General features: G+C 36.3%; 57 protein-coding genes and 1 pseudogene. 38 read left to right on the forward strand and 20 right to left on the reverse strand.

All coding sequences use genetic code 11. The features are described 5' to 3' along the window. Positions 1-461: 461 nt before the first annotated feature. From ABU914_RS09505 to ABU914_RS09555, 11 genes and pseudogenes are all read left to right on the forward strand, one after another. Positions 462-617 carry a hypothetical protein gene (locus ABU914_RS09505; RefSeq protein ID WP_379669495.1) on the forward strand — a complete coding sequence of 52 codons (156 nt, stop codon included), beginning with the start codon at positions 462-464 and terminating at the stop codon, positions 615-617. Between the two features lie 346 nt (positions 618-963). After that, a pseudogene (locus ABU914_RS09510) lies at positions 964-1,494 on the forward strand (transposase); the annotation flags it as partial. Positions 1,495-1,745: 251 nt separating this feature from the next. Beyond that, a complete protein-coding gene (locus tag ABU914_RS09515; protein ID WP_379669497.1) occupies positions 1,746-2,858 on the forward strand; it encodes a DNA sulfur modification protein DndB in 1,113 nt (370 codons plus the stop codon). Next, entirely contained in the window at positions 2,851-3,870 is a 1,020-nt protein-coding gene (locus tag ABU914_RS09520; protein ID WP_379669498.1) for a DNA sulfur modification protein DndB, read from the forward strand. Before ABU914_RS09515 ends, ABU914_RS09520 begins: the two co-directional genes overlap by 8 nt. Before the next feature lie 160 nt (positions 3,871-4,030). After that, entirely contained in the window at positions 4,031-4,618 is a 588-nt protein-coding gene (locus ABU914_RS09525) for a competence protein ComK (RefSeq protein ID WP_379669499.1), read from the forward strand. A 124-nt stretch (positions 4,619-4,742) separates the two neighbouring features. After that, positions 4,743-6,230: an MDR family MFS transporter gene (locus ABU914_RS09530; protein WP_379669500.1), complete on the forward strand. Its 1,488-nt coding sequence runs from the start codon at positions 4,743-4,745 to the stop codon at positions 6,228-6,230. Between the two features lie 44 nt (positions 6,231-6,274). Then, positions 6,275-6,694 (forward strand): hypothetical protein, encoded by a 420-nt coding sequence (locus ABU914_RS09535; protein ID WP_379669501.1) that lies wholly within the window; start codon positions 6,275-6,277, stop codon positions 6,692-6,694. A gap of 289 nt (positions 6,695-6,983) precedes the next feature. Further along, positions 6,984-8,396, forward strand: coding sequence for a hypothetical protein (locus tag ABU914_RS09540; protein ID WP_379669502.1), 1,413 nt, complete (start codon positions 6,984-6,986; stop codon positions 8,394-8,396). 66 nt (positions 8,397-8,462) lie between these two features. Then, positions 8,463-9,398, forward strand: a complete 936-nt coding sequence (locus tag ABU914_RS09545; RefSeq protein ID WP_379669503.1) for a metal ABC transporter substrate-binding protein — start codon at positions 8,463-8,465, stop codon at positions 9,396-9,398. 58 nt (positions 9,399-9,456) lie between these two features. Next, positions 9,457-10,164 carry a metal ABC transporter ATP-binding protein gene (locus tag ABU914_RS09550; protein WP_379669504.1) on the forward strand — a complete coding sequence of 236 codons (708 nt, stop codon included), beginning with the start codon at positions 9,457-9,459 and terminating at the stop codon, positions 10,162-10,164. Beyond that, on the forward strand, positions 10,110-10,946 hold the full coding sequence (locus tag ABU914_RS09555; protein ID WP_379669505.1) for a metal ABC transporter permease: 837 nt from the start codon (positions 10,110-10,112) through the stop codon (positions 10,944-10,946). Before ABU914_RS09550 ends, ABU914_RS09555 begins: the two co-directional genes overlap by 55 nt. A 9-nt stretch (positions 10,947-10,955) precedes the next feature. Here the strand turns inward: ABU914_RS09555 and ABU914_RS09560 are convergent, their stop codons facing one another. From ABU914_RS09560 to ABU914_RS09570, 3 genes are all read right to left on the reverse strand, one after another. Next, positions 10,956-12,326, reverse strand: coding sequence for an MFS transporter (locus ABU914_RS09560; RefSeq protein WP_379669506.1), 1,371 nt, complete (start codon positions 12,324-12,326; stop codon positions 10,956-10,958). 298 nt (positions 12,327-12,624) lie between these two features. Beyond that, complete coding sequence (locus ABU914_RS09565; protein WP_379669507.1) at positions 12,625-12,891, reverse strand: NifU N-terminal domain-containing protein; 267 nt, start codon at positions 12,889-12,891, stop codon at positions 12,625-12,627. Positions 12,892-12,963: 72 nt separating this feature from the next. Next, positions 12,964-13,416 carry a GNAT family N-acetyltransferase gene (locus ABU914_RS09570; RefSeq protein ID WP_379669508.1) on the reverse strand — a complete coding sequence of 151 codons (453 nt, stop codon included), beginning with the start codon at positions 13,414-13,416 and terminating at the stop codon, positions 12,964-12,966. A 222-nt stretch (positions 13,417-13,638) separates the two neighbouring features. Between ABU914_RS09570 and ABU914_RS09575 the strand changes: the two genes are divergently transcribed. From ABU914_RS09575 to ABU914_RS09590, 4 genes are all read left to right on the forward strand, one after another. Beyond that, the gene (locus tag ABU914_RS09575; RefSeq protein ID WP_379669509.1) at positions 13,639-14,217 is read left to right on the forward strand and encodes an SGNH/GDSL hydrolase family protein; all 579 of its coding nucleotides are present in this window, start codon (positions 13,639-13,641) and stop codon (positions 14,215-14,217) included. 108 nt (positions 14,218-14,325) lie between these two features. Further along, positions 14,326-15,093 carry a prolyl oligopeptidase family serine peptidase gene (locus ABU914_RS09580; RefSeq protein WP_379669510.1) on the forward strand — a complete coding sequence of 256 codons (768 nt, stop codon included), beginning with the start codon at positions 14,326-14,328 and terminating at the stop codon, positions 15,091-15,093. 185 nt (positions 15,094-15,278) lie between these two features. Then, on the forward strand, positions 15,279-16,553 hold the full coding sequence (locus ABU914_RS09585) for a Glu/Leu/Phe/Val family dehydrogenase (RefSeq protein ID WP_379669511.1): 1,275 nt from the start codon (positions 15,279-15,281) through the stop codon (positions 16,551-16,553). A 136-nt stretch (positions 16,554-16,689) separates the two neighbouring features. Continuing rightward, positions 16,690-16,998 carry a metal-sulfur cluster assembly factor gene (locus tag ABU914_RS09590; protein WP_379669512.1) on the forward strand — a complete coding sequence of 103 codons (309 nt, stop codon included), beginning with the start codon at positions 16,690-16,692 and terminating at the stop codon, positions 16,996-16,998. 155 nt (positions 16,999-17,153) lie between these two features. Here ABU914_RS09590 and ABU914_RS09595 read toward each other — a convergent pair whose 3' ends face one another. From ABU914_RS09595 to ABU914_RS09630, 8 genes are all read right to left on the reverse strand, one after another. Further along, positions 17,154-17,510, reverse strand: coding sequence for a cytochrome C oxidase subunit II (locus ABU914_RS09595; RefSeq protein WP_379669513.1), 357 nt, complete (start codon positions 17,508-17,510; stop codon positions 17,154-17,156). Positions 17,511-17,627: 117 nt separating this feature from the next. After that, positions 17,628-17,987, reverse strand: coding sequence for a monovalent cation/H(+) antiporter subunit G (gene mnhG, locus ABU914_RS09600; RefSeq protein ID WP_379669550.1), 360 nt, complete (start codon positions 17,985-17,987; stop codon positions 17,628-17,630). After that, complete coding sequence (locus tag ABU914_RS09605; RefSeq protein ID WP_379669514.1) at positions 17,968-18,255, reverse strand: Na(+)/H(+) antiporter subunit F1; 288 nt, start codon at positions 18,253-18,255, stop codon at positions 17,968-17,970. Before ABU914_RS09605 ends, mnhG begins: the two co-directional genes overlap by 20 nt. After that, the gene (locus ABU914_RS09610) at positions 18,252-18,731 is read right to left on the reverse strand and encodes a Na+/H+ antiporter subunit E (protein WP_379669515.1); all 480 of its coding nucleotides are present in this window, start codon (positions 18,729-18,731) and stop codon (positions 18,252-18,254) included. Before ABU914_RS09610 ends, ABU914_RS09605 begins: the two co-directional genes overlap by 4 nt. Positions 18,732-18,736: 5 nt before the next feature. Next, positions 18,737-20,218, reverse strand: a complete 1,482-nt coding sequence (locus ABU914_RS09615; RefSeq protein WP_379669516.1) for a Na+/H+ antiporter subunit D — start codon at positions 20,216-20,218, stop codon at positions 18,737-18,739. Beyond that, a complete protein-coding gene (locus tag ABU914_RS09620) occupies positions 20,211-20,558 on the reverse strand; it encodes a Na(+)/H(+) antiporter subunit C (RefSeq protein WP_379669517.1) in 348 nt (115 codons plus the stop codon). Before ABU914_RS09620 ends, ABU914_RS09615 begins: the two co-directional genes overlap by 8 nt. Then, positions 20,558-20,980 (reverse strand): Na(+)/H(+) antiporter subunit B, encoded by a 423-nt coding sequence (locus ABU914_RS09625; RefSeq protein ID WP_379669518.1) that lies wholly within the window; start codon positions 20,978-20,980, stop codon positions 20,558-20,560. Before ABU914_RS09625 ends, ABU914_RS09620 begins: the two co-directional genes overlap by 1 nt. After that, positions 20,967-23,333 (reverse strand): Na+/H+ antiporter subunit A, encoded by a 2,367-nt coding sequence (locus tag ABU914_RS09630; RefSeq protein WP_379669551.1) that lies wholly within the window; start codon positions 23,331-23,333, stop codon positions 20,967-20,969. Before ABU914_RS09630 ends, ABU914_RS09625 begins: the two co-directional genes overlap by 14 nt. Before the next feature lie 408 nt (positions 23,334-23,741). On the opposite strand from ABU914_RS09630, the gene ABU914_RS09635 reads away from it, so the two are divergent. From ABU914_RS09635 to argF, 7 genes are all read left to right on the forward strand, one after another. Beyond that, positions 23,742-24,032, forward strand: a complete 291-nt coding sequence (locus tag ABU914_RS09635) for a HesB/YadR/YfhF family protein (protein ID WP_379669519.1) — start codon at positions 23,742-23,744, stop codon at positions 24,030-24,032. Positions 24,033-24,504: 472 nt separating this feature from the next. Further along, positions 24,505-25,542 (forward strand): N-acetyl-gamma-glutamyl-phosphate reductase, encoded by a 1,038-nt coding sequence (argC, locus tag ABU914_RS09640; RefSeq protein WP_379669520.1) that lies wholly within the window; start codon positions 24,505-24,507, stop codon positions 25,540-25,542. A 24-nt stretch (positions 25,543-25,566) separates the two neighbouring features. Beyond that, complete coding sequence (gene argJ / locus ABU914_RS09645; RefSeq protein WP_379669521.1) at positions 25,567-26,808, forward strand: bifunctional glutamate N-acetyltransferase/amino-acid acetyltransferase ArgJ; 1,242 nt, start codon at positions 25,567-25,569, stop codon at positions 26,806-26,808. An 80-nt stretch (positions 26,809-26,888) separates the two neighbouring features. Next, positions 26,889-27,671 (forward strand): acetylglutamate kinase, encoded by a 783-nt coding sequence (argB, locus tag ABU914_RS09650; RefSeq protein WP_379669522.1) that lies wholly within the window; start codon positions 26,889-26,891, stop codon positions 27,669-27,671. Beyond that, complete coding sequence (locus ABU914_RS09655; RefSeq protein ID WP_379669523.1) at positions 27,668-28,813, forward strand: acetylornithine transaminase; 1,146 nt, start codon at positions 27,668-27,670, stop codon at positions 28,811-28,813. Before argB ends, ABU914_RS09655 begins: the two co-directional genes overlap by 4 nt. Before the next feature lie 32 nt (positions 28,814-28,845). After that, a complete protein-coding gene (locus ABU914_RS09660) occupies positions 28,846-31,956 on the forward strand; it encodes a carbamoyl-phosphate synthase (glutamine-hydrolyzing) large subunit (RefSeq protein ID WP_379669524.1) in 3,111 nt (1,036 codons plus the stop codon). After that, positions 31,953-32,900 carry an ornithine carbamoyltransferase gene (argF, locus tag ABU914_RS09665; protein ID WP_379669525.1) on the forward strand — a complete coding sequence of 316 codons (948 nt, stop codon included), beginning with the start codon at positions 31,953-31,955 and terminating at the stop codon, positions 32,898-32,900. The genes ABU914_RS09660 and argF overlap by 4 nt, the downstream gene beginning before the upstream one ends. 73 nt (positions 32,901-32,973) lie before the next feature. On the opposite strand, the gene ABU914_RS09670 is transcribed toward argF, so the two are convergent. Continuing rightward, on the reverse strand, positions 32,974-33,156 hold the full coding sequence (locus ABU914_RS09670; RefSeq protein ID WP_379669526.1) for a DUF2929 family protein: 183 nt from the start codon (positions 33,154-33,156) through the stop codon (positions 32,974-32,976). Positions 33,157-33,303: 147 nt separating this feature from the next. On the opposite strand from ABU914_RS09670, the gene ABU914_RS09675 reads away from it, so the two are divergent. After that, a complete protein-coding gene (locus ABU914_RS09675; RefSeq protein WP_379669527.1) occupies positions 33,304-34,116 on the forward strand; it encodes an NAD-dependent epimerase/dehydratase family protein in 813 nt (270 codons plus the stop codon). A 32-nt stretch (positions 34,117-34,148) separates the two neighbouring features. Here ABU914_RS09675 and ABU914_RS09680 read toward each other — a convergent pair whose 3' ends face one another. Continuing rightward, positions 34,149-34,400: a YppG family protein gene (locus ABU914_RS09680; RefSeq protein WP_379669528.1), complete on the reverse strand. Its 252-nt coding sequence runs from the start codon at positions 34,398-34,400 to the stop codon at positions 34,149-34,151. A 311-nt stretch (positions 34,401-34,711) separates the two neighbouring features. Here ABU914_RS09680 and ABU914_RS09685 point away from each other — a divergent pair, with 311 nt between their 5' ends. From ABU914_RS09685 to fabF, 4 genes are all read left to right on the forward strand, one after another. Further along, positions 34,712-37,603: a 2-oxoglutarate dehydrogenase E1 component gene (locus ABU914_RS09685; protein WP_379669529.1), complete on the forward strand. Its 2,892-nt coding sequence runs from the start codon at positions 34,712-34,714 to the stop codon at positions 37,601-37,603. Between the two features lie 2 nt (positions 37,604-37,605). Beyond that, positions 37,606-38,889, forward strand: a complete 1,284-nt coding sequence (gene odhB / locus ABU914_RS09690) for a 2-oxoglutarate dehydrogenase complex dihydrolipoyllysine-residue succinyltransferase (protein WP_379669530.1) — start codon at positions 37,606-37,608, stop codon at positions 38,887-38,889. 165 nt (positions 38,890-39,054) lie between these two features. Next, positions 39,055-39,990: a beta-ketoacyl-ACP synthase III gene (locus ABU914_RS09695; protein ID WP_379669531.1), complete on the forward strand. Its 936-nt coding sequence runs from the start codon at positions 39,055-39,057 to the stop codon at positions 39,988-39,990. A gap of 28 nt (positions 39,991-40,018) precedes the next feature. Continuing rightward, positions 40,019-41,260 carry a beta-ketoacyl-ACP synthase II gene (gene fabF, locus ABU914_RS09700; protein WP_379669532.1) on the forward strand — a complete coding sequence of 414 codons (1,242 nt, stop codon included), beginning with the start codon at positions 40,019-40,021 and terminating at the stop codon, positions 41,258-41,260. Between the two features lie 40 nt (positions 41,261-41,300). On the opposite strand, the gene ABU914_RS09705 is transcribed toward fabF, so the two are convergent. The 3 genes from ABU914_RS09705 to trpS form a co-directional block, all read right to left on the reverse strand. After that, positions 41,301-42,044 carry a DUF3603 family protein gene (locus ABU914_RS09705; protein WP_379669533.1) on the reverse strand — a complete coding sequence of 248 codons (744 nt, stop codon included), beginning with the start codon at positions 42,042-42,044 and terminating at the stop codon, positions 41,301-41,303. A 96-nt stretch (positions 42,045-42,140) separates the two neighbouring features. Beyond that, positions 42,141-42,347 (reverse strand): YuzI family membrane protein, encoded by a 207-nt coding sequence (locus ABU914_RS15500; protein WP_483880149.1) that lies wholly within the window; start codon positions 42,345-42,347, stop codon positions 42,141-42,143. A gap of 152 nt (positions 42,348-42,499) precedes the next feature. After that, a complete protein-coding gene (gene trpS / locus ABU914_RS09710) occupies positions 42,500-43,483 on the reverse strand; it encodes a tryptophan--tRNA ligase (protein ID WP_379669534.1) in 984 nt (327 codons plus the stop codon). 691 nt (positions 43,484-44,174) lie between these two features. Here trpS and spxA point away from each other — a divergent pair. The 3 genes from spxA to cls all read left to right on the forward strand — a co-directional run bounded on the left by spxA (position 44,175) and on the right by cls (position 47,083). After that, positions 44,175-44,570, forward strand: a complete 396-nt coding sequence (spxA, locus tag ABU914_RS09715) for a transcriptional regulator SpxA (RefSeq protein WP_379669535.1) — start codon at positions 44,175-44,177, stop codon at positions 44,568-44,570. A gap of 218 nt (positions 44,571-44,788) precedes the next feature. Beyond that, entirely contained in the window at positions 44,789-45,466 is a 678-nt protein-coding gene (gene mecA / locus ABU914_RS09720) for an adaptor protein MecA (RefSeq protein ID WP_379669536.1), read from the forward strand. Positions 45,467-45,571: 105 nt separating this feature from the next. Next, the gene (cls, locus tag ABU914_RS09725; protein ID WP_379669537.1) at positions 45,572-47,083 is read left to right on the forward strand and encodes a cardiolipin synthase; all 1,512 of its coding nucleotides are present in this window, start codon (positions 45,572-45,574) and stop codon (positions 47,081-47,083) included. A gap of 24 nt (positions 47,084-47,107) precedes the next feature. Here the strand turns inward: cls and ABU914_RS09730 are convergent, their stop codons facing one another. The 3 genes from ABU914_RS09730 to ABU914_RS09740 all read right to left on the reverse strand — a co-directional run bounded on the left by ABU914_RS09730 (position 47,108) and on the right by ABU914_RS09740 (position 48,175). After that, positions 47,108-47,362 carry a hypothetical protein gene (locus ABU914_RS09730; protein ID WP_379669538.1) on the reverse strand — a complete coding sequence of 85 codons (255 nt, stop codon included), beginning with the start codon at positions 47,360-47,362 and terminating at the stop codon, positions 47,108-47,110. Positions 47,363-47,430: 68 nt separating this feature from the next. After that, complete coding sequence (locus ABU914_RS09735; RefSeq protein WP_379669539.1) at positions 47,431-47,661, reverse strand: hypothetical protein; 231 nt, start codon at positions 47,659-47,661, stop codon at positions 47,431-47,433. 184 nt (positions 47,662-47,845) lie between these two features. After that, on the reverse strand, positions 47,846-48,175 hold the full coding sequence (locus ABU914_RS09740) for a hypothetical protein (RefSeq protein ID WP_379669540.1): 330 nt from the start codon (positions 48,173-48,175) through the stop codon (positions 47,846-47,848). A 233-nt stretch (positions 48,176-48,408) separates the two neighbouring features. Between ABU914_RS09740 and ABU914_RS09745 the strand changes: the two genes are divergently transcribed. The 7 genes from ABU914_RS09745 (at position 48,409) to ABU914_RS09775 (ending at position 54,162) form a co-directional block, all read left to right on the forward strand. After that, a complete protein-coding gene (locus ABU914_RS09745) occupies positions 48,409-48,633 on the forward strand; it encodes a hypothetical protein (protein WP_379669541.1) in 225 nt (74 codons plus the stop codon). A 177-nt stretch (positions 48,634-48,810) separates the two neighbouring features. Continuing rightward, a complete protein-coding gene (locus tag ABU914_RS09750; RefSeq protein ID WP_379669542.1) occupies positions 48,811-49,635 on the forward strand; it encodes a glycosyltransferase family protein in 825 nt (274 codons plus the stop codon). A gap of 25 nt (positions 49,636-49,660) precedes the next feature. After that, on the forward strand, positions 49,661-50,752 hold the full coding sequence (gene wecB / locus ABU914_RS09755; protein WP_379669543.1) for a non-hydrolyzing UDP-N-acetylglucosamine 2-epimerase: 1,092 nt from the start codon (positions 49,661-49,663) through the stop codon (positions 50,750-50,752). Beyond that, positions 50,745-51,737, forward strand: coding sequence for a polysaccharide biosynthesis protein (locus ABU914_RS09760; RefSeq protein WP_379669544.1), 993 nt, complete (start codon positions 50,745-50,747; stop codon positions 51,735-51,737). The genes wecB and ABU914_RS09760 overlap by 8 nt, the downstream gene beginning before the upstream one ends. Next, the gene (locus tag ABU914_RS09765; RefSeq protein ID WP_379669545.1) at positions 51,734-52,570 is read left to right on the forward strand and encodes a dTDP-4-dehydrorhamnose reductase family protein; all 837 of its coding nucleotides are present in this window, start codon (positions 51,734-51,736) and stop codon (positions 52,568-52,570) included. The genes ABU914_RS09760 and ABU914_RS09765 overlap by 4 nt, the downstream gene beginning before the upstream one ends. Then, the gene (locus ABU914_RS09770; protein ID WP_379669546.1) at positions 52,560-53,450 is read left to right on the forward strand and encodes an NAD-dependent epimerase/dehydratase family protein; all 891 of its coding nucleotides are present in this window, start codon (positions 52,560-52,562) and stop codon (positions 53,448-53,450) included. The genes ABU914_RS09765 and ABU914_RS09770 overlap by 11 nt, the downstream gene beginning before the upstream one ends. Beyond that, entirely contained in the window at positions 53,437-54,162 is a 726-nt protein-coding gene (locus tag ABU914_RS09775; protein WP_379669547.1) for a glycosyltransferase, read from the forward strand. Before ABU914_RS09770 ends, ABU914_RS09775 begins: the two co-directional genes overlap by 14 nt. A gap of 301 nt (positions 54,163-54,463) precedes the next feature. On the opposite strand, the gene ABU914_RS09780 is transcribed toward ABU914_RS09775, so the two are convergent. After that, positions 54,464-56,278, reverse strand: a complete 1,815-nt coding sequence (locus tag ABU914_RS09780; protein ID WP_379669548.1) for a glycosyltransferase — start codon at positions 56,276-56,278, stop codon at positions 54,464-54,466. A 119-nt stretch (positions 56,279-56,397) separates the two neighbouring features. Here ABU914_RS09780 and ABU914_RS09785 point away from each other — a divergent pair, with 119 nt between their 5' ends. After that, the gene (locus ABU914_RS09785; RefSeq protein ID WP_379669549.1) at positions 56,398-56,976 is read left to right on the forward strand and encodes a sulfotransferase family 2 domain-containing protein; all 579 of its coding nucleotides are present in this window, start codon (positions 56,398-56,400) and stop codon (positions 56,974-56,976) included. Positions 56,977-57,030: the final 54 nt, after the last annotated feature.

The raw sequence follows: 57,030 nt of genomic DNA on the forward strand, positions 1-57,030 counted from the left end.
ATATCGTTTCCTTTTTTGTTTCATAAACCTACCTTAACATATCCTTTCTTGCTGTCTAAAATCTTGGGTCCATTATATAAAGTATATTGGTTTACCACTACTTTTGATATTCTTGTCGTAACATTGAAACATTCATTCAAGAAAAGTCTACCAGCGATGTGGCTAGCGGTGATGCAAAAACCTGATTTCTGTAGATCAATGATTTTCGAGGAAACCGCATGAAAGTTATAGTGGATGAGTTATTTGAATTCATGATCTTGAAATTAATAGAAGATGGACATATTACTATGAAAAATTACTTTTTAGATGGTACAAAAATTGAAGCCAACGTCAATAAGTAAGTATTCTTTCGTATGGAAAAAATCAACGCTTTATTTTGAAGAGAAAATGAAAGAAAAGATAAAGAAACACTTCAACATATTCATGAGATCAAATAAGCGGAAGAGATTGAACTTAATGGCATGCTAACTGGAGAAGATGCCACACTTGAACAATTGGAGGAAGTGGCTCGTCAACTTGAAGAAAAAGTGGATTCGTTTATGGAAGAAATCGAAAAGACAAAAGAAGTATCGGTTCGGAAAGAATTACGGGCTAAGCGCAGTATGTTTAAAAAATAAATCAAGCTAATTCGTGAAAATTTCTTTCCACGCCTTCAAAAATACAAACAGCATCATGAGACGTTCGGAGACCGCAATAGTTTATCGAAAACGGATCATGATGCGACATTTACGAATGAAAGAAGACCACAAATGGCAATAGAAAATCAATTTATCTTTATTATACATTTCATCAACGATTAACAGATACACGCTGTTTTATCCCTCATCTTGAGAAGTCCGCGTCCGCTTTACCGAAGCCAAAAACAGTCATCGCTGACGCTGGAGACGGAAGCGAAGAAAATTACTTATTTGCGCTTGGTGACAAAAAAGAACCTTTATTTGATTTTGTCATTCCTTATGGAACGTACTTAAAAGAACACTTCAGGATTTGAACAAAATTATAAAATATACGAATGTGAAGACTTGTTCGGATTGCCCATTAAAAGCAAAGTGTACGATCGAAAGGCAATGTTTGAAAAAAATGAAAGCAAAAGTCAGGAAAGCCCTTGAATGTAAAGAAAACGTAAAAATCTACGCTCTACTAAAAATCGAGGTGGAGAGTGTTTTTGGTCACATCAAGGCCAATCGGTCGTTCCGCCGTTTTTCATTACGTGGTTTAGATAAAGTCCACGTAGAATTTGGAATTGTTGCAATGACCCACAACCTCCTGAAAGTGGCGGGGATCCGCCAGTTATTTTTAGGAGATGCACCAAAAAACACGAAATCAGGTGGAGGAAAACGAAAAACTATTTCCCTGCACCTGATTTATTTTAGGGACTTTTTAGACAGCCCCTTTTTCTTATCAAAAAAAGTAGAACCTTATTTTCGGAAGAACTATATGAAGAGCAAGTTAGCGATGTTAAGCGATGAATTTTATGTAAGTAAACAAGAATAAAACAAAAAACAATTTTTAGTTGTCGAAATCTAAAGAATGACATACTAGAAGGATTTGAAGTTAAAGATGATCAACTATAAGTATAGATTGCATAAATATTGAATTATAACAAAATTAAAAGAATTTGTAAATAAACAATTTTAAATTATGGAATCAGAACAGGGTACAAAAAATTATATTTAGAATTTTTAGAAAACTACTTCCATTATTGTAAATTATTGGATATAATATGAGTTGTAGGAGGTGGAATAATGTCAGTTTCTGATGTGAAAACTCAAATGAAGGGGCAGTATTGTAAACAGTTTGGGAAGGAGGTTTTAGTTACTCAGCTACCATTTCGTGTATTGAACTCAATATTTGAAATAGATGAAGATGTGCAACGAAAACTGGATATACGGCGGAGGAGTGAAATTCGTGAGTTTATTTTGAAGGCAGTTGAGGAAGAAACCTTTTATTTTTCACCGTTCGTGTTTTCAGCACGAGGAAACATTCAAGAAGGTGAAAAGAATACATGGGAAGTAAAAACGGGAGCGAAATTATACATATTAGACGGTCAACATCGAATGAAAGCAATGGCTTCAGCAATTGGACAACTTGAACGAAAAAAAGAACTACTTGAAGAACTAACTAATGATGCTATTGAAATAGAAAAAATACAGAGAAAAATTGATAGGTTAAAAAGTTTCCCGATAGCGATGCAAGTTTATCTTAATTTAAGCAAAGAAGAAGACCAGCAACTTTTTGCCGATATTAATAGTGAGCGTAAAGAAGCGCATTATGGTCTTATTATGCAGTATGATCAACGAGATCCCTATAATGAATTAACTCGAGCTGTGGCAAACGAATTAAATACTGAGTTAGAAATTGAAATGCAAAAATCAAGATTGACAGTTCAAAACTCATCGATTACATCGCTAACAATTATACGAAGATGCTTGCTTGCCTTGTTTGAAGGAATATTAACAGTAAAATCAGGAGAGCCTCGTTTTAAAAATTGTGAACCGGAAGAAGTTCCAATAATTGCAAAGGCTTTTTTAAAGTCATGGCTTGAAATTTTCCCGCGAAAAATGCATGATCGAACTCAATTTGTATGTGGGTTGACTGGTCCTCAAGTAGCGTTAGCTTATACAGTTTATCAATTAACAAAGAATCAGAATATGCCATACGACTTTGCAATTAATCAACTCAAAAAAATCAGTGATACATGTAGCTGGAGGCATGACGATCCTCTCTTTCGAGACTTCTACGAACCTGCTTCAAGACGAATGAAAAGACATTCTAGTACGACTGCAATTAAAAAATTATCTTCTATTTTTATAAAGTTGATTAATGAAGAGAACAAGGATGTGTTAGCAAATGACTAATATGACAACACAAAATCGACAACGAATGTATGTTTATTCGATTCGTGAATTAATTGATATGATGAATAACAACTTTGTTCAAATACGTGAAGTTAGTCAACCTCAAGTAAGAGAGATAAGAAATTATTTATTAGAAAATGCAATGTCTAGACATATTTATTTCCCGCCTTTAGTGGCTAGTGTTGATAAATTGAATAGTGAAAAACCAATGAAGTTGAAAATCATTGATGGGAATAAGCGGATTCAGGCATTGTTTCAGCTTCCTAAACTAATCGATCAGCAGTTAAAAAATAGCGATGACGAAATGGAAAAAGCTGTTACAATCGACTATTTATTAAACGAAACTTCATTCGCAATCCAGGTAATTGAAGGATTGTCTCAAGCCGAATGTGATCAACTATACATTGATTTTAATACTCGTGGAAAAAAAGTATCGCTATCAAAGCGAATTGCATATGATTCTAGAAATGAAATTAACCAAATTACTAATCTAGTACTAGTGCAAAACATTGAACTGAAAAATGCTGGTATTGAACTTGAAAAACAAGCGATGATAAAGCCTGCAAATAAAAAAATGTTATCTCTGTCACAACTAAGACAATTAGTCGCTGTTTTTATAACCGGAGACTACAATACTGAAATCAAAGCAATAGAGTTGAAAGGGGAGTTAAGCAAACAAGAATATGTGAACTTAATGAACCTATGGTTTGATAAGTTGTTTCAATTACATCCGAGTCAATCTATTGGTAATTATGAACAAACGATGTTAGCTAGTTTTCCGATGTTGCTAGCTATTGCTTGTTACGTTAATAAAAATGTTATTTATAAAGGTTTAAACGAAAGGAAAAAAGTTATAATGGAAAGAATGGAACGACTTATTAATGTAAATTGGGAGCCAAAAAGTGAGGCATGGTCTCAGTTTAAAGGGCGAAGGGATAAAAATAATTTTTTTTATTTTGCAAAAGATCGGAAAACAATTAACGAATTAGTTGAGTGGTTGGAAAGGGGGTGAGTTTCATGTGAAAGTTGTATAAGTACATAACCCTTAGGTATTAATGTCATTGCAGAGACGCACCTAAGGGTTATGTGTGAGTTGGGTATACCAACTAATGTTAGTATACCCTTTTTTTTAAACCAAGAAAATGTTTAATTACTATGAAAGAGGGAATAACATGAAAATTAGTAAAGATTACATTACAACATCTGAGACTATGGCACTTTTGCCATACTTAAATCAATACGGTGAAGAATGGTCATTTGCATTAGAAGTTAATCGCACTTTACTTATACAAAAAAAATCAAAGGCAATATTGAATGATAGTTGCAAGTTTTTTGGTTCCAGCTACGAAGGAAGAATTGACGGTACAAGAGCGATAATGAACAGAGGGAAAATGTATCCAATAGCTATAAGTGTACCGCTTGATATGTATATGTTTCCACTCTCTTCTCCAGAAAGATATACATGTGTTTGGCTGTCTTATGTACATATTTTTGAAATTGAAGCTCATGGGCCACATCAAGCTAAAATAACATTTGTTAATGGGCAAAAAATAATTGTCAATAAAAACAAAAGTTTAGTTGATTTAAAAAAGTATAAAACTGGAGAGTTGAGATATCAGTTGCAAATACGCTCACAACTTGAGATAGCTGAGCCTGTAACAACTTATCAAGTACAACATGAAACGGACTTATGGGATTTGATCATCGATGAAAAGAGAAGAACATATGTTAAAATGAGAAGAATCATTCAAACGAATTAGGGAATGTCTTTAATCAATGATGTGGATTATAATGAAGTATAATGGGTCGTGATCCATAAATAATGTTAAGTTTCATGTTCGTGTTTCTGAGAGATTACAATAGCATTGATTGAGGAGTTCAAGTATGGAAAGAAATACAGAGAAAAGCAATTATGAATTTTTAGCCGAGGATCCGAATGTCCGTGTGATGCCGATAATGTTATCACTCATTATCGGTGCTTTTTTTGCGATTTTAAACGAAACGCTTTTAAATATTGCGCTTATCCGTTTAATGGAACATTTTAATGTATCCGTAACGACAGTACAATGGATGGTTACTGGGTTTATGCTCATTATGGGGATTGTCATTCCGATATCTGCTCCTTTGCTGCAATGGTTTACGACGAGGCAGTTATTTTTGGCTACGATGCTCATCTTTACAATAGGAACGACCATTTGTGCATTGGCGCCAACTTTTTCAGTGTTGTTGTTTGGTCGCTTACTACAAGCGGTCGGTTCAGGACTTTTAGTTCCGATTATTTTTAATACTTTTCTATTGCTTTATCCACCACACCGTCGTGGAGCGATTATGGGGATTATTGGGTTAGTTTTTATGTTTGCACCGGCAATCGGTCCGACATTATCTGGTGTCATTGTTGAACATTTAGGCTGGCGATATTTATTTATTATTGTGATTCCGTTTACGTTGTTTTCAATTGTATTTGCATTTAAATATCTTATTAATGTTTCAGAAATAACTAAACCGAAGGTTGATGTTTTCTCAATCTTACTGTCAACTGTTGGTTTTGGCGGAATTGTATTTGGGTTTAGTTCCGCTGGATCTGAAGATAATAATTTTTTAAGCCCGATCGTGTATTTACCGATTTTAATCGGAGCTATATCCCTCTTTATTTTTACAATGCGGCAATTGCGGTTAGAAGAGCCGTTAATGGATTTAAAAGTTTTTCGCTATCCAATGTTTACGCATGCGGTTATTTTATTTCTAATCGTTATGATGGGGATGTTTTCGTCTGAAATTATTTTACCGATATATATGCAAGGGGCATTAGCACTCGCGGCTGCGACAGCAGGGCTCGTGTTACTGCCGGGAAGTTTGCTTAACGGCTTAATGTCTCCGATTATGGGAAGACTGTTTGATAAGTATGGTCCTCGTAAACTTTTAATTCCAGGTTCCTTTGTGTTGTGTGTTACGATGTTTATACTTACACGACTTGACTTAAATACACCTGTTTGGTTGATTGTTGTTTGTTATGTATTGTTAATGTTGTCTGTTTCGGCGATTATGATGCCAGCTGAAACGAACGGTTTGAATGAGTTGCCGAAGCGACTGTATCCCCATGGAACAGCGGTTATGACGACACTTCAACCTGTTGCGGGAGCAATTGGGGTTTCTGTATTTATTAGTTTAATGAATATGAGACAAAGCCGCTTTTTACAAAATGCGTCCAATCCGAACGATGATTTAACGATAAAACAATCGCTCGTCGCTGGTGTCGAGTTTGTGTATTTTGTTGCGTTCGTAACAGCGGTCATTGGTTTCATCCTTTCTTTGTTCGTCTATCGTGCGGTACCAGAAGATGTGAAAAGTAGAGAGGATGTGCCTTCGGAATAAGAGGTCTTATTGATAGGCAAACTAATACAGAGGTGACTACGAACGTGAAAAAACATTTTACTGTATTCGTTTTTATTATTCTTTTAGTGAACATGATCGAATTCCCTCTTCAAGCAAAAGAATGCCCAAATTCAGAACAATTAGTGGAGGCTAGTCTCAATGAACGTGATGATTTATTACGTGCATTAGGTACCATTGTTCCTAATCAATACGCAGGAGAGCAATTTTCAGATTGGGAAATTGTTTCGGCTACACCATTTCCAATGACAGTTGGTAAACAAGATGAACAGGCATACTTTGAAATTGCAAACAATTTCTGTGGAGGGAACGTTGCCGAAAAGTCTTGGCTCGTACGCTTACATTTTCCAAAATTGAAAGAAGTAAGTGCGAGCTTGACAGAAGGTCAGCTTTTTGTTGCTAAAAGTAAAGAAGTCGGTTGGTTTGTTTGGTATCAATATCATTAAAAAAAAGAAGGCGAACACAAAAAGTGTAAGCCTTTCTTTATTTACATTGGCAGATTTTCATCATTTGTAAGTTGTGCATAATCATATGTGAGAAATTCGTTTTTTCATGTGATTTCATCCCCTGTCATTAGCTACTGTTATAGGTGAAAATTCTATAATGTCGATTTTGAATGGAACGTAAAGGTGTTTTTTAATTTTTACACATAATAACCGTTCAAATGTTCGTTTCCTACATAAGTATGCTATTATTGTGACAGTGAAGAGTGACTCATCTGGAGTGTTACATATCATGAAAAAGAATATGTTTGGCGTTGCGTTTACGCTTTCGGCTATTTCTTATGTACTTACTCATTTCTTACATTTGTTATTGAACGCGTCTTTTTTATTACATTTCCTGTCGATTAGTGGTTTGTCTGCTTTATTATTTGCGCTTATGTATCTCGAGAAAAGAGAAATGTTTTTGCCATTATTTTTAATTTTATTCGCCATGACAATTAGTTTTTTTGATGATGAAATTTCATTAGCATTTGTTTTCTGGGATGGGGCAGCAACGATGCGAGCTCTCATTTCAGTGTTGCTCGTCATTCCGATAGTTGGGTGGGTGCTGAAACAAGAGAATTATGTGCGTGATACGATTATTTTACTGAAAAATCAGTTGAAAAATAGTAAAATTCTCTATTTTGTCATCGTTTGGCTCACACAGCTTATTTCTTTTTTTCTTAATTTTGGTGCACTAGCAGTTGTCTATCAGATCATACAGTCTTTTTTTTCAAAGCAAAATAGTGAGGCATGGCAACGATTTAAATCAACTGCAGTTTTACGTGGCTTTTCGTTTTCAACGATTTGGGTTATTAGTATTCCGAGCTTTGCGTACAGCGTTGAAACGATGGACGCCTCACTTACTCAAGCGTTAGTGCAAGGCTTTACAGTCGCAATCACAGGAAGTATAATTGCCATATTATTTTTGCATCGCTTTGAGAAAAAGCACCAGTTTTCATTTTCAAAAGACATTAGAAGTGCGATTTCAGAAGCGGTTCGTGACACGTCAGAAAATGAAAACGTGCATCGTAACCCCATCGAATTTCTTTTTTTATTTGTTTCTTTACTCGCGCTTACACTTTTTGTAAATTCACTTGTTGATGTAGGGTTGTTAACGGTTATTCCTGTTGTTGTTGTCGTCTGGGCAGTTGCTTATTTTATTTTGAAAAGAAAGCCAAAGAAGTTTTTACAGGAAGGAAAAACATATGTACAAAAAGGGATTGCACCGAGAGCTCGTGAAATTTCACTTCTTTTTGCGGCTGGTCTTTTTATTACGTCATTAACGTCGTCAGGTTTATCTGAGATGCTGATGAACGGACTATATAAATGGACTGAAACGATTCCAGGGATGAACTTTCTTTGGGTATTACCGCTCATTGTATTGTTGTTCGGATTTTTCGGACTTGGTCCGCTTACTGTAATGGTTTTAATTGCAGGGATTGTAAAAAGTATTCATTTGCCGTACCCTCCTGAATTGATTGTGTTAGCGATGACACTAGGTAGCTCACTTAGTATACTTATTTCACCGCTCGTCATCCCTGTACTTTTTTTAAGCAGTGTGAACGGTAGTAGTCCAGTTCAAAATAGTGTAAAGCAAAATTGGAAGTTTGCGATTGTTTTATATTTTGTCGTGGAGCTCTATATACAGCTGCGCATTTTATAGCTTGACATTGTCGGATTGATTCTTTAAAGTTTAAATCGTAATGATTACGATTTGGGGGAGAAACAAATGAGGGGTTTACGCTATTGTGCAGCTACTATAATTTTAATTTTAATAATATTGTTAGCAAGCTGTAATCTAGATAATCATGATAGTGTTGCAGAGAAAGAAAATATAACAGTTATAACATCGTTTTATACGATGTATGAATTTACGAAGCAGATTGCACAAGATCAAGTAGATGTACAAATGCTAATTCCTCCTCATGTAACACCACATGATTGGGACCCTGCACCTAAGGATATTAGAGCAGTTCAAGATGCTGATTTATTCGTATATAGCAGTGAACATTTTGAAACTTGGGTACCGAATATTGATAAAAGCTTAAATAATAGTAAAACACGTTTTGTTCATGCTAGTGAAGGGATTTCTTTATTGCATGGAGACGAGACAGACGGACATCATGAACATAATCACGATCATGCAATTGACCCGCACGTTTGGCTGAGCCCTGTATTAGCTCAAAAGCAAGTTGAAAATATTGCTAAAGCCTTAATTGAAATCGATCCTAACAATGAACCATTTTATGCAGAACATCGTGATCGGTATCTCGAGCAATTGCAGAAATTGGATGAAGAGTACCGTGAAACGTTAAGGCGTGTGACGAAAAAAGAATTTATCACTCAGCACTCAGCGTTTGGTTATTTAGCAAATGAGTATGGGTTAACAGAAATCCCAATTGCGGGATTATCCCCTTCTCTTGAACCGAGTGCGTCTCAACTCGCTGAATTGAAAAAAATTGCTCATGATCATGAGATCACAACCATTTTCTTTGAAGATCTATCTAATCCGAAAACAGCTCAAACGTTAGCAAATGAAATTGGCGCTGAAGTGGATGTTCTAAGTTCACTAGAAGGTTTAACGAAAGAGCAACAAGATAAAGAGCATACGTATATCGATATAATGAGGCTCAATTTAAAAGCACTTGAAAAGTCACTAAAGTAAAGAGTGTGTGCATAGATTTGCGCACGCTTTTTGCCGTTGAAAGGTGGTTTACGTTGAAATGAGATTAGTTACGTTAGAAAATATCGTATTCGGTTATGCTGAAGAACCTACATTAAACGATATTTCATTAACAATAAATAGTGGTGAATTCGTCGGAATTGTCGGTCCGAACGGTGCGTCTAAATCAACATTGCTAAAGCTCATACTCGGCCTACTAAAGCCGTGGGAAGGCAGAGTAAAACTTAGTAAGAAAAATTGTGAAGGGAAAAAGTTGACGATCGGATACGTTCCTCAACAAATTGCATCATTTAACGCCGGATTTCCGAGTACAGTATTAGAACTTGTCCGTTCGGGGAGATATACAAAAGGAAAATGGTTAAAACGATTAACAGAAAAAGATGAACAAATAGTTAAAAATGCTCTTCATATGGTTGGGATGTGGGATTATCGCCATAAAAAAATCGGGGAACTATCTGGCGGACAAAAGCAAAAAATTGTCATTGCACGAGTTCTTGCTGCGAACCCTGATTTGCTCGTTCTTGATGAACCGACGACGGGAATGGACTACGATAGTAGAAAAGGATTTTACGAGTTTATGTCACATCAAGTTAAAGAGCATAATCGGACTGTCGTAATGGTGACTCACGAACAAGCAGAAGTGCAAGATTACTTCGATAAAATAATTATGTTGGAAGAAGGGGAACAAGGCGGATGGAAATGTTTGACCTTGAATTCATGCGACGGGCATTTTGGGCCGGTGGATTAATCGCAATACTTGCACCTATACTAGGTGTATTTCTCGTCTTACGAAGACAAGCGTTAATGGCCGATACGCTTTCACATATTTCGCTTGCTGGGGTGGCAATCGGTTTTTTTACTCATTCGAATGTTGCGCTATCAAGTGCGCTTGTCGTCGTCATCGGAGCGATCGGGATTGAATATATGCGTCGTGCATATCGCACGTATTCTGAAGTATCGATTGCGATTTTAATGGCGGCTGGTCTAGCTTTTGCTTTATTTTTAATGAGTCTTTCCGAAGGTGGGATGACGGTTAATATTGAACAATATTTGTTTGGCTCAATAATTACAATTAGCAATACGCAAGTGTATTTATTATTAAGTGTAACGATAATTTTTTATCTCTATTTGTTTTTTTATAGACGACAGCTTTATTTGCTAACGTTTGATGAAGACACTGCTTTTACGAGCGGTGTTCATACGAATTTACTATCATTATCATTTAGTATTTTAACAGGGCTTGCAATTGCTGTTATCATTCCAGCCATTGGAGTATTGCTCGTATCCGCGTTGCTCGTTTTACCTGCCGCTTTTGCAATTAAAATCGCAAAGGGGTTTCGCATGGTTTTTATTAGTGCGATTATCGTTGCGTTGTTCGGTACGTATACAGGATTATACTCATCTTATGCTTTCGGAACACCACCTGGAGCGACAATAACGTTAATTTTAGTCATTATTTTAATGATTGGTTTTCTCATTCGTAAAACATTAATGAGTGTAAAACGTAAACTAAAGCAAGTTCATCGTTAAAACTCCTCTTCAATTCATGCGAGGAGTTTGCTCTTTGTTCTTGCGAAATAAATAATAGGAAACAGTGACACTAGAAAGTAGCATGAAGATAAGAAAGAAAAGGAATGTATTTGTATATTTTTCATAAGCCAAATGCTCTTGCCTCGTAATAAACAAGCCAGCAAATGAAACGCCAAACCCTACACCGAAAAGTGTCGACAACTGATGAAGACCTAGCCCTGAGCCGATTTGCTCTGCCGGTAAAATTCGTGATAATTCATTGGAAATACTCGTTGTTAACGTAAAGAATCCGACACTCATTACAATATAGATGAGCAAAATTGCTACTGATCCATAATCAAGTAATAAGAAAAATAAAAGCGTAGATACAGTGAGAAATGTATTGCCGACAATCATTGTCAGATTATTACCGAATCGATCGATGATCCGGCCTACGAAGAGAGCAGAAGCAGCTGATATTAATGCACCAGGAAAGATGATAAATCCAATTTCAAGTGATTGCTTGTCATATAGTTCAGCTAATAATAAAGGAAGGGAAAATAATGCAGCAAAGTGAGTAGAAAATGCTGCAAACCCAACAAAAATGATGCTAGCGTATAAACGATTGCTAAGAAGTTCAGGTTGTATAAACGGAGTTTTCGTACGTCTTAAATGAATGACACAGAGGCTAATTGTAGCAAACATCATGACAAGAAACACTAGGTGCAACGTTGTCATAAATAAAAGTACTGAAGTTGCAGATAGAGCGATCAATAAACAGCCAATATAATCAAATTTTCCTTTATTAAACTGCTCAGCAGGCAAATATTTGTAAAAGAAAGGCAAGAGAAGTAAAACGAAGCCGGTTAATATAAATAAAAAATTCCAGTTAAACGTATGTGCAATGAGTCCTCCAACAATCGGACCAACTCCAAAAGCAAGTGATGCGGCTAAAGAAATCGAAGCCATTGCCCTTCCTCTGCGAGAAATAGGAATGTATCGTGCTGCCATTACAATTCCGAGAGCCTGCGATGCACCTGAACCTAAAGCTTGAACTAAACGCGCGGAAATTAAAATAGAAAATGTTTGTGCAAAAAAACCAACAAGCGATGCGATTCCAAACATAAACATACTGATAATTAATAAAGTTTTAATCGGAACAAAATCAGATAAACGACTCATCGTTACAGTAGAGACTGCTAAAAATAAAGAGTATCCAGTAACGATCCATGAACCATGTGCAGCCGATATATTCAAATCAGCTATGACTGTAGGAAGAACGACATTGAACATAGACGTGTTCATTAAAACAATCCAGACCATAATACTCCAAAGAGGAATAACAATACGTTCTTTAAACATATGTAGCTTAATTTGTTCATTGTAAGTTTCGGGTTGCATAATCGTTGTTCGCCCTTTCTTCAAGAGGATGTTCAAAAAGGTATAGATAATCCACTTGTACATCTTTTCGTAACAGTTAAAAAACTTGCTCATGTAGTAGAACATTATTGTAAGGGTTGCACATTTTTATTCTGTCTTTGAACAGACTTGTCACTGTGACCTTCGAAACCGCTTTTTCAGTGTAAGGCAGCATAGAGGTTCAAGACCGACCTTTTTGAATACGTACTTAAAGTTCTCAATATTCTAATAAAAAGACGTAAAAAAGAATCCGAGTTACAAATACTCGGAACAGTAAGCATTATTCTGCGTTGTTAAAAACTTTTTCAATTTTTGGTAAAATGTCATTCCAATCAGCATCGAACGTCTTATTGACTGTAACAAAATCTTGGTAGCCAAAAACGTTGTCGACACCTTCGATTTTAAGTAAAGCATTAGCAAGTGGATGATCAGGATTATCGTCTTTTTTGAAAGAATGACTTTTTGTACCTTCAAAAATCACTTTTGTCGCTGTTATTTTTAATGCATTAGGATTTGGTGTTTGATCGATTCGAAATGAAATTGCCATTTTATAAAACCCCCATTCAATAACTCTTGACCTAATCGTATCACATTTGAACAGAAAAGAAAGTGTAATGGATTAGAAGTTAAAACAATAACGATCCGACACGATTTCATAAAAACCGAGTGAATTATACAAGTGCTTCGTTACGGAATTATTAATCCCCGTTTCTAATTCGATTCCACGTATATTTTCTTTTTCTGACCAGCGAATTAAATGAAGGAGCATTTTTTTTGCAATTCCGCGGTTTCGGTAATCACTATGGACGAAAAGATCATTGAGCCAAACGTAATAACCACCCATTTTTAAACTAATGCCGACATTAAAAAAAGCAACTCCTAAAATTTCATCGTTTTCTTCCGCAACGATAATATGCGCGGGAGATTTTTCGTGGAGTGCAAGTTTTATTCCGTTCAATAAAAGATTGTAAGCTTCTTCTGTATCATGTCGCGTCATTTGCTGCATGAGCAATGATACGATTTTTTCAATAAGCTCAACTTCAGCATGATTTGGCACTTTATATACTTTCATAAAATCCCCCTTACCAAGAAATCCTCATGTCTCTATTATAACGAAGAATTACAGTAAAAAGTATAAAAAGTATTTTCTCTATTGTCGAAATTTCAAACGAACTGGATTTAATTTTTCGTCATATTTTTTAGTTAAATTGTACTCTTACTGAAACATTTTAGTAATCTTTTACGTCTAATATAGTGAGTACGTACAAAAAACGATGATTTTAAGGTGATAAACATGCCCACACTCGTCTGTTTTGGTGATCGAATCCCAGCAATTAAAAATGAAAATCAGTCCTTCGTTTCGGCTGCAATTCGTGAACAAATGACATCATGGGTCGTTATTGATTCTACGGTGTATGGTCGCTCTTCTCGAGAAGGGATGACTCGGTTTCAAGATGACGTTTTAATGTACAATCCGGATTTAGTAACAATCATGTTTGGCATGCATGACGCAAGTACAACGAATTTCGTACCCATCCAAGAATATAAAGCAAATTTGCGGTACATGGTAAACAAGTTGTCACCGAAGAAAACAATATTAGTCAGTCCTGTACCGCTAATATATGAAAAACAAATGGGCATGAACGCACTTATAAGAACATATGTTAAAGAAATGGAAAATGTTGCGCATGACACAGGAACACGGTATGTGAACCTTTGGCAACATGCATTTTCCGAAAGCGTTGAACAGAATGAACTTCATCACATTCTTGAAAAAAAACTGATCCATCAATTACTTGAAAAAGAAGAAATAAAAGAAACGAAAAAAAATTTACTTCAAAAGTTTAATTTAGGAATTTCTAGGGTATTGTAACTATAACGTGAAAGAATCCGTCCTATTCGAGGATGGATTTTTACATTTCATTGATTTCTCCTTAAACGCAAAAAAGTGTATCATTAAAATAAAAAAAGGAGTAGTCAATTGATTCAGATTAATCATGGATTCTCTAGAAATATCCCTTATTTACACGTTGTCCATCGTGATATCGAGAATGAAACATTGCCAGTCATTATATTTGTTCATGGTTTTACGAGTGCGAAAGAACATAACTTGCATTACGCTTTCTATTTAGCGATGCGTGGATTCCGTGTCATCTTGCCAGAGGCTTTTTTACATGGTGAAAGGTACGCGAATGTAACGGATGCTGAATTGGAGCTTTCATTTTGGGAAATAGTAACGCTAACGATTCATGAACTTGAATATTTTGTTGATGATTTTTCTACTGAAAAATTAATTGATGTTAATCGGATTGGTGTTGTTGGTACATCAATGGGCGGTATTATAACGCTCGGAGCATTGACCCAATACGATTGGATTAAAGTTGCAGCTTCATTAATGGGGACACCTGCATATGTTTCTATGGCAAAATCACAAATCAACGCACTTAGAAAAACCGGTCAGAAACTTCCTTTTACTGAAGTGGAAGAGGATGAGATGTATTCGAACCTAGAAAAGTATGATTTAAGTCTCAAACCAGAATTGCTTAAGGAACGGCCATTATTATTTTGGCATAGCGAAACAGATGATGTTGTTCCATTCGAACCGACATATAAGTTTTTTCTAAAAGCAAAGTCATATTATACAAATAAACCAAAAAATATAAAGTTTATTCACGACGAAACGAACGGTCATAAAGTTTCGCGAAAAGGAGTCCTTGAAACAGTTAGATGGTTTGAAGCGTTTCTATAAAAATAACTGAGTAAAAAAATTGCTAAACATAAACGATTTATTGTATAATGAAAGAATAATTCAATGAAACTTTATTACTCTTTTATTTTTTTATGATAATAATGGAGTGGATATTAGAATCATTGAGTGAAATCACTTTTTTATTGAGGTGGTAATGTAAATACAAAATTAAGGTGGGGATATTATTGCAAACAGTGAATGTTACGAATTCAAATCAAGAGTCATTAAATCCGTATGAAATCGTACAAAAGCAAATTGATACAGCTGCGAAACTGCTGCACCTTCCACAAAACATCGTTGAAATTTTAAAAAGACCAAAACGAGTGTTAACCGTGAATTATCCTGTTAAGCTCGATGATGGTACGATTGAAGTTTTTGAAGGTTATCGTTCACAACATAACGATGCATTAGGTCCGACAAAAGGTGGGATTCGCTTTCATCCTGACGTTACATTAGATGAGGTTAAAGCGTTATCGATGTGGATGACATTTAAGTGTGGTGTTGTTGGTCTTCCTTACGGTGGTGGAAAAGGTGGAGTCATTGCTGATCCACGTAATTATAGTCATGCCGAAAAAGAACGAATGAGCCGTGGATTTATGGAAGCAATTGCAGATTTTGTCGGTCCAGATAAAGACATTCCTGCACCAGATGTTTACACGAATGCTGAAGTGATGGGATGGATGATGGATACGTATAGCAGATTGAACGGTAAGTATAGTCCAGCTGTCATTACGGGTAAACCGTTAAGTATTGGCGGTTCAAAAGGGCGTAGTGAAGCAACAGCAAGAGGGTGTGTCATAACAATTCAGAAGGCATTGCAAGAACTAGGTTTACCACTAGAAAGTGCGACTGTAGCGATTCAAGGATTTGGAAACGCGGGGCGTGTCGCCGCTAGATTGTTATCTGACCTTGGTTGCAAAATTGTTGCAATTAGCGATTCTCAAGGTGGAATTTACGACTCAAATGGTTTACATGTCGGTGAAGTTATCGAATGTAAAAACGAAGGCTGTATCGTAGACTATCCAAACGCAGAAACGTATATTACGAGTGAAGAATTATTAGAATTAGACGTGGATGTTCTTATTCCAGCTGCTTTAGAAAATGTGATTACGTCCCAAAATGCTGAGCGAATTCAAGCTAAAGTAATTGCAGAAGCTGCAAACGGTCCATGTACACCTGATGCAGACGAAATTTTAAATACTAAAGGCACTCTTGTCATTCCTGATATTTTAGCGAATTCGGGTGGCGTTACAGTTTCTTACTTTGAATGGGTCCAAAACTTATCACATTATTACTGGACGGAAAAAGAAGTAAACGATCGTCTGTATGAAAAAATGGTAACAGCCTATGATGAAGTCCGTACTATGTCAGAACAATATTCTGTCGAGAGACGGACAGGAGCATTTATGGTGTCTTTATTAAAAATTGCAGAGGCGATGGAAGCAAGAGGTTGGGTATAACCTTTGTTTCCTTATTACCCATTTTTAAGTTTCATTTTCCTTTTGCTATGCTTGGCGAGCAATTGATGCGGTTCGTTTTCAATCATCGGGCAGATTCGATATACTTAAGTTAAAGAATAGTGAAAGGAGAATTGAAATGGATGCTGAAATGAAAGATAAGCTGATGAAAGCTTTAGAAAATGTGATTGACCCAGAACTTGGGATTGATATTGTTAATCTTGGATTAGTCTATGATGTAGAGTTAAATGAGAACGGTGAAGCGCTTGTTACGATGACACTCACTTCGATGGGGTGTCCGCTTGCAGGTGTTATTTCTCAAGAAGTAAAAGCAGCACTCTCCGAAATTCCGGAAGTGCAAGATGCGGAAGTGAACATCGTCTGGTCACCTCCTTGGGATAAAGATAAAATGTCTCGAATGGCAAAAATTGCTTTAGGAATTCAATAAAAACGAAGGACCACTTGTTTGTTTTCAAGTGGTCTTTTTAATTCCGCTTAGTTAAAAACTAAGCAATCCTTTTATAAGAACAGTGTTAAAAAAGTAATCTGAAACCTGGACTACTTTACAAGTTTTTCCTTCGATTTTTTTAAAGACAGCCCCTTTTATTCTTCAACAATAAGTGTAGCAATCATATCATGATGTCCCGTTCCACAAATGATGTTACAGACAATTGTGTATTCACCTGGTTCAAGTGTAGTTGTATACGAGCCATCCCCTTCAATTGATATATCAGTTCCTTTCACTTCAATACCATGAAAACCTTCTTTGTTTTTTAAGTTTATCGTAACTTCACCAGCAGGAACAACATATGCATTTTCATTAAACGACCAGTTTTCAGCGATAACATCAATTATCTGACCGTGTGTTGTCGATTGTTTCTCAATTGGAACCACATTTTTCTTCTCCCCAGCACACGAGGTGAGGAGAAGAACGAAAAGAAGCATGACTGCTTTTTTCATAATTTACCTCCTCTTTACTAACATAGCAGTATGCTTGAGCATATATCCTGTATTTTATAGTAAAAGAGGCGAGAGAATGGTTTAAGAAATTACGAAACGATGACTTTTTATTGACGATTATTGTTGCTTTTCTTTTTTCGAAACTTCTGCCAAATCATCACCTACTGATTTTTCCCAAAGATTGACTCCTGACATATAAGCAGCTCTACCAATTAAATGCCCACTAATGGGTGCAGTAATAAATAAGAAAGCAATTCCTAACAGTATACTTGAATTGAAATGGCCTTCAACAAGCCAAAAATAAAGAAAAATTCCTAACAAAATAGACAGCACACCGAGTGTTGAGCTTTTAGAAGCCGCGTGTAATCGTGAGTACACATCTGGAAAGCGATTGAGACCGATTGCTGCGACAACGCTAAAAAGGACACCAGCGGAAATGAGGAAAACGACGAGTGCGTTAATGATTGTTGTTGTCATCACGTTCAAAAATTTCTCCTCTCTCGATAAATTTCGATAAAGCAACGGTTCCGATAAAAGCGAGTATACTTAAAAGCAATATAATTTCTAGGAAAAATTCAGTTTCCATAACGACCGAAAGCAAGGATATGATTGAAATTAACGCAATTCCCATGGCGTCTAAGGCGACGACACGGTCGGGAACAGTCGGTCCTTTAATGACACGGTAAACAAGCGCTAACATCGCTAAGCTAACAGCAATAAGTGCACACCAGAAAAACATCATCATGGCCGACTCACCTCAATAATCGCTTTTTCAAACGATGTTTTTATTGATTTGATAGTTTCATCAACATCATCAACATGGAGCGCATGGATATAGAGTGTTTTTTGATCATCAGAAATATTTAGCACGAGTGTGCCTGGTGTCAGTGTAATGAGACTTGAAAGCAATGTAATTTCCCAATCATCTTTTAACTCAGTTTTCAGTGCGAAAATCGCCGGCTTAATATCCATCCGTGGTCGAATAACAGCTAAGAGTACTTGAATATTTGACATGATTAACTCTCGAACAAAAATAAAAAACAAAACGATGAGAGCCCATACCCGTTCAATGTAGAGCCGACTGGTAAAAAAACGACGCATAATTAATAGAACGCCTAGTCCTAATAGATAACCGATTATAAAAGTAGAAGGGGTATAAGATACTTTTAAAAACATCCATATACAAGCGAGAATAAAGTTTAATAAGATTTGTAACGCCATTTTATCTACTCCTTTAAGACCGCATCAATATAAATTGACGGATTTTGGAGAATATTTGTCGCCTCGGTCATGTAAGGGTACAGCCATTCAGTGCCAATTCCGTAAAAGATTGAAATTCCGACGAGTAGAGCAGCAGGCATGAACAATTGTTTGTATTGAACGTTTGCAATTTGCTTTGTTTCAATCGGTTCTCCCCAAAACGCATAAATAAAAATGCGAATGGCTGACAAGAGAACGAGTAAACTCGTTGCAAGCACAATGATACTTCCCCAAAAGTGTTCACCTTCAAAGCCTGATTGTACGATGAGTAGTTTTCCAACAAATCCGCTTAACGGCGGGATACCAGCCAAACCAAATACAGCAATTAAGTAAAACCACCCGAAAACTGGTTTCGTTTTCATTAAGCCACCCATTTTGCGCAAATCTGTTGTACCAAAAAGTACGATAAGCAAACCGATAAGGAAAAACAAGGCTGCTTTAATTAACATATCGTGAAGAAGGTAGTAAAGAGCCCCTTGTAATCCAGACTCATTTAACTGTGAAGCACCGAATAAAATAACGCCAACTGCAATGACAATATTGTAGATCATAATCTTTTTTACATCGAAATAAGCAAGGGCGCCAATACATCCAATAACAATTGTAGCAATGGAGAGATAGGCTAAAATTTCATGTGTAAACCCGATGTCCATTGTAAAGAAAAGCGTATAGCTTCGAATGATGGCATACACTCCAACTTTTGTTAGCAACGCGCCAAACAAAGCTAAAATTGGCATTGGAGGTGCTGAATATGAGCCAGGCAACCAAAAATACAATGGGAAAATCGCACCTTTTAATCCGAAAACAATGAGGAATAAAATCGCGATTGTTGTCATCATGCCCGCATATTCTACTTGTGGTATTTTCACAGCTAAATCTGCCATATTAAGCGTACCTGTAACGGAATATAAATACGCGACTCCAACGACAAAAAACGACGAGGATACGATATTTACTAATATATATTTAAACGATTCTCGCAATTGGACTTTTTCTCCGCCGATGACGATAAGTAAATAAGACGCCATTAAAAGCACTTCAAAAAAGACGAATAAGTTAAATAAATCACCAGTCGTAAAGGAACCGTTAATTCCTGTAATAAGAAAAAGCACACCCGAATAATAAAAATGTTTCTCTCGACCGATACCGATCGATGGAAAACTGTATAAAACAACGAATAGTGCAATGACAGATGTTGTTATAACGAGTAAAGCCGAAAACATATCAGCGACCATCGATATCCCAAACGGAGCTTCCCAATCTCCGAGTGTTATGCTCAGTACACCTTTAAGTTTCACCCGTAATCCAACGTAAATCGATGCAACGACTGTTAATAGCAACGCGATAGTTGTAATGATTCGCTGCACATATACACGATTAGGAAAAAACATTAGAATGCCAGCGAACAGAAATGGAATGATGATTGGGTATAGGATAAAGTTATTCATCGTCATCTGTTCCTTTCATCATTTCCACTGAATCTGTTCCAAGCTCTTGATACGCTCGATACGTGACTACAAGTATAAAAGCAGTTACACCAAAACTAATAACAATAGCTGTTAAAATTAGAGCTTGCGGAAGTGGGTCTGCATAATGAGAACTTAAAATGCCTTCAGCCAGTACAGGAGGTGCTTTACCATTTAATCCTCCCATTGTAAGAAGAAGCAAATGAGCTCCGTGGCTAATTAAGCCAGTTCCGATAATAATGCGAAGCAAACTTTTCGATAAAATTAAGTAGATTGCTGCTGCAAATAATATTCCGATGACAATTGCCATGATAATTTCCATTATTCATCCTCTCCTATCGTTTGAATAATTGTCATCGTAACGCCAATGACAACAAAATAAACACCGAGATCAAACAATGTAGCTGTGTGTAATGAAGTATTACGAAATAATGGCAAATAAAAATCATCAAAAAAATGTGTGAAAAAAGGTTTGTCATAAAGAATGGCAATTGCAGCAGTTGCAATTGATAATATGATTCCAACGGCAGATAGCTTTATATAGTTAATCGGCAAAATTTTTTTTACTGTTTTTATGTCATACGCTAACAGTAACAACACAATTGCACTTGATGCGAGTAAGCCCCCTACAAATCCTCCGCCGGGTGTATAGTGACCAGCAAAGAAAATGTAAATAGAAAAGAGAAAGATGATAAACGAAACAACCTTCGTCGTTGTTTTTAACATGACATCATTTGTTTTCAATGTTTTTCTCCTTTCTCGATAAGCGTAGTTTAATCAGCCCATAGATACCGAGTCCAGCTATTGCTAAAACTGTAATTTCAAATAACGTATCAAACCCACGATAGTCAACGAGAATGACGTTGACGATATTGCCACCGCCCGCTTCAGTTGCAACAGTTTCCTTGTAATATTCCGATATGGATGGAAAAGCCTTTTGTGATTGTGCCGCTAATGCAACGAGCGTAACCATCACACCGACACTAATTGAAACGATTGCGTTTCCTAATCGGAATTTCATCGGTTTTTCTTTTTGACTCAATTTTGGCAAATGGTAAAACGCTAATAAAAATAGTGCGACTGACACTGTTTCAATAACGAGTTGTGTAAGCGCTAGGTCGGGAGCGCGAAAAATAACATAAAGTAAGGCGACACTGTAGCCAACGGCTCCTAATGAAATAATCGCAGTTAAGCGTGATTTTGCAAATAAGATCGTTATCGTTGCTGCGACAACAACGATCGCTGTAATAACTGCATAGAGTTGAATCGGTGCTGCCGTTGAAACGTCAATAACAAATGCTCGTTTTAAAAATAGTGTACTTATAATGAGCGAAGCCATAAATATAAGCATATACATTAAGTACGAACGAATGAAGCCAGTCATCACCGCTCGAGATAAGCGGTTTGTGCCGGTTTCAGTTAAGGCAAGCATTCCGTCATACAAGCGGTTCAATGTAAGTGATTCGGGCCATTTCGAATATACGTTATCCCATTTTTTTAATGAGATGAACAATAAGCCGCCGACAAGGAAAATAATGACTGTCAAATAAAACTCTGTATTCATTCCATGCCAAGCTGAGATCGTAATATCAATGGCTTGTGGCGATGGATAAAGTAAAGGCTGAATTGCAGAAACAGCTGGTTTAATTAATCTTTCGCTTACAACGTTTGGTATAAAAAAGATAATAACGACGAGAGCGCCTAAAATCCCAGGAGAAATAAGCATTCCGAGCTGAGCCTCTTTCGCTTGTTTCGGTAGCACGTCTTGCTTATATTTTCCGGCAAATGTATGAAAGACAAAGTATAGACTGTATACGAACGTAAAGATACTTGCTACCGTAGCGACGATAACAGCAAGTGTTCCCCAGCTAAATTCGGTTAGAGTAAGTATTGACGTTAAAAACATTTCTTTACTTAAAAAGCCGTTAAAGAGGGGAATACCAGCCATCGAAAAGGCACCAATTAATGCGATTGTAAAGCTAATCGGCATCATGCTCATTAAGCCACCAAGTTTTTGGATATCGCGTGTGCCTGTTTCATGATCAACAATCCCTGCGATCATAAATAAGCTTCCTTTAAATGTTGCATGATTAATTAAATGAAAAATTGCTGCAAATGTCGCCATCGCAAAAAGCGAATGTTCAGCGCCATGGGATTGATATGTGAGTGCACCAATACCAAGTAAAGACATAATAAGACCAAGTTGTGAAACGGTAGAAAAAGCTAATATAGCTTTTAAGTCTTTTTGTTTTGCTGCAAATATAGAAGCCCATAACAATGTAAATAGACCGATTCCGATAATAAGCCAGCTCCAAATATTTGAAAAAGCAAAAATTGGTGTGAGACGAGCAACTAAATAAATCCCTGCTTTAACCATTGTGGCAGAGTGTAAGTATGCGCTGACAGGCGTCGGAGCTTCCATTGCGTCTGGTAACCAAATATAAAATGGGAATTGGGCAGACTTTGTAAACGCCCCAATTAAAATGAGAATGAGCGCCGAAGTAAAATATGGATGGGAAGTTAAATCAGGTGTTTGGGCAATAAGCTCTCGAATGGAATAAGTTCCCCCCATAATACCAAGCAAAACAAAACCGCCGAGCATGAATAAGCCACCGAATACAGTAATGAGCATTGATTTCAATGCACCGAAACGGGAGCGATCTCGCGTGTACCAATATCCAATAAGCAAAAACGAAGAGATTGAAGTTAACTCCCAAAATAAATAGAGCGTAATGACGTTATCCGATTGGACAACCCCTAACATTGCGGTCATAAACATGAGCAAATAAACATAAAAATTATGAAGCTTTTCACGCTTTTTATCTAAATAATAAATGGAGTAAAGAACGACGAGGGCACCGATACCGGTAATTAACATTGAAAAGAGTAGACCTAATCCATCGATATAAGATGTAAAGTTAATCCCTAGGGACGGAATCCAAGTAAATTCCGATACGATTGTACGACCCGTCATAATGTTAGGGATAAAAGTTCCATAAGTAATAACGAGAAAAATAGGAACAATTAGTACGAACCAACCCGTATGTATTTTTTTTATGTTTTTATACAAGAACGGTATGATAATCGCTGCTAGCATAGGGATAAATACATATAAGTTAGTCAAGTTTTCCCCCTCCGATACGACGATAAAATTAAAAAAGCCTAAAAAAGACAATAAGGAGCCTGTGGTGACAGACTCCTCCAAACTAAACTTTTATATTATTTCCCCATAATTACTATTTGATAATAAAATTAAGATATGTACAAGATATCATTAAATTTTCTTTAAGTCAAAGCTTTTTTGAGCAATATGCATTGAATTCACTTAGGGCAATCGTAATATGCCATAAACGTTTATTAAAAGAGTTTGTTTAAAAATATAATCAATTTAAATAAAATGAATTGACGATAAACATCAATACATCTAATTTTGTAATAGGAGACAATCCTATATCTGTCATTAATCATTGATGTCAATTGTTATAAAATTGAGGAGGACCATTAAATGAACTTGACGATAACGAAAGAAGCGGCGGATTGGTACAAGCAAGAAATGAATTTAAATAAAGGGGATTATATCCGTTTTTTTGTAAAATTATATGGAGGGGGTTCATCGATTCATCCTAATTTTTCTCTAGGAGTAGCTAAAGAAGAACCAGTGAACATTGCCGTCAGTGATAAAAAAGGAGGAGTAACGTTTTATTTCGATGAGCAAGATGAATGGTTTTTATATGGGCACGAATTAACAATACATCTAGTAAACGGAGAAATAGAATTTTTATTTGATAAATCTTAAATGAATGAAAATCAACTTGATGTAGTTGAAGCGATAAATCCCATTCGTTTTATACACAAATATCGACCGATGAACGCAGGATATCTCGTTATCTTTATTTGACAAATACGACACAATTTATGACTTGGTGAATAAGCATAAGGGTTAAAAGTTTTTATTCATTTCATGTAGCCAGACTAAGAACGTCATGAATTCGAACGAAACGACTCAGCTAAAGTTTTGCTATAAATTGTAGAAGTACAACTATATCGTATGAAAATTCGTTTACTTGCCATTGCGTATGTTGTATTTAATCAGATACGCTATAGGTTGAGGGTTGCATTTTTAAATTTCTTGATTTTAAATCAATACATTATTTATAAGTCCAATCGTGGACTTTTTCTTTTTAAAGTTTATAATTATACTATTGATTTTATTTTTATACAGTCTATAATAAAATATAATTAGTAAAATGAAAGGCGCGGATTTAGTAATGAAAATTTCAATTATAGGAGCAACTGGGTATGGAGGTGCCGAGTTAACGAGGATATTGCGACAACATCCAGAGGTGACTATTCATTCCTTTCATTCTTCAAGCCAGCAAGGAAAAAGACTGATGGATAGTTATCCGCATATGCAAGATGTTGTAACGGAATCGCTACAGGACATTAATATACAGGAAATTGCAAACGATACGGATATCGTCTTTTTAGCGACACCTTCAGGTGTATCATCGCAGCTTGTTCCTCAGTTTTTGGAATATAACATTAAAGTAATTGATTTATCAGGTGATTACCGTTTAAAAGACCAATCTGTTTATAAAAAATGGTATAAAAAAGTTGCACCTGATGCGAATTCACTTCATGAAGCTGTTTATGGCTTAACGGAGTGGCTTGAAGAAGATATTACGAATAAACAATTAATTTCAAATCCAGGATGTTATCCGACAGCTGCTCTACTTGGGCTTGCCCCTTTAGTAAAAAACAAACTTATTGATGAAAAAACGATTATCATTGATGCGAAATCAGGTGTAAGTGGAGCGGGCAGAAATGCCTCATCTGTTACCCATTTCTCTGAAATGAATGATAACTTAAAAATTTATAAAGTAAATGAACATCAACATATTCCAGAAATTGAACAAATGCTATCGAACTGGAATTCGGAAGTTGGACCGATTACTTTCAGTACACATTTAATTCCAATGACGCGAGGGATTATGACTACAATGTATGCAACTGCGAAATCAGAAACGAATATAGATTCGTTATTTGATTTATATTATGAAAACTATAAAGATGATTATTTTGTAAGAATTCGGGATAAAGATACGTATCCAAGTACGAAAGAAGTATATGGTTCGAATTTCTGTGATATTTCACTCGCATACGATGAACGAACAAATCGAATTATGGTCATTTCTGTCATTGATAACTTAGTAAAAGGTGCTGCTGGTCAAGCAGTGCAAAATATGAATAAAATGCTCGGTCTAGATGAACGAATCGGATTAGAATTCGTTCCGATGTATCCGTGAACGAATCCGAAGGGAGAACTTACATTGCTCACTACCGAAAATGAAACTTCGATAAACGAGATTACGAAAATAAAAAATGGGACGATTGTAACTCCGGCAGGCTTTAAAGCAGGGGGGTTGCATTCAGGTGTAAAGCGTAAACGAAAAGATTTAGGCATTGTAACTTGTGATACCCCTGCAAAAGCAGCAGCTGTTTATACATTAAATGTTATTCAAGCAGCTCCATTAAAAATAACGAAAGAAAGTTTAGCTCAAGAAGGAAAAATCCAGGCTGTAGTCGTAAACAGCGGGAATGCGAATGCTTGTACAGGGAAACAGGGAGAAGACGATGCCTATACGATGCGGAAAGTAACAGCTAATAAATTTTCGATACCTGAACATTACGTTGCGATTGCATCGACTGGAATTATCGGTCTAGAAATGCCAATGGAAAAAATCATTTCAGGTATTGAACAATTAGCTCCCGAAGCAACTACTAAATCAGCTGAAAATTTCAATGAAGCTATTTTAACGACTGATGTTGTGACGAAATCAACGTGTTATGCCACGATGATTAACGGAAAAAAAGTGACGATGGCAGGGGCGGCAAAAGGTTCTGGCATGATAAAGCCGAATATGGCAACAATGCTAGCGTTTATTACAACGGATGCTGTCATTGAATCAGATATGTTGCAGCTTGCATTAAAAGAAGTGACGGACAAAACGTTCAATTGCATTACAGTCGATGGCGACACTTCAACGAATGATATGGTGCTCGTCTTAGCGAGTGAAAAAGCGAACAATGAGCCATTATCCCCATCGCATCCTGAATGGAATACTTTTGTTGAGCTATTAAAAACAACATGTGAAGACTTAGCGAAAATGATTGCAAAAGATGGTGAGGGAGCAACAAAACTTATTGAGGTCGAAGTAAATGGAGCTTTTAATGATTCAGAAGCCGTTCAAGTAGCAAAATCTGTTGTTGGTTCATCTCTCGTAAAAACAGCTGTCTATGGATCTGATGCGAATTGGGGACGAATCATTGCGGCCGTCGGGTATAGTGGTGCGACCGTCCATCCAGATAAAATTGACGCTGCAATCGGACCAATTCAATTACTAAAAAATAGTCAACCTGTTCATTACTCGGAAGAAGAAGCTACAGAATATTTACAAACTGATGTTGTTAAAATCACAATCGATTTACATGTCGGCTCCGGATTTGGTAAAGCATGGGGATGCGACCTTACGTACGATTATGTGAGAATTAATGCGAGTTATCGTTCATAATGGATGAGAATGAGGGTCTTGCTTTTGGTTAATTAACATTAGAAAAGACCCTCTTTTTAATAAAGTTTGGAGGTTTTACGTTGAGTAACATCATTGTACTTAAGTGTGGAGGCAGTACGATCGACGAATTATCTGATCGTTTCTTTGCTAACATACTTACTTTAAAAAAATCGGGTTTAAAACCAATCATCGTGCATGGTGGTGGACCTGCGATTAAAAAAATGTTAACGAAACTTAATATTAAATCAGAATTTATCGATGGATTACGCAAAACAACAGCTCCAGTAATGGACGTCGTTGAAATAGTGCTTACGGGTTCGGTAAATAACTCATTAGTAAGAAAACTTAATGTTGCAGGAATTGATGCGATTGGTCTTTCGGGTTCAGATGCAAAGCTTTTAATGGCGGAGGCGAAAGACTTAGAACGGTATGGATATGTTGGTGAAGTGACAAATGTAAACGTATCGTTATTAACACAATTGATAAACGAAGGAATCGTTCCAGTCATTGCACCGATTGCGGTTGGAAAAGATGGAACCCGCTACAACGTTAATGCAGATACAGTTGCAGGTGTGATTGCAAAAAAAGTTTCTGCAAATCAGTTAATATTCGTAACTGATGTTCCTGGAATTATGCAAGATAACAGATTGTTAGAATCCGTAACAGTTAAAGAAATTGAGAAACTGATTAAATCAGGAACAATCTACGGTGGCATGTTACCGAAAGTACGCGCGGCAATTCATAGTTTAAATGAACATTTGCGTGAAGTGATGATTGTAGATGGAAAGCAATCAGAATTAACAACAGATCATCAATTAGTAGGAACTGTAATAAAGAAAACAATCTCGGAGGTAGTAGAATGACAGCGATACTGCCAACATATAAACGGTTTGAAGTACGGGTAAAACAGGCATATGGCACAAAAATTGAAGATATTGAAGGGAAACAATATTTAGATTTTGGTTCTGGTATTGGTGTGTGTAACTTAGGTCATCGTCATCCAGATGTTCAGTCTGCCATTGAAGAACAATTGAATCACTATTGGCACGTGTCTAATTTATATTACAACCCTATTCAAGAAGACGTAGCGAAATTGCTAACAACAAATAGTGTAGCCGACTATGTTTTCTTTTGTAACAGCGGAGCAGAAGCGAATGAAGCAGCAATTAAACTAGCACGTAAAGCTACTGAAAAGACCAAGATTATTACATTTAAACAATCGTTCCACGGTCGTACGTTCGCAACAATGTCAGCAACAGGTCAAGAAAAAATACAAGTCGGATTTGGACCGATGCTAGAAACGTTCGTCTATGTACCGTATAACGATCTCAACGCTGTTATTGATGCGATTGATGATGAAACAGCTGCTGTTATGCTTGAACTAGTTCAAGGGGAAGGGGGCGTTATTCCTGCTGAAGCCTCGTTCGTTCGCGAGTTAGAAAAAATATGTAGAGAAAAATCAGTCGTATTAATTATAGATGAAATTCAAACAGGAATGGGTCGAACCGGAAAACGGTTTGCTTATGAGCATTTCGGGATTAAACCTGACATTTTGACATTGGCGAAAGGATTAGGAAATGGCTTACCCGTAGGTGCTATGTTAGCAAATGAAAAATTTTATGACGTGTTTGGTCCGGGAAGTCATGGCTCTACATTTGGGGGTAATCCCCTTGCAATGGCAGCTGCCAAAGCTGTATTGAATATTGTTTTTAATGAAGAATTTTTAAATCATGTACAAATTAAATCTGATTATTTACGTTCTATGCTTCTCGAAAAAATTAGTGACTTGCCAATCGTTAAATCGATACGTGGAAAGGGATTAATGCTCGGAATTGAATGTACGAAGGATATTTCTGAACTCATTCCACAGTTCATTCAAAACGGTTTACTCGTTCTCGTTGCAGGCCCTACTGTTATCCGGCTGTTACCTCCATTAACCGTATCGAAAAAAGAAATTGATGAGGCTGTACGTGTAATTAGAGATGTACTCGTTGACTATAAATAACCACTATTTTTGAATAGGAGTGGGAATGATATATGACGAAGAAGACAAAAATAAATAAAGTTTTAGTCATCGGTTCTGGACCTATTGTTATTGGGCAAGCAGCCGAATTTGATTATGCCGGAACGCAAGCGTGCCTAGCTTTAAAAGAAGAAGGGTGCAAAGTTATTTTAGTAAATAACAATCCAGCTACGATTATGACGGACGATACGATTGCGGATGTCGTTTATTTTGAACCGCTATCTGTCGAAAGTATTGAAGCCATTATAAAAAAAGAACGACCTGACGGTTTGCTTGCGACAGTTGGTGGTCAAACAGGACTAAACCTTGCATTGACACTACACCAAAAAGGCATTTTAGATAAATACAACGTAACGATACTTGGGACACCGATCGAATCCATTATGCAAGGTGAAGACCGAGAGCAGTTTCGAACCTTAATGCATACATTGAATGAACCTGTTCCTGAAAGTGAAATCGTTGATAGTTTGCAGTCTGCTTTTCGCTTTGCGGAAAAAGTCGGATATCCGATTATCGTTAGACCCGCTTATACTCTTGGTGGTTCTGGAGGTGGCATTGCAGCCAGCGAAGATGAGCTCGAAACGTATGTGAAGCGCGGATTGAAAGCAAGCCCCATTCACCAATGTTTAATAGAAAAAAGTATTGCTGGATTTAAAGAAGTTGAATACGAAGTGATTCGCGATGCAAATGATAACTGTATTACGATTTGCGATATGGAAAACATTGACCCGGTCGGAATCCATACAGGGGATTCTATTGTCGCCGTTCCGTCGCAAACTCTTTCAAAAGAAGAAGTGGAAATTCTCCGTCATTCAGCGATTCATATTGTTCGTGCTTTAGGAATTATTGGCGGTTGTAATGTTCAATTTGCATTACATCCTACAAGCAAAGAATATTTTGTTATTGAGGTGAATCCTCGTGTAAGCCGTTCGAGTGCACTCGCGTCAAAAGCAACAGGGTATCCGATAGCGAGAATTGCTACAAAACTAGCTCTAGGTTATAACTTAAAAGATCTGGGTCGAGCGGGTCAACAACCTGAACTTGATTATGTAGTTGTTAAATTTCCACGTTGGCCATTTGATAAATTTTCAAAGGCTAACAGAACATTAGGTACTCAAATGAAAGCCACTGGAGAAGTGATGGCAATTGAACGGAATTTAGAAAGTGCACTACAAAAAGCGGTTCGTTCTCTCGAACTGAATACTAACGGTTTATCGTTGGAAGAATGTGAGCAGTTTTCGACAGAAGAACTGTTAACGTTAGTGGAAAATGCAGACGATCGCCGACTCTTTACTTTGTTTGAATTGTTAAGAAGGGGAGTGACTGTTCAAGAGCTTCACGAACGAACAAAGATCACGCCATATTTTTTAAATATATTTGAAAAACTGATCAAGCTTGAAAAGAAAGCACGAGAAACGACACTGCAGAAAGTCTCGAAAGAAACGATGAAAGTTTTGAAAGAGCACGGTTTTTCAGACGAATGGCTTGCGGGAGTATGGAAAGAAACAATACTGTCTGTTCGTGAAAAACGAAAGCAACTTCACATCTTACCAAGCTATGATAATGTTAATACGCATAATAAGCGCGCTTATTTTTATTCAACTTGGAAAAAGGCTCCAAAACAAATGACATTGGAAAAAAACAAAAAAATCTTAATTATTGGCTCAGGTCCGATCCGTATCGGACAAGGAATCGAATTTGATTATTGTTCGGTACACGGTATTTTTGCTCTTCAGCAACTTGGTTATGAAACAATTTTAATGAACAATAATCCTGAAACGGTGAGCACAGATTACGAAATCGCTGATCGACTCTATTTTGAGCCGCTTTCTGTTGAAGATGTACTAAATGTAATTGAGTATGAACAGGTTGAAGGTGTGATCGTCCAATTTGGCGGTCAAACCGCAATTTCCCTCGTTGCAGAATTGGAAAAAGCAGGAGTACACTTACTCGGTTCATCACTTGATACAATTGATCAATTAGAAGATCGCGAGCGGTTTTATCACTTATTAAAAAAACTGAACGTACCGCATATTCCAGGTGAAACGGTAGAGACGAGAGATGAATTAGTTAAAAAAGTGAACGAAATTGGCTTTCCTGTTTTATTACGTCCGTCTTATGTGATTGGTGGAAGAGGGATGCTCGTTTTACGGTCGGAATCAGAACTTCAGCAATACATTGATGAAAATGAGTCAGAAGAACGATTTCCGATATTAATTGATGCGTATTATCCTGGAAAAGAAGTAGAAGTTGATGTCATAACTGATGGTAATGATATTGTTATTCCTGCAATTTTTGAACATGTTGAAAAAGCAGGTGTTCATTCAGGTGATAGTATGGCTATTACACCGCCATATTCTCTCTCTGCAAAAATGAAACAAAACATTGAAGCTTATACTAAAAAAATTGCTAATGGTATTGAATTTAAAGGTATATTTAACATTCAATTCGTTATATACAATGAAACATTGTATGTGCTTGAAGTCAATCCTCGAGCCTCAAGAACCGTGCCAATCGTTAGTAAAGTCACAGGCGTCAATATGATTGAATTAGCGACAAAAGCATTGTTAAACGAGCGACTTCAATCTATCACTCCGCATTTAGGACTGTTGTCGGAAAATAACTTTTACACAGTGAAAGCGCCAGTTTTTTCAACAATGAAACTGCCTGGAGTTGATCCGAAGCTCGCTCCCGAAATGAAATCGACTGGAGAATGTATTGCGATTTCTACTAGTCTCGAAAGCAGTTTTCGAAAAGCATTTTTATGGAATGAACAACGAGTTACTTCATTTTCAAATGAAAAAGAAATTTATTTTGAAACAAAAGTTCCAAATTTTGAAAAAGTGAAAATGAAATTACGTGCACTTGGATTTCGTGTCTTAACAGATGAACATTTTATGAATGAAGATATGTTTGAGAATTGGTTGAAAACGAACGAAGCGTATGCGATTGTAAGCACAGCGCGAACAAGTGAGAAACGTGAACACGCTTTGCAGCTCGGTTTAATCGTTTTATCATCCGAAGAAACGGTTCATGCTTTTTCTAAAATCGCTAAAAATGATGAACATGTGCGTCCTATCCAGCAATGGAACATAACAGGTCGAAAGGAAATGGTCACACAATGACTCCGGAAGAAATAAAATCAAATTTAAAAGGCAAGCATTTTTTAAAGCTTGCCGATTTCACGAAAGAAGAACTATTATTTTTGATTGACCTTGCTTTAAAGTTGAAAAAAGAACAAAATGTTGGCAAAACTCATCGTCACCTTGATGGAAAAACACTTGCAATGATTTTTGAGAAATCATCAACAAGAACGCGAGTTTCATTTGAAACTGGGATGTATCAACTTGGAGGTCATGCCTTATTTTTAAGCAAAGATGAACTACAAATGGGTCGCGGTGAAACGATATCAGATACAGCTAAAGTTCTTTCCCGTTACGTTGACGGGATTATGATTCGTACGTTCGCACATGATATCGTGGAGGAACTTGCTGATAATTCTTCAGTTCCAATTATTAACGGCTTAACTGATGATTATCATCCGTGTCAAGTACTTGCTGATTTAATGACTATTGTAGAGAAAACTGGAAGTTTTAAGGAGAAGAAACTTGCTTATGTTGGCGATGGTAACAATATGGCACATTCACTTTTAGTTGGATGTGCAATTATGGGCATTGACTGTTCAGTAGCTGTACCGAAAAATTATGAAGTCAAACAAGAAATTTTAACATTAGCGAAAGATAAAGCGAAAGAATCGGGTGCGGTCATTATGCAGACGAACGATCCGATCGAGGCAGTAACACGAGCAGACATTGTGTATACAGATGTTTGGACAAGTATGGGCTTTGAAAACGAGACAGAAGAACGCTTACAAGCGTTTGGAGATTTTCAAGTGAATCAAAACCTCGTAAAGCATGCAAATGAAGATTATTTATTTTTTCACTGTCTCCCTGCTCATCGTGGTGAAGAAGTGTCAGCAGATATTCTTGATGGTCCTCATTCGGTTGTTTTTGATCAAGCGGAAAATCGTCTTCATGCACAAAAAGCCGTTCTCACTTCATTACTTTAAAGAATTTGCTTGAACAGCTGGTAATTCGGCATCATTAACATAAAAAAAGTAACCCTTAAACTGGGTTACTTTTTTATGCATTTGCATCTTCTTCAAATACTGTGGATTCACCAATGATAATCGCTAGAATACCGGAAATGACCCCTATAATCGTAGCTGTTGTAAAGCTATATGTAGCACCATTCATGTTTGCGAGCACATAAAAGGCCATTTGCATTAAAATAATTGAAATCAAGATTGACATTAGATAGCGCATAAATTATTTCACCTCATGTTGTTTGCCGTTACTGATTTTATTTTATCATATGTATTCATAAAAAAGAAGTTGGAACATCTTCATGAACGTTTAGTTGAAATCATAGCTTGATACTAAGAGAGTATCACCTTTCGTATGGAGGGTAAAATGGATAAAGTTATAGTAACAGGTGTATTACAGTTAAGCGGATTTCATCTTTGTGTTCGTTTACTAAATGAAGGAATAAACGTTGTTGGTATTGATACGTTAAACAAAAACAAAAAATATAAAGAAGAAATGCTGCTATCGATCGGGCGAAACGCGAACTTTGAGTATGTGGAATCATTAGATGATGTCAAAGACTTTTGCGGAGTCGATCTGTTTTTTCATTTATGTGGAGAGTTAATGAATGATTCTGAACTAAATAAAATCATTACCCTTTGCGATAAATATCAAATTCCAATCATTTACATTTCGAGTTTAGACGTTTACGGGAGAGGTGAATCATGTTGTTATGAGGATACAATGTTACGTCCCGTCACACCATTAGGTAAAAGGAAAAAACATGAAGAAATGATGTTGCTCTCTAATTCAGAAGAAAAGAAAAGGAAACTCGTTATCTTCCGAACACCTTACATTTATGGTCCATGGCAGCACCAAGGTCATTGTATGCATAAACTTATTTATATGCATGTGAAAAAGAACATAGGCTTAGATAAGCTTTTATCAAACGAAACGTTTGCGAATCAATACATGTACGTTGAAGATTTGATTGAAGCCATTATGCTAGTGATCAATCGTGGTTTTCAATGTGAAATTTTTAATTTGTCTGTAAATGAACAAATGTTTTCATCTATGAAAGCAAGAGAACACTTATCTTTTCAACCGAAAATTACGCTCCAAGAAGGGATAGAAAAACAGAAACAGCACATAATAAAGATGTTAAAAGTAGATCCTTTATTTTTTGAATATAAAGGGTAGAGCCACCGATTTCAAAGTGGCTCTTTTTTTCATTATTTTTTAAATAACGATAACAACGGTCCCATTTGTTTTACTAAAGGCCGAGCTTGATTTACGATACTCACAATTTGTCCGCCGTGGTTGATCATTTTTTCATAATCCCATTTTCCATCCTGTTTTCGAAATTGGTCAACAAATGATGGACGATTCGGCTGGCGTGGTTGCCCGTAAAAGTGAGGATGTTGATAAGGCGGAGGCGGACCTGGTGGTCGAAAACCGAACGGATCGTGTGGGGGAAAGACCAATGAAAAAACCTCCTTTGTAATACAATACATTCTTTTGCTTTTCATAGTATGCATTGTAATAAAACTTGCATCATTTGAAAGCCTATAAGTAATGAAAAAATTCAATTTGAAAAGTATTGTTGTCAAAATTTGTGCTTCAAACCATATTAGTCCAAAATACCCTACTTATGTGTTACAATACAAGGTGGTATAAGGTTTTAAAAAATTATTTTATTAGTAATAAATAGTTGAGAAATTTTATGTAAGTGGTATAACTGATATGGGTGTAATAATGTTATTAAAATAAAAAGTTGTTGGAGGTATCTATCAAAATGCCGATGAAGAGCACGGCAAATCATCGTTCACCATGGCAAAATTTTTCAGGACCGAATCTCGGTTACATTTATGACATGTACGAACAATACGTTATCGATCCCAATTCTGTTGATCCAGAATTAAAAGCACTTTTTGAAGAGTGGGGGCCTCCTCCACAGGAACAAGATGATAGTGGAAGTATTGTGACAGAGTCTGTTACTCAAGTTTCACAAACTGAACAAGATATTTCAACTAAGCATCAATGGGATATGACAAATAAAGCTGTAGAAGCTGGCAGACTTGTACGTAATATTCGTACATTTGGACACTTGGCTGCTAACATCGATCCGATTGAGGGATCACCAGATAAAGAACCAGATTTACTTCAGCTTAAAGAGTATAATTTGACAGAAGAAGATTTAAAAACAGTACCAGCTGAAATGGTATGGAAAGATGCTCATGACGATATTCATACTGCTTTAGATGCTGTGAGACGGTTGCGTGAAATATACACAAAATCATTAGGATTTGAGTTTGATCACGTTCATGATATTGAAGAGAGAAGATGGTTATTAAGTAAGGTGGAATCGGGTGACTTATTTAAACCGCTTTCATCTAGTAAAAAAGTTGACTTACTTGAAAGGATTACACAAGTAGAAAGCTTTGAACACTTTCTACAGAAAACGTTCGTAGGTCAAAAACGTTTCTCGATTGAAGGTGTCGATGCTCTCGTTCCTATGCTTGATGAATTAGTTGTACAAACAGTTATTTCAGGTACACGTAACGTCATGATCGGCATGGCTCACCGCGGAAGATTAAACGTACTTGCCCATGTTCTAGGTAAGCCATATCAAACGATTTTTTCAGAATTTCACCGTTCCCCTAATAAAGAGCTAGTTCCATCCGAAGGCTCAATGGGAATTAACTATGGATGGACTGGAGATGTAAAATATCACTTAGGTGCAAATCGCTCGTTAACAAAAGGAAAGACAGTTGCAAAAGTATTGTTAGCGAATAATCCGAGTCATTTAGAATTCGTTAACCCTGTTGTTGCTGGTTCTACGAGAGCTGCACAAGAAGTGCGAACAGAAGCTGGCTACCCTGTACAAGATGTGAAAAAAGCGTTGGCTGTTTTTGTACACGGAGATGCCGCGTTCCCTGGAGAAGGTGTCGTTGCTGAAACATTAAATTTAAGTCAATTAGAAGGTTATAAAACGGGTGGATCCATTCACATCATTGCGAATAACCGGATCGGATTTACGACGGAAAGCTTCGACTCACGCTCAACTTTGTATGCGAGTGACTTAGCGAAAGGCTTCGAAATACCGATTGTTCATGTTAATGCAGATGATATTGAAGCGTGTATTGCTGCAGTTCGACTAGCGAGTGAATATCGTGAACGTTTCAATAAAGACTTTTTGATTGATTTAATTGGTTACCGTCGACTAGGACATAATGAAATGGATGATCCAGTAGTAACGCAACCGCTTATGTATCAGAAAGTGCATAATCACCCTACATTACGTGAAATCGTTGCAAAACAGTTAGAAGAAGAACAAGTCGTTACTCCTGAACAATCGAAGGAAATTCTTGAAAAATGTGAGAGAAACTTAGCAAAAGCTTATGAAAAAATGAAAGCTGAGTTGATGTCGGCGATTTCTCATGACCAAGAAACAAATCCGATGTATGGAATTGAAACAGGAATCCCAATCGAACAATTGAAGGAGATTAATGAAAGTTTATTACAGTATCCTGAAGATTTTAATGTTTATCCAAAATTAAATCGAATTTTAAAACGCCGTAAAAATATGCTTGATGATGGGAAAGTTGATTGGGCATTAGCCGAAACGTTAGCTTTTGCAACGATTTTAGCTGATGGTACGCCAATCCGAATGACAGGACAAGATTCAGAACGTGGAACGTTTGCGCATCGTCACCTCGTCTTACACGATCCGAAGACAGGTAAAAAACATATACCATTACATGCGTTACCGCAAGCAAAAGCGTCGTTTGCGGTTCATAATAGCCCTTTAACAGAAACTGCTGTGTTAGGATTCGAATATGGGTATGACGTATATGCAACGGAAACACTTGTCATATGGGAAGCACAATTCGGTGATTTTGCTAACGTTGCCCAAGTTATTATTGATCAATTTATTGCTGCTGGGAGAGCCAAATGGGGCGAAAAGTCGGAGTTAATTATGCTTCTACCACATGGATATGAAGGGCAAGGACCTGAACATTCAAGTGCAAGACTTGAAAGATTTTTACAATCAGCTGCCGAGCACAATTGGACCGTAGTAAATTTAACAACAGCAGCTCAATACTTTCACTTGCTTCGTTTACAGGCAGCAAGAATTTCTCATGAAGCTTGGAGACCACTTATCGTTATGGCTCCAAAAAGTTTATTGCGTAATCCGCGTGTTGCTTCAGAAGTTCACTTGTTTTCGGAAGGGAAATTTACTCCAATTTTAGAACAACGTGGGTTAGGTGAAAATCCAAAGAAAATAGAACGATTAATTTTCTGCAGTGGAAAAGTTGCAGTTGATTTAGAGGCTGAATTAGAATCTCATGAAGATGCGAAAGAATGGATTCATATTGTGCGAGTCGAGCAACTGTATCCATTTCCAAAAGAAGAAATTCAAGAAGTAATGAGTCGATATGAGCAATTAAGAGAAATTGTTTGGGTACAAGAAGAACCAAAAAATATGGGTTCTTGGATGTATATTGAACCAAAACTTAGAGAAATAGCTCCAAATGGAATTCCTATTCAATACATTGGACGTCCAGAGCGTTCGAGTCCATCTGAAGGCTCGTCAGAAATACACAACATCGAGCAAAATCGTATTTTAACAGAATCATTAACAATGAAAAAAGCGAAAATCCGAACCGGTGAAGGGAGTAAGTAATCGTGATTAATGTTGTTGTACCTGAATTAGCAGAATCAATTTCAGAAGGAACGATAGCAGAATGGCTAAAAAAACCAGGTGAAAAGGTTGAGCAAGGTGAACCGATTGCCGTCCTAGAAACAGATAAAGTCAATATCGAAGTAAATGCCGATTCTTCAGGAGTTATTCACGAGTTATTAAAAGAAGAAGGCGATAATGTACTTGTCGGTGAAACGATTGCAACTTTAAATCCAGCAGGTGAAGCAGTTGAGAGCCCTACTCCTGAAACTGAAGAGCCTGTGGCTCCTGTTGCACAGGAGCCACCTGTTCAAACGAGTGAACCTCCAGCTGAACATAAAGCTGAGCCAGTCATGACAGAAGAACATACTCCAGGACAACGACCTGTTGATGGTCCAATCGCATCTCCTGCTGCTAGGAAGCAAGCGCGTGAAAAAGGGATTGATTTAAGCAACGTACAAAGCCGTGATCCGTTAGGTCGCGTACGTGTTGAAGACGTAAAAGTACAATCAAAACCACATGTTCAACCCGCTCAAAATCTAACAGAGACTGCTAAACATGCTTCTGCTCCAGCAACGACAGAGGACGGTCGGCCAGTTGAACGTATAAGGATGTCTCGTCGTCGTCAAACGATTGCAAAACGTTTAGTCGAAGTTCAACATACTGCCGCAATGCTAACAACATTTAATGAAGTAGATATGTCAGCTGTAATGGAACTACGTAACCGCAGGAAAGAACAGTTTTTACAACAACATGATGTGAAGCTAGGGTTTATGTCTTTCTTTACAAAAGCTGTCGTCGGTGCATTGCGTGCATTCCCACGAATTAACGCTGAAATTCAAGGCGACGAAATGGTTCTTAAAAAATATTACGACATTGGAGTCGCAGTTTCTGCCGAAGAAGGGTTAGTTGTACCAGTCGTACGTGATGCTGATAAGCTTACGTTTGCTGAGATTGAACGTTCAATTGCGGAACTAGCTGAAAAGGCACGTACGAATAAATTATCATTAAATGATTTACAAGGTGGAACGTTCACCATTACGAACGGAGGAATTTTCGGCTCACTAGCGTCAACACCGATACTGAATGGTTCTCAAGTTGGAATTTTAGGGATGCATTCGATTCAAAATCGCCCAGTGGCAGTTGGCGATAAAGTAGAGATTCGTCCAATGATGTACATTGCATTGTCCTATGACCACCGAATTGTTGACGGTCGAGAAGCAGTTAGTTTTCTTGTGAAAGTAAAAGAAATGATTGAAGATCCTGAAACATTACTACTTGAAGGTTAAATCATTGAAAAAGGAGGCGGAAGTCATCGCCTCTTTTTTTTATGCAATTTAAATAAAAAAGATTCGCGATAAATGATTGTCAAATGAGTTAAAATCACTTAGAATTAGTACCAGATCATAATATTTGATATTAAAAAAGAAGATGAATAGTAAAGGAGATTCACTATGAATGCAGGAATTTTAGGCTTAGGAAAATATTTACCTGAACGTGTGTTAACGAATGCAGAGCTTGAGAAAATGGTAGATACGTCTGACGAATGGATCCGAACGAGAACGGGAATTGAAGAAAGACGCATAGCTTCTGATGATATTCAAAGTTCCCATATGGCAACTATGGCTGCAGAAGAAGCTATTCGCGATGCTGGTCTAACAGCGAATGATATTGATATGATTTTAGTGGCAACCATTACTCCAGATTACGGATTTCCTTCTGTAGCTTCGATGGTGCAACATAATATTGGTGCGAGACATATTCCAGCAATGGACGTAAGCGCTGCTTGTGCGGGTTTTATTTATGGAGCAGTTACTGCAAAACAGTTCGTTGAAAGTGGAGTTTGCAAACATGTACTCGTTATCGGTGTTGAAAAATTATCAAAAATAACAGACTACACAGATCGAAATACATGTGTTTTATTTGGTGATGCAGCAGGCGCTGCTGTTATAGGTCCAGTTAGTGACGGGAAAGGGATTTTATCATTTGAATTAGGTACGGACGGAAGCGGGCTTAAACATTTATTTCAAGATGGTGACTATATTTATATGAACGGCCGTGAAGTGTTTAAGTTTGCTGTTCGTCAAATGGGAGAATCTTCATTAAATGTTATTGAAAAAGCAAATTTGCAAAAAGAAGATGTTGATTATTTTATCCCACATCAAGCAAATATGAGAATTATGGAATCTGCGAGACAGCGATTAGGTGTCCCAGTTGAAAAAATGGCTTATACTGTTAATAAATACGGTAATACATCATCTTCTACTATACCTATTGCGTTATATGAAGCAGTGAAAGAAGGAAAAATTAATGACGATGACGTAATTGTTATGGTAGGCTTTGGTGGTGGATTGTCTTGGGGAGCGTTGACTCTTCGATGGGGAAAATAGGATCAGTTTCACAAAGGAGAGATACGAAATGAAAAACAATCGAGTCGTTATAACAGGAATAGGTGCAGTTACTCCATTGGGGCTTAATGCAGAAACAACATGGGAACAAGCGATAAAAGGAGTATCTGGAATTGGGAAATTATCACGATTGGATCCCGAAGATTTCCCTGTAAAAGTAGTTGGAGAAGTTAAAGATTTTGATCCAACCGAATATGTCGAGCGTAAAGAAGCGCGAAAAATGGATCGTTTTACACAATATGCAGTTGCATCGGCAATGATGGCAGTCAAAGACGCTAATTTAGAGATTACTGAAGAAATCGCTCCAAGAGTTGGGGTTTGGATCGGTTCTGGCATCGGTGGCATGGAAACATATGAACAGCAGTTTAAAACGTTTTTGGAAAAAGGACATCGCCGTGTGAGCCCATTTTTTGTTCCGATGTTGATTCCTGATATGGCTTCTGGGCAAGTATCCATTTTGTTAGGAGCAAAAGGAATTAACTCGTGTACAGTAACGGCTTGTGCAACGGGTACAAACTCAATTGGGGACGCTTTTAAAGTCATTCAGCGTGGTGATGCAGATGTTATGATTACAGGAGGAGCGGAGGCACCGATAACATCGATGGCATTAGCTGGATTTAGTTCAGCAAAAGCGTTATCACCAAATTCAGATCCTGAAACTGCGTGTCGTCCTTTCGATGCAGATCGTGACGGATTTATCATGGGTGAAGGTGCTGGTGTTATCATTTTAGAATCATTAGAATCAGCACAAAAACGAGGTGCGAAAATTTACGCTGAAATCGTTGGATATGGCGCAACAGGTGATGCTTACCATATTACGGCGCCTGCTCCGGAGGGAGAAGGTGGAGTAAGAGCGATGAAAATGGCATTGAACGATGCGAATATGCAACCAGAAGACATTGATTATATTAACGCACACGGCACAAGTACGGAATATAATGATAAATTTGAAACAACAGCGATCAAAAATGTGTTCGGTGATCACGCTTATAACTTAGCTGTAAGCTCAACAAAATCAATGACAGGGCACCTTCTCGGTGCAGCAGGTGCTGTTGAAGCGATTTTTTCTATTAAAGCGATTGAAGATGGCATTATTCCTCCTACGATAAATTATAAAACACCTGATCCTGATTGTGATTTAGATTATGTCCCGAATGAATCACGAAGACAAAAAGTAAATGCTGTGTTATCGAACTCGCTCGGGTTTGGGGGACATAATGCTACACTTATTTTTAAAGCGTTTAACGCATAATATGATGAAAAACAGCTGTTTGCGATAAAGCGAACAGCTGTTAATTAACTTGTGTTCCTTCTTCCAATTCCCATAACTTTTCAAAGAAAGAATGTCCTTTTATTAACTTTTCACAAAGAGCGTAATGTTTTTTAGTCCATCCCTTTTCAATTTCTTGATATAAATAGGTCCATGCTTCATCAAAATCCATCAATTGGTATTGAATGTATTGAGCAGGTTTCCATTCTGTTAGCCAATATCGCACTTCTGCGACATTTCCAGTCGATTTTAAATGATCTAGAGCCATAAATAGCAGTTGCTTTAACTGTCTTTCTTTTCGTGTTAAGCCGACCATGCTGGCAGGGCTAGGGGAAAGGATGTGATATTCTTTCTGTTCATGATATGTAAGTGGGTATCGTTTTGTTTTCATGTTTTTCGCTAATTCAATGACAGCCTTTTCTTGTCTTGGGATTAAGCGGCTTTTTCGAATTGGAATTTTATAACCGAGTGTGTTTACGGCTATAACAATTTCTCCATCTGTTGCTATAAAACAATACTCAATTTGTATTCGTTTTGCATTGTTCCTTACGTAAGCTTTTTTATACACTTCCTCTAACAATTTTTCAGGTAAATCGAGAAGTTCATTTTCAATATATAACAATGCCTTAGTTTCAAGCTTTATAACTGGCATTTGGTCAATCACTTCAATGAAATCATCTTTTCTCCATTCATGAAATGAACTTACGTTATACCCGTTTTCTTCACCTTCAAACCAATTCACCCAAACATCGTTTAAAAATTGCATGTAAATCCCTCATTTCAAAACTGTTTGTATGAATGTAGAAATTTATGTAAAAACAGTATAGTCATGAGGAAGTTGTTTTATTCGTGTCTTTACACCTCATCTTTTAAAAGGGAAGTATAGACTGCATGTAATTAGAAAGATACCAAATATAAAAATATAAGGATCAGGTTGGTGAAAAATAAATTTAAAATAGGTGTGTATTCCGTGTCCAGTTGTAATAATATTTAAATATGCGATTAGTGTTACACCTGAAATAACAGCAAAACCAAAACCGATCATGAGTAAAAAAAAGCGAAAGATCATAACTTGTCCCTTTTCTTTGCACTGGTTGTTGTGACCATTTTTTGGAATACCCCTTATTAACCTAGCTGTTTATTACTCGATTATATGGGACAACTTTAACAAATATTCCTTTGGAATAAAAAAGAACTGGATGTTAATTTCCAGTTCTGTTGTTATGAACGGTGTAGTCCCATCGCTTTTTCTACTTTTTTGAGCATACTATTAGCTACTTCGTTCGCTTTTTCAGCTCCATCATCTAAAATTTTATCCAGTTCTGTTGATTCGATGAGATTATAGTATCGCTCTTGAATCGGTTTTAAACTAGAAACGACAACTTCAGCGAGGTCATCTTTAAAGGCACCATAGCCTGTCCCGTCATATTTTCGTTCGAGCTCTTCAATTGATTGATTAGTAAAGAGGGAATAAATCGATAATAAATTTGATACACCCGGTTTGTTTTTTGGATCGTAAGCAATTTTATTTTCTGAATCCGTTTGTGCGCTTTTAATTTTTTTTGTTATTTGCTTTTCAGTATCAAGCATACTAATAAATCCTTTTTGATTTTCATCTGATTTGCTCATTTTTTTCAATGGATTTTGTAAAGACATAATCCGAGCTCCGACTTTTGGAATCATCGCTTCTGGAATCGTGAAAACGTCATGGAATCGTTTATTGAAACGTTCAGCTAAATCTCGAGTCAACTCAATATGTTGCTTTTGATCCTCACCGACAGGAACGTAATCCGCAGCGTAAAGCAGAATGTCTGCCGCCATTAACGGGGGATATGTAAGTAAGCCAGCAGATACAGCTTCTTTCCCTTCCGATTTGTCTTTAAACTGTGTCATTCGTTCAAGTTCACCGATATATGCGATACACTGCATAATCCATCCTAATTGAGTATGCGCTGGAACTTCGGATTGAACGAATAATGTAGACCGAGCAGGATCAATTCCAGACGCTAAATATAAAGCTGCCAAGCTTCGCGTATTTTCTTTTAAAGTCTTTTTTTCTTGCGGTACAGTAATGGCGTGTTGGTTAACAATGCAAAAGAAACAATTGTAATCGGACTGTAATGATACAAAGTGCTTCATCGCACCAAGATAATTTCCAATCGTTAAAACTCCACTTGGTTGAATTCCTGAGAAAACCGTCTTCATTTTTATCACTCAATTCCTACAGTTTTTATGTCGATAATCAAAGAAAGTATACAAAGGAATTTCAATTTAATCAACTGCTATGGTGTAGAGTTTCCAGTTTTTTGAACGGAATGAGCTTGTTTATGAATAACATATGAATAGGAATTAAAGTTTTAGAAAATTACGGAATAAATAACTTTGATATCGTTGGATATGCTATACTAATAATAAGAAATTCCGGGACAAAAGGGAAAGTTTGAAAGGAGGTTTTCCATCATGAAATCAAGAGAAAAAAAACAGAGAAAAAGACGCTCTTTTTTAAAAGAGCTAATCCGTAAAAATTTAAAAAAATGGAATCCGCAATCAAACAAGTCTCCTGCATCGTAATTTGTCTTTTCTGAATATGGTCAAGCTAAGAACGGCATGAAAGCTTGACCATTCCTTTTACATAAGCAAGGCTTCTTCGTTAATTGTTCAACAAAAGTCAAATTTTGGTTGGTTACATGAACTCTTAAAAAGTAAACACCAATGTTGCACGAAAATAATGGATTGTGTTTTATGATAATCTTCTAACTCGGGTAATGTACGACTAATGAACGAATTTAAGATTCTTTTTTCACATCAACTAGAAAACAGATGAGAAATATTGTATAATGAAAGATGGGAAACTAGGAATAAGATAGAATATTTCTTATTGAAAGGAGTGCAACAATTGGTAACTTTATACACGTCCCCGAGTTGCACATCATGTCGAAAAGCTAAGCTGTGGCTTGAGGAAAATAATATCGATTACGTAGAGCGTAATATTGTATCAGAAGCTCCAACGTTAGAGGAAATTAAAGAAATTTTACGTATGACTGAAGATGGAACGGATGAAATCATTTCAACTCGTTCGAAAACTTTTCAACAACTTAATGTTAATTTAGATCAAATAAAACTTCAAGACTTATATGAACTTATTCAAACACATCCTGGTCTATTGCGTCGACCCATTATTATTGATGAAAAGCGTTTGCAAGTAGGCTATAATGAAGATGAAATTCGTCGGTTTTTACCAAGAAAAGTTCGGAATTACCAATTGCGTGAAGCGCAACGTCTTGTAAATTAATACTTACGTTTAAATTAAACCGCTCTGTTGAGATTCTCTTCAGAGCCATTTTTATTAAGTCAAAAAATTCCGCGCGCTTTTCATTTCCAAATGGCTCTGTTTTATCATAAAATATAGGTAATAACGTTTAATGAAAGTTAAGGAGTTGTTGAAGTCAAACTCAAACTCGGAGTTTCATTCCCTTCCGAGTGAAATAGAGTAGAAGGGAGAGAAGAAAAATGGAAATAGAAAGAGTAAACGATTACACTGTAAAATTTTTTATCTCTTATCGGGATATTGAAGATAGAGGGTTCAATCGTGAGGAAATCTGGTATGACCGCGAAAGAGGCGAGGAATTGTTTTGGGAGATGATGGACGAAGCATCTAACGAAGGAGATTTTGAATTAGAAGGTCCGCTTTGGATTCAAGTCCAAGCGTTTGAGAAAGGACTGGAAATCATTGTTACGAAAGCAAAGTTATCTCAAGATGGTTCTAAGCTTGAGCTACCGATTGTAGAAGAGGAAGATGCTGAAATTACGATTGAATATCAATCAGAACGACAAGCAAATACAGAGTCTAATGAAGAGGTCGGAAAAAAGCATCCATTGTTTTTACTCAAAGAAAATAGTTTTTTAGTTAAATTTAATGATTTTGAAGATGCAATCCGTCTTGCACATTCAATAAATGCTCACGATCTGTATTCTGATTTATATGTGTACGATGATTTATATTATATATATATTGATTTTAACGTAAACAGTTCCATTGATTCAGATGACTGGAAAGAAGAGATTAAATGTCACATTCTTGAATATGGGGACAAATCAAAATTAACCATTCATCGATTACAAGAGTATGGGAAACGTTTAATGAAAAATAATGCATTTCAACAATTGAAAGAATATTTTAAAACATAAACGACCGCACTCTTTTTATAAGGGGCGGTTTTTTTTACCATGACTTTTTATTTTTTGTTTGATAAAGTAATACTAGGTTGTTTCAACGATAAAGGGGAAGGGTAAATGAAGAATCGCTTACAAATATTTCTTCTCATTGCACTTATTATCCTCATTTCGATAATATATAGAAACTTATTAGGACATTGGATTCCTGAAGTTATTAATTTAATTATGTCACTCGTTGCATTGTTCATTGCAATTTTAATTTTTTTCGAAAACAGGCATCCGTCTAGTACGATAACGTGGTTGATCGTTCTAATTTTATTTCCTCTCTTAGGTTTTATTTTATATTTTTTAATCGGTCGGAACTATCGTAAAAAACGAATGTTTAAACAAAAAGCTATTCAAGATGAACAAACCTTTTCTGAAATGCACGGTTCGAAAATTTTAAATGAAAAAATGTTTTCAAAAATGGGAGATGATGACCAACTTCTTTTTAGACTTGCGCATAAATTAGGGAAGACGCCAATTTCTTTTCAAAGCAAAAGTGAAGTGTTGACAGATGGGGAACAAACCTTTGGGAAAATCATTGAGTGCTTGAAGAAAGCCGAACAATACATACATCTAGAATATTATATTGTTAGAGATGATCAAATTGGAACAGAAATTAAAAACATTTTAATTGACAAAGTAAAAGCTGGAGTAGAAGTACGCTTTTTATATGATGCAGTTGGAAGTTGGCAATTATCATCTAAGTATATTGAAGATCTAAAGGATGCAGGTGTCCAAATGGTTCCGTTTTTCCCAGTTGTTTTTCCTTTCTTTAATAATAAAATTAACTTCCGCAATCATCGAAAAATTGTTGTCATTGATGGAAAGTATGGGTTCATTGGCGGATTAAATATTGGCGATGAATATTTAGGGAAAGATAATTATTTTGGCTATTGGCGTGACACTCATCTATTTGTACGGGGAGAAATTGTTCGAAGTCTACAGTTTATTTTTATTCAAGATTGGTTTTACATGACGAACGAGAAGCTTTTATCGGAGAAATATATATCCGTAGAAATGCTTGATACACTGAATACGAGTGGAATCCAAATGGTAGCGGGTGGACCCGATCACGAATGGGAAGTAATTAAAAGTTTATTTTTCTCAATGATTGTGTCTGCGCGGAAATCCATCTGGATTGCATCACCTTATTTTATACCAGATGATGATATATTAAGTGCACTTAAAATCGCATCATTAGCGGGACTAGATGTTCGATTACTTGTTCCATCGAGTCCTGATAAAAAAATTGTATTTTATGCATCCCGATCTTATTTTCCAGAACTGATGGAAGCGGGTGTGCGTATTTTCGAATATGAGAAAGGATTTTTACATAGTAAAGTTGTGATTGTCGATGGAGAACTCGCCTCGATTGGCACGTCTAACATGGATATGCGTAGTTTTCATTTAAACTTTGAAGTGAATGCATTTTTATACCGTACGGAAAGTACTGAACAATTAGTAACAGACTTTATTAATGACATTAAAGTTTCGACTGAGCTAAACGCAGAAACTTTTAAAAACCGTTCGCTTATTGAACGGGTGATTGAATCGACATCACGATTACTATCCCCGCTACTATAATAAAAAAGCAAGCGGGGATTTCCCTCATCTAGCTAATTTTCTTGGAGGCCCTAATTTTTTTACAGGTGTTCTTACATCCACAATATCGCGACTCTCTTGTTTCTTCATAAGCTGATGGTATTTTCGGATCATGTCGTCAAACTGTCGTTCCGTTATTTGTCCCGTAGCATGAAGTGAACACGCATACATATAGGCAAGTGACACCATATCAATGTGAACGTTTACGTCAACATCCGAATTTCCGCTACCATGAATGGTTGAAAGTAATTCGTTATCCATTATTATCCACCTTTAAAAGAGGGGAATAAATGTTACATTTATTCCCCAAGAGTATTTATTCAATTTGCTTATCTACACTTTCTTCTTCGTCTTCTTCTTCTATTATCTTTCTTGTCATCATCGTCATCGTTGTCTTCGAATTCAGCTTCAAGTTCGGAATCAACTTTCACTTTTACGCAGCTATTACCACTTTTAACTACTTTTGCAATATTGATATTTTTATCTGTCTCGAAAGTGTCAAAATCATCATGGTCATCCCAATGATGACCTTTTGAATAGTAGACTTCTCGATTACTCACAAAAAACAACTCCTTTTCTTTTGATACTACTACGTTATGTAAAATCATTGAATTCGTTTGGACAAAACTTCTCGGTGATTTGTGGATTTTACTTAAAACACAATGAAAAAAAGGCTGCTACTCTTGTTCGCAGCCTTTTGCGTACCCTATTCTCTTAGTTTGATAGGTGTACGTTTAAATAAATTTAAGGAGTAGCTACAGAGGATAGACCAGCAATGGAGCGGCAATCAACAACAAATGTTTCTGTTGTTGCTGCAGCTGATGTGTACGTAAAGCGAGCACAGCAGTTATGAGGATCGAAGCTTACGAACGTAAAAATAGTACCTAAACCAGCACCTGTCATATCTAGTGGTGCACTATCACCTTTTAAAACGATTAAAAAGGTTTGGTTCGTAAATGTATTGCATTTTTCGATCCCCATAAGTTGATCGCATACGCATCCTTTGCATGGTGAATGTTGTTTTTTCTTTTTCTCATGACCACAATCGCAACCGTCTTGAAATAAGCTGCTCATGTTACGTCCTCCTTTTTTTCAGGTACCTGATATACGTTTGATCAGGTTGCTATACTATACGCAAATACGATGTATTGGACTAAACTGGAACCCATATTCCTATAAATTAGACTTCTATACACATAGGTACTCACACTTTTTCACAAGAAATAGTTTGTTGGTCCAAGTCAAATTATTATTTACACATAGAAATAATTAGAGATAGAAATTACTTTTCAAAAAGGAGGAATTAAATGAATCTAATGTTTGGCAATGAGTCATTACGTACATTATTGTCGCGTTTGCTGAGAAGCGGAACCTTAATAAATGAAGTCGTGCTACAAGATTCAGATCTGACGTTAATGGGAGTGACAGTTCAATCTGTCCAAGGTCAGTATGTAACTTTTACTGATCAAGCTTCTCCCGGAATTGGTCAAATGCATGTCGCTATAGATAAAATTGTCGCAATTGAAGTTTAATGTAATGAATTATGATCGGACTTCATGTATGAAGAGATACATGAAGTCTAATTTTTAACGAAAATTTCTTGTAGGAGAGAGTGTGATGAAAAAAGTAACGCTATTGTTTATTACGAAAGATCGCAGTCAACAGCTAGAACGTAGCTCTCATTATTTAATTGAAGAGTTAAAAAAAAAGTGAATGTACTCATTTGGAGTAATCACGGGAGACTATCGGAAATTTTAAAACAATTACCGATGAAACCAGATTTTATTTTATTAAATGATTTTCACCCGAGTTATTGTCCTTTTATAAAAGATATAAAACATGTCGACATTCCTGTTGGTTGCATCATGCATGACATGCATTATAAAACGGAAAAACGCCGAAAGTTTATTAAAGAGGAGAACATCGACTATTTATTTCCACATTATCGTGATGCCTTTTTACGTTGGTTCCCAGAATATAAGAAACGAATGCAATGGTTTCCACATCACGTTCCAACTCATCTATTTAAAGATTATCAGTTAGATAAAACGATAAATTTTCTATTTATAGGGGCAGCTGTACCTCATATTTACCCACTTCGAACAAAGATGATTCAAAAACTGAGGAAGCAAAAAGGATTTGTCATGCATAGCCACCCTGGTTATCGGAAAACGACTTTTAGTTCGAAGCGGAATATAGTCGCTGAAAGATATGCTCAAGAAATCAACCGAGCAAAAATGTTGTTCACAAGTCATTCGAACTATCAATATCCCGTATTAAAATATTTCGAAACGGCTGCTTGTAACACGTTATTAATGGCAAATGGTTCACAAGAATTAATCGATTTAGGTTTTATCGATGGGAAAACGTATGTAGAAGTCGATGAAAAGAATGTATTAGAAAAAGCACATTATTATTTAGAAAATGAAGAAGAACGACGAAACATTTCGTCACGCGCATACAACATGGTAAGAGAGCGCCATTCGACAGCGAAACGAGCTTCTGAGTTCGTTGATTTTATTAAAGGGCTTTAACTTTTTAGTTGGAAGGGGACCTACTATGAAAATGATGACAGTTCTTGGCACAAGACCTGAAATTATTCGTCTAAGTTTAGTTATAAAAAAGCTTGACAAGTTAGCTGATAAGCATGTTCTCGTGCACACGGGTCAAAATTTCATTCCATCGCTAAACGATATTTTTTTTCAACAACTTACTTTGCGAGACCCCGACTATGTCTTAATGAATTCAAAGCAATCATTGGGCGGTCAGCTATCTGTCATGTTTTCAGAGTTAGAAAAAATTTTGTTAAAAGAACGACCAGATAAACTGCTAGTTTTAGGTGATACGAACAGCGGATTAAGTGCAATTTTAGCGGAAAGAATGGGTATACCCGTGTTTCATATGGAAGCCGGTAATCGATGTTTTGATCTGACTGTTCCAGAAGAAGTAAATCGAAAATTAATTGATACAATCTCTTCAATTAATCTACCTTATACGCCGAATAGTAAAGAGAACCTAATTCGTGAAGGAATAAGTAATGAGCGGATTTATATCACTGGTAATCCTATTTTTGAAGTGTTAAACCATTATTCTGAAGAAATAAATCGAAGTGACATTTTAAATAAATTTAATTTAAATAGTCAAGATTATATGCTTGTCACTATACATCGGACGGAAAATGTTGACAATGAACAAACTCTTAAAAATATTTTTCAAGGATTAAACGATATCGCTAATGAGTATGGAAAACGAATGATTTGTAGTTTACATCCTCGTACTGCCTCTAAATTAAATGAACAAACAAGACAATCTCTATCTCCACTAATAGAATTTCATGAACCATTTAGTTTTTTTGACTTTGTCCATCTTGAAAAACATGCAAAACTCGTATTAACAGATAGCGGTACTGTTCAAGAAGAATGTTGCATTTATCAAGTGCCAACAGTAACAGTTCGTAAAACAACGGAACGTCCAGAAACAATTGAATGTGGCAGCAACATGCTGTCAGGTATACAACGAGAACAAATTTCCCAAGCCGCTCATGTCATGTTAGAACAGAAAAATGGCTGGGTTTGTCCAGAAGGTTATTTAGATCCGCATGTATCCAATAAAGTTGTAAACATCTTACTGGGAGGAATCGGTGTTGTTTAAAAACAAAGTCATTCTCATTACTGGCGGGACAGGATCTTGGGGATACGAATTGGTGAATCAATTGCTTGATGAGTATCCGAAAGAAATTCGGATTTTCTCGAGAAATGAAAATAACCAGGTTGAAATGAAAAGGGCATTTCAATTTGATCCACGGCTTCGATTTATTATCGGCGATATTAAAGATGAAAGAGCAGTTAGTCAATCATTCATAGATGTAGATTATGTTTTTCATTTAGCTGCACTAAAGCACGTAACTGTTTGCGAAGAACAACCTTATGAAGCATTAAAGACGAACATAATCGGAACGGAAAACGTCATTCATGCTGCGATAGAAAATAAGGTTAAAAAAGTGATTTACATTTCAACCGATAAAGCTGCAAATCCAACAAATTTTTATGGATTTACGAAGTCAATTGGTGAAAAGTTGGCGATTCATGCAAATCTATTAAGCTCGCATACGAAGTTCGTCTGTATCCGAGCAGGAAACGTATTAGGCTCGAATGGAAGTGTCATTCATATTTTTAAAAAACAAATAAAAGATAAAGAAAAAATTACAATTACGCATCATGACATGACTAGGTTTTTTTTAACATTAGAAGACGCCATATCCCTTTTATTTAAGGCAGCACGAGAAAGTCAAGGCGGAGAAGTTTTTGTCATGAAAATGCCTTCATGCCGAATTAAAGATTTAGCGATTGTGCTAGGAAAAGCATATGGAAAGGATAAAAATATTGAATTTGAAGAACTAGGTGTACGTCCTGGAGAAAAACTCCATGAAATTCTTTTTTCGGAGCATGAATCGTTAAACACTGTTGTCTACGATTCAAATTATTATGTGATTTTACCTTCAATTGAAATTAATGGCTTGAAAGATTGTTATCGTGATTGCCGACCAGTAGAACTAAAAAGTTACGTATCGAGTGATCATTTGATGACACACGATGAAATTCAACAAATGTTGGAGAAAGGAAAGTTCATATCATGAGGGTTTTTATATTTGGCAGTCGAGGAATGGCGGGGCATATCATTAAGGATTATTTCAGGAAAGAAACTGATTATGACATCTTTTCGAGCTCGAGAGAAAACGAGCAGAAAAAAAATCATTATAAAGTAGATGTTCTTAACACCGAAAAGGTAAATCGCGTATTAGATGAAGTGCAGCCAAATATTATCATTAATTGCATTGGTATTTTAAATGACAATGCTGAACAACATCCAAAAACCGCTTATAAAGTAAATGGAGTCTTTCCTCATCGACTTGCACAATGGGCCAACGAAAACGATGCGAAAGTGATCCAAATGAGTACGGACTGTGTTTTCAAAGGAGACAAAGGAAACTATGTTGAAACGGATCAACCTGATGGCATTACAAGCTATGCATTGAGTAAAAGATTAGGTGAACTGATCGATACTCAGCATATTACGATTCGCACCTCTATCATTGGCCCAGAAATAAAACGTAACGGTATTGGTTTATTTCACTGGTTTATGAAGCAAAAAGGGATCGTTAATGGTTTTAAAAATGTACGCTGGAACGGAATTACAACATTACAATTAGCAAAAGTTATTCACGCGATGATTATTGAAAATGGTTCAGGACTTTATCATATTACTGCTCCAAATCCAATCACGAAATATAACCTCCTCAAAATGATCCAATCTATTTTTCACAAAAATGATGTTGTGATCTTACCAGTTAACACCCCTGTATTAGATCGTACGTTGAAAACGATTCGAAAAGATATTCACTATCAAATTCCAAACTATGAAACGATGTTAATGGAATTGAAAGAGTGGATGAACAGTCATGAAAACTAACACGATCTTAATTACTGGCGGTGATGGGTTTACGGGTCAACATGCTTCAAAGTACTTTAAAAGTCAAGGTTATAACGTTATTACGACTACGAAAAAAAATAAAAATAAAGATACGTTTAAAATCAATTTAAATGAACGAGAAAAAGTTAGTGACATGATTGAGAAGTTGAAGCCTCAGTATATTTTACATTTAGCGGGACAAAATGATGTTCAAAAATCGTGGAGTGATCCGCTTGAGACATTAGAAGCGAACGTTGTCGGAACGATGAATATAATTGAAGCGGTTAGAAAAGTTAATCCTCAAGCAAAAATGGTAATCGTCGGTTCAATACTAGAAAATTACTCATCACATCCATATGGGTTAAGTAAAGCGTTACAAGCATTAATTGCCGCAAAATGGGTCGATTTTTATAATCTAAATATTACGATTGCAAAACCAGTAAACTTAATTGGTCCAGGTTTTTCAAATGGAGTTTGTGCGATGTTTGCAAAAAAAATTGCATGTTTGGAGGCTAAAAATAAGACAGGAAAGTTAATAATTTTGAACCAAAAAATTAAAAGAGATTTTTTAGATGTACGTGATGCAATTCGAAGTTATGAAACGTTGCTTTTAAAAGGCGAAAGAGGAGAAACATATGACATTGGTACGGGTAGGATGGTTTCAATTATGGACATCGCCACGATTTATAAACAGTTGACAGACTATTCTTTTGAGATAGAGGTTAAAAACGAACCTGTACAATTAAACGTACCTGAAGTTAATCCCAATCCATTGAGATCTTTAGGCTGGCATCCACTCTATGCTTTACATCAATCGTTATCCGATTGCTTAAATTTTTATCGTAAGAACACCACTTGTGGAGGTGATGAAACTGGATAAGGTAACAATTATTATTCCAGTCTATAATTGTGAATACGTTGATCAAGCAATTGAGAGTGCATTAAAGCAAACGTATTCAAATATTGAAATTATTGTCGTTAACGATGGCTCCACGCAATATATTGAGAAAATCGAACGTTATAAAGATAAACTTAAAATATTACACAAAGAAAACGGTGGAACTGCCTCAGCGCTGAATACGGGCATTGAACATTCTTCAGGTGATTATATCGCATGGTTAAGTGCGGATGATCTTTTTTATCCCGATAAAACAGAAAATCAACTGCAATTTATGAAAGAGAAAAACTGTAGCATTAGCTATGGAGGTTTCGTTCATATTAATGACTCAGGACAAATCACATCCGATATGCTCGGTGTTGCTTTTTCAAATCGACTATCATTTTTAAAAGCAATGAAACATTTTTGTCCTGTCAATGGCTGTACAGTCATGTTAAAAAAAGAAGTGTTTGAAAAGTGTGGATTATTTAATGAAGCCTTTCCATTGGCTCATGATTATGAAATGTGGCTTCGTGCAGTCCAATATTATGATTTTCATCTTTTTAACAATCTGTTAGTGAAATATCGAGTTCATAAAGAGATGGGAACGATTAAATATGAAGATGACGTACTATTGGAGTTAAAACAATTAAGAAGTAAATATCGAAGTATTCTTAATCGATTGATTACTGAAGAAAAAAATAAAAATTTATAAACATAAGATATGAACATCCGTTCATTTCTTAAGGGTTGAAAATAAAATAACTGTTTATGGAAAACTAGTATATTATGCTCTTCGTAAGTAGAAATGGGAAAGTGAGTTGCAATTGTGTTCGAGCGCGTTCTAAATTTTGATGTAGACTCACGTATTACTTTATAAAAATATAGCATTCGTTCCTTAGATTAAATCTGTTTTCTGAATATTGACCGTTACAATTGGCTACCCATTTTCAGCTTTGCACCGAATAATGAAAGCGCTCGAACTTAAGGAACTTTAGGCTTAAGAGTTAAAAATTTTATAGTTGAAGTAAGCGATGACACATTTCAATTAACAACGGGTATTTTTTCGTTTTCTGTAATAGATTCATTTCTTGTTTAAATTGTGAAAAGCGGGTTTCATCTGCACCTAAGTTAGACACGCTAACTATATTTTGAATGGATTGATCTTTTGCATTAACGTAACCTAAAGCTAACAATAGTTGCTTAACTCCATGTTTAAAAGTATAAAAGGATTCGTTAAAATCTTGTTCTAGCTGTTTGTATTCAGAAACGATCGAATTTAATTTCGTATATTTGCTTTCATGACCAGCGACTAAAAGAGCAATGATTAAAGCAGAAAAATCGGATTGATACATGTCAAAAAAGAGATATGCATTTTTCTTTGCATCCGTTTGGACTGACGGATGAATAGGATGTTCTTGATGAAATGTGATGATGTTTTTATGATGCCTAAACGTAGCTCCCACTTGATAAAGGCGATACCCTAACTCTGTATCTTCCCAACCGTATCCTTTAAATCTTTCCTCCTCAAAAACACCAGTTTTTTGTAGTAAATGTCGTGAGACCGAACAATTGCCAGTATAAAAAGACATCCAAGGCATATGAAAATTACGGAAATTAGTGCCGAAAGGCGCTAACAGTTGTTTTTCATAATAAAGTTCGTGTGGCTTTATAAATGACAGTTGCTTGTACTTTTCGATTTTAATGTCTTCATAACTGATGATTGGTGTTTTCACATTGGAGGATGTGATTCGCTGAATGGTTTCAGCGGAAAAGTTTGCTTTTTGCATAAGTTGTATACATTGTTTTTTTTGTTCTTCTGAAAAGGAAGGGTTAAATACAGTATAAACTCCTTTTTGATTCAGGACGGCACTAACGACCACATTTGAATTTTGCTGGCGAGCGTTCAAATGTTCCTGAATAAAATGCTTCGGAACGAGCGTTTCCGCATCTAGGAATATGATCGTATCGCCTATCGCATAGTTTAGAGCAATGTTGCGACTATGAGGTCGATTCGTATTGTTTTTTAATCGGACATACTTCATTGTAAAAGGATAATTCATTGGATCAATGAAGGTAGCAGTGGCATCAGTTGAACCGTCATCTACGAAAATGACTTCTACTTTTGATAAATCGTAGTTTTGGTTTGCTAGTGATTGAAGAGTAAATGTATTTTCAGGATATTTATTATAAGAAGGAATGATGATACTAACGTTAATGTTTGTCTTTTTAAACTGTAAAAACAGTGGTTGTTGTGGACAATTGTAATGAAAATACAAGCCATTTTCTTGTCCGCCTAGCTGCTGATTCGAAAAGCTTCGTATTTGTTCAACTGTCCTGGCATGATTCCATATACGAATATCTTTTATCTCTCCGCTAAAAAAACCATACGGATGAAGACCACCGATGATGATAGAAGGATGAACATATTTTTGCTTGCTTCGTTTCCCTTTTTTGACAAGAGTTCCATTAACAAATAGGTAAGGTATTTTCTGTTGATATACAATCGCTACGTGTATCTCATTTGTTAAGTTAGCTTTAAGAACGAGGACAGCTGGTAAATGATTTACACTATGTTCATAGATGGAGATTCCATTCGTACCGATAGATACACCAATTCCTGCTCGACTTGGATCAGACGTTCCACCAGGACCGATCGCGTATTTTTTTCCTGAAATTCCGGATGTGCCATGTAAAGATTCTTCATCAATTTGATGTTTAGCCATCGGTTTAATGATTATTTCATACGTGAAATTGTTATAAATTTCATGAACAAACGGACAAATGATTAATGATTCATTACCTGAAAAATAAAATTGTTCGTTGTTCAATAGTAACTCTCCTTTTTCTTATATTTATATATTAAAAGGCACAAAATAAGTGTTTTATCTAACACACGGGATTTCCAAATACATACAATAAAGTAACAGTGTTGAAAGGGATGTGTTTAATGAATGCAGAAGAGTTGATTTATTTTATTCATATACCAAAGACAGGTGGTTCGACTATGACCAACATCATCCGAGATCATTTTTTACCTAGCGAAAAGCTTGCGTATTTTCATAATGAAGACGACATTCAGCAAAAATTAAAACAAGTAAATCTAAATGAAATTAAAATTATTTATGGCCATTATTTGTTTGGAATTCATGAACATATCGAGAGACCATTTTCATATTTTACTTTATTACGCCATCCAGTCGAGCGTGTCATTTCTCTTTATTACTATTTAAAAAGTATAGAAGGGGAACCGTACGAAGTGTATAGAAAAATGACTTTGGATGAGTTCATTGAACAAAAAATTGAAGAAAATATACAAACTAGTTATCTTTCTGGGAATTTGAGCAATCCGAAATTAACGAAGGCCATGCGAAATTTGCGAACTTACTTTGAAGTCGTCGGTACAACTGAGCAATTTGATGAAACGTTGTATTTGCTAGGAAAACGTTATGGATGGACAAAGTTGTGTTACGAACGTGTTAACGTAACGAAATCTCGTCCCCGTATGTATTTCGCAAGTGAAAAGTGATCCACTTCGCAATTTAATTTTGATCCACTTGATTGGTTTCAAAATTGATCCATT

This window comes from Pueribacillus sp. YX66, from assembly GCF_041725775.1.
GTDB lineage: Bacteria > Bacillota > Bacilli > Bacillales > UBA6769 > Pueribacillus.

Excerpts from the sequence above, each read along its gene's own strand:
- ABU914_RS09670 (WP_379669526.1), bottom strand. The coding sequence starts at position 33,156 with ATGCGCTATCTAATGTCAATCTTGATTTCAATTATTTTAATGCAAATG.
- argC (WP_379669520.1), top strand. The coding sequence starts at position 24,505 with ATGAAAATTTCAATTATAGGAGCAACTGGGTATGGAGGTGCCGAGTTA.
- ABU914_RS15500 (WP_483880149.1), bottom strand. The coding sequence starts at position 42,347 with ATGATCTTTCGCTTTTTTTTACTCATGATCGGTTTTGGTTTTGCTGTT.
- ABU914_RS09730 (WP_379669538.1), bottom strand. The coding sequence starts at position 47,362 with ATGGATAACGAATTACTTTCAACCATTCATGGTAGCGGAAATTCGGAT.
- ABU914_RS09530 (WP_379669500.1), top strand. The coding sequence starts at position 4,743 with ATGGAAAGAAATACAGAGAAAAGCAATTATGAATTTTTAGCCGAGGAT.
- ABU914_RS09590 (WP_379669512.1), top strand. The coding sequence starts at position 16,690 with ATGGATGCTGAAATGAAAGATAAGCTGATGAAAGCTTTAGAAAATGTG.
- wecB (WP_379669543.1), top strand. The coding sequence starts at position 49,661 with ATGAAAATGATGACAGTTCTTGGCACAAGACCTGAAATTATTCGTCTA.
- ABU914_RS09560 (WP_379669506.1), bottom strand. The coding sequence starts at position 12,326 with ATGCAACCCGAAACTTACAATGAACAAATTAAGCTACATATGTTTAAA.
- ABU914_RS09740 (WP_379669540.1), bottom strand. The coding sequence starts at position 48,175 with ATGAGCAGCTTATTTCAAGACGGTTGCGATTGTGGTCATGAGAAAAAG.
- ABU914_RS09520 (WP_379669498.1), top strand. The coding sequence starts at position 2,851 with ATGACTAATATGACAACACAAAATCGACAACGAATGTATGTTTATTCG.
- ABU914_RS09655 (WP_379669523.1), top strand. The coding sequence starts at position 27,668 with ATGACAGCGATACTGCCAACATATAAACGGTTTGAAGTACGGGTAAAA.
- ABU914_RS09765 (WP_379669545.1), top strand. The coding sequence starts at position 51,734 with ATGAGGGTTTTTATATTTGGCAGTCGAGGAATGGCGGGGCATATCATT.
- trpS (WP_379669534.1), bottom strand. The coding sequence starts at position 43,483 with ATGAAGACGGTTTTCTCAGGAATTCAACCAAGTGGAGTTTTAACGATT.
- ABU914_RS09770 (WP_379669546.1), top strand. The coding sequence starts at position 52,560 with ATGAAAACTAACACGATCTTAATTACTGGCGGTGATGGGTTTACGGGT.
- ABU914_RS09540 (WP_379669502.1), top strand. The coding sequence starts at position 6,984 with ATGAAAAAGAATATGTTTGGCGTTGCGTTTACGCTTTCGGCTATTTCT.
- mnhG (WP_379669550.1), bottom strand. The coding sequence starts at position 17,987 with ATGACAACAACAATCATTAACGCACTCGTCGTTTTCCTCATTTCCGCT.
- mecA (WP_379669536.1), top strand. The coding sequence starts at position 44,789 with ATGGAAATAGAAAGAGTAAACGATTACACTGTAAAATTTTTTATCTCT.
- ABU914_RS09605 (WP_379669514.1), bottom strand. The coding sequence starts at position 18,255 with ATGATGATGTTTTTCTGGTGTGCACTTATTGCTGTTAGCTTAGCGATG.
- ABU914_RS09775 (WP_379669547.1), top strand. The coding sequence starts at position 53,437 with ATGAAACTGGATAAGGTAACAATTATTATTCCAGTCTATAATTGTGAA.
- ABU914_RS09575 (WP_379669509.1), top strand. The coding sequence starts at position 13,639 with ATGCCCACACTCGTCTGTTTTGGTGATCGAATCCCAGCAATTAAAAAT.
- ABU914_RS09705 (WP_379669533.1), bottom strand. The coding sequence starts at position 42,044 with ATGCAATTTTTAAACGATGTTTGGGTGAATTGGTTTGAAGGTGAAGAA.
- ABU914_RS09505 (WP_379669495.1), top strand. The coding sequence starts at position 462 with ATGCTAACTGGAGAAGATGCCACACTTGAACAATTGGAGGAAGTGGCT.
- ABU914_RS09630 (WP_379669551.1), bottom strand. The coding sequence starts at position 23,333 with ATGCTAGCAGCGATTATCATACCGTTCTTGTATAAAAACATAAAAAAA.
- cls (WP_379669537.1), top strand. The coding sequence starts at position 45,572 with ATGAAGAATCGCTTACAAATATTTCTTCTCATTGCACTTATTATCCTC.
- ABU914_RS09570 (WP_379669508.1), bottom strand. The coding sequence starts at position 13,416 with ATGAAAGTATATAAAGTGCCAAATCATGCTGAAGTTGAGCTTATTGAA.
- ABU914_RS09565 (WP_379669507.1), bottom strand. The coding sequence starts at position 12,891 with ATGGCAATTTCATTTCGAATCGATCAAACACCAAATCCTAATGCATTA.
- ABU914_RS09525 (WP_379669499.1), top strand. The coding sequence starts at position 4,031 with ATGAAAATTAGTAAAGATTACATTACAACATCTGAGACTATGGCACTT.
- ABU914_RS09545 (WP_379669503.1), top strand. The coding sequence starts at position 8,463 with ATGAGGGGTTTACGCTATTGTGCAGCTACTATAATTTTAATTTTAATA.
- ABU914_RS09660 (WP_379669524.1), top strand. The coding sequence starts at position 28,846 with ATGACGAAGAAGACAAAAATAAATAAAGTTTTAGTCATCGGTTCTGGA.
- ABU914_RS09615 (WP_379669516.1), bottom strand. The coding sequence starts at position 20,218 with ATGAATAACTTTATCCTATACCCAATCATCATTCCATTTCTGTTCGCT.
- ABU914_RS09610 (WP_379669515.1), bottom strand. The coding sequence starts at position 18,731 with ATGGCGTTACAAATCTTATTAAACTTTATTCTCGCTTGTATATGGATG.
- ABU914_RS09685 (WP_379669529.1), top strand. The coding sequence starts at position 34,712 with ATGCCGATGAAGAGCACGGCAAATCATCGTTCACCATGGCAAAATTTT.
- argF (WP_379669525.1), top strand. The coding sequence starts at position 31,953 with ATGACTCCGGAAGAAATAAAATCAAATTTAAAAGGCAAGCATTTTTTA.
- ABU914_RS09595 (WP_379669513.1), bottom strand. The coding sequence starts at position 17,510 with ATGAAAAAAGCAGTCATGCTTCTTTTCGTTCTTCTCCTCACCTCGTGT.
- ABU914_RS09555 (WP_379669505.1), top strand. The coding sequence starts at position 10,110 with ATGGAAATGTTTGACCTTGAATTCATGCGACGGGCATTTTGGGCCGGT.
- ABU914_RS09695 (WP_379669531.1), top strand. The coding sequence starts at position 39,055 with ATGAATGCAGGAATTTTAGGCTTAGGAAAATATTTACCTGAACGTGTG.
- ABU914_RS09635 (WP_379669519.1), top strand. The coding sequence starts at position 23,742 with ATGAACTTGACGATAACGAAAGAAGCGGCGGATTGGTACAAGCAAGAA.
- ABU914_RS09550 (WP_379669504.1), top strand. The coding sequence starts at position 9,457 with ATGAGATTAGTTACGTTAGAAAATATCGTATTCGGTTATGCTGAAGAA.
- fabF (WP_379669532.1), top strand. The coding sequence starts at position 40,019 with ATGAAAAACAATCGAGTCGTTATAACAGGAATAGGTGCAGTTACTCCA.
- ABU914_RS09515 (WP_379669497.1), top strand. The coding sequence starts at position 1,746 with ATGTCAGTTTCTGATGTGAAAACTCAAATGAAGGGGCAGTATTGTAAA.
- ABU914_RS09745 (WP_379669541.1), top strand. The coding sequence starts at position 48,409 with ATGAATCTAATGTTTGGCAATGAGTCATTACGTACATTATTGTCGCGT.
- ABU914_RS09675 (WP_379669527.1), top strand. The coding sequence starts at position 33,304 with ATGGATAAAGTTATAGTAACAGGTGTATTACAGTTAAGCGGATTTCAT.
- ABU914_RS09785 (WP_379669549.1), top strand. The coding sequence starts at position 56,398 with ATGAATGCAGAAGAGTTGATTTATTTTATTCATATACCAAAGACAGGT.
- ABU914_RS09620 (WP_379669517.1), bottom strand. The coding sequence starts at position 20,558 with ATGGAAATTATCATGGCAATTGTCATCGGAATATTATTTGCAGCAGCA.